Here is a 56,210-nt window from a genome sequence, read left to right on the forward strand (position 1 = left end):
TACGGGCGTCGATAAAGTGCACGGGGTCACTTACGATGGCCGGCTGGTGTGGATCGCGACCGGCGAACGGCTCGACGCGATCGATCCGGCGAGCGGCGAGACGCTGCGCTCGATCATGGTTGCCGCCGACGCGGGCACGGCCTTCGACGGCAAGCACCTGTTCCAGATCGCGAATGGCCGCATCCAGAAGATCGATCCGCAGAGCGGCCGTGTGCTGTCGACGATCGCGGCGCCCGGCGACGGCGGCCACTCCGGCCTGACTTGGGCCGAGGGTTCGCTGTGGGTCGGTCAGTATCCCGAGCGGAAAATCTATCAGGTCGATCCGGATACTGGCGCGGTGTTGCGCACGATCGAATCGAATCGCTTCGTGACCGGCATTACGTGGGTCGACGGCGAGCTATGGCATGGCACGTGGGAAGGTGACGAGAGCGAACTGCGGCATATCGATCCACGCAGCGGCGAGGTGCTCGAGAGCGTCGAGATGCCGGCCGGCGCTGGAATCTCCGGACTCGAATCGAACGGCGCGGATCTGTTCTTCTGCGGCGGCGGTGGCAGCGGGCTCGTTCGTGTCGTGCAGCGTCCGGCGCGAGATAGCGGTTCGCAATTGACGGTCGATTCTACGAGCGAGTGAGTCATTACTTGAATCGCCCGGCGTCGTTATTGGCGCTGGTATTTGGCTTATTTGTACTCGTCGATAACGTAATTCATCGATAGTAAGAAAAGCGAAATATTTCTTTTCGTTACTCTTATCGCGCTGGTCGTCCGTCTTCCTGCGAGGGCGTCTTTGCCTGAAAAGGCATCGTTTTTTTCAAACCTTTGTGCATTGGTTCGGCTCACGCGAGGCGGATGATGCCATCCGCGCCGCGGCCGAACCCTAAGCCCAGCCTGCCACACACACGATGCTGCACCACGCACGCGAAGCATTCGAGTGTTTATCAACAGTAGCGCGGAGTCGGGAACATTTTTACCGCTTGCCCGTGCATTGCGGCTTTTCGCAAGACGTCGCGAACTGAACCAAGTCGGGTTGTCACGCTAATCCTTATCGTGGGCAGACATACTTTTTACACAATCCCTTCATATTATTCGCTCGTTTTACTAAGTGTTGCCCCCCATAAAAGAAGCGGTTGCCGAAACAACTCACACAGGGTCCTCCAAATGTCATCGCATCACAAAATGCGTCCAGCGCTTTGTCTAACGTCCGTTGCCGCTGCCTGCGTGCTCGCAGCTTGCGGCGGAAATTCGGACAGCCCCGCTCCCAACAACAACGCCAGCACGACCTACTCGGGCGTGGTCGCCGCAGCTGCCTTCGTACCGGGCAGCGCGACCGGTAACCCGAACCTGAAGGCCGGCTACTACTCCGGTGCCACCGTGTTCGTCGATGCCAATGGCAACGGTGTGCTCGACAACGGCGAAGCCTCGGCGAAAACCGACGCCAACGGCCATTTCTCGTTGACCACGACCGCCTCGGGTCCGCTCGTCGCTGACATCACGACCTCGGCCACCAACACGGCATCGGGCGCGAAGGTCGCGAGCCACCTGATCCTGCGCGCTTCGGCCGACCAGATCGCCGACCAGGGCGCCGGCAAGGTGGTGATCAGCCCGTTGTCGAGCGAAGTGCAGCGGCTCGTCGAAGCCAACGGCACCAAGTACGCGGCGGAGAAGGCCAATCTGTCGACTCGTCTGTCGGGCCCGGCGTTCAACAACGCGTCGGTGACGGTTCCTGCCGCCGACGTCCTGGCCGACGTCAACACTCTGTCCGGCGCCGAGCAGTATGCCGTGCTGTTCGAACAAAATGCACTGATCAACCGCTACACGTACGCGACCACGAAGCTCGATCGTGGCGACAAGTACCCTGACGCGCTGGCCGTTGCCGGAGGCGATCCCACCTTGGCAAGCGTTTCGGGCATCACCGCTGGCGAGACCATCCCGACGGATGCGCGTAAGGCGATCACCTTCGCACAAGCCCAGCAGGCTGCGTTCAACGTCGAAGCGATTCCGCGTTACGACAACATCTTCGTGATCATGCTGGAGAACAGCAGCACGAACCGCGTCAAGGGTTCGGCGTACATGCCGGCGGTCAACTCGATGATCACCAACGGCAACTACTTCTCGACCTACTTCGCGACCGGCAGCCCGTCCGAGCCGAACTACACCGCCTTGGGCGGCGCCGACGACTTCGGTATCGGCGACGACAACTGGTGGGGTTGCGCCGCCACCGGCACCACCGCCCCGACGGACAAGCCTTTCGCCGGCGGCACCGCTTCCGACGGCCAACCGCTGCCGGCCCACGTTGCGCTGACGCCGAACGACCCGATCATCGGTACTACCGCCGGCGGCGCCACCGTGGCCGTTGGATCGCTGCTGTCCAATTACACGGCAGCCGCCAACCAGGCGTGCTCGACGGATGGCACCGGCTCCGTTGCCAACCACAACATCATGAACGCGCCGAACCTGTTCACGCAGATTTCGAACGCGGGCCTGACGTGGCGTACCTACAGCGAATCCATGAACCCGGGTCAGGATCCGCGCGCCGACAGCCTCGGTGACACGGGTATATCGCAGGCCTATAACCAGACCGACGGCGGCATCACCGTGACGGGCACGCCGTTCGCCATGCCCGGCTCGCTCTACAAGACCAAGCACCATCCGGGCATGGCCTATCAGAACGTGCGTAACCAGCCGGAGTTCTACGCGAACAACCGCACGATCTTCGGTACCCAGTACTACACCAACGCGGCCGACCTGACCAGCACGACGCTCTACAAGGTTCCGACCGGCTACAACGTCGACCAGTTCAGCACCGACCTGGCCAAGGGCGACGTCGGTACGCTGAACTTCATCATGCCCGACCAGTGTGATGACTTGCACGGCACCGGCAGCGACGGCACCTGTAAGGACAGCACGACCGCCTCGGGTACCGTTCCGGCTCACTCGCTGTTGACCCGCGCCGACTTCTACACCAACGCGGTGGTGCAGAAGATCAAGGCTTCGCCGCTGTGGCAGAACAAGCAGCGCAACGTTGCCATCGTGGTCATGTTCGACGAAGGCAATGGCGCGTCCAACGGCGCCGGCAGCTCGTGCTGCGGCTGGGACGTGGGTGGCAAGGCTACGCAGATGCAGAACGCGGACGGCACCTGGACTCCGGTCCAGGCGAAGTACGGCAACGGCAACAAGGGTCACGGCAACTCGATCTTTGTGCTGATGACCAACCAGCAAGACGTCGGCACCGCGCCGAAGGGCGTCGCCGACAGCGATACGTATAGCCACTTCTCGTTCGTGCGCACGCTGCAGGACATGTTCCAGCTGGCCGACCCAGGTGTTCCGACTTCGTATGCCAACCGTTCGAAGTACACGGAATCGTACATTGCGCAGAACATCGCCAACCTGCCTGAATACGCTGGCAGCGCCGATACGCACTACGACGCGGTTCGTCCGATGAACCACGCCTATGTGATTCCGGCCGGTTACACGCAGAGGTTCCAGACGGGTGACGTCAACGATCCGGCGCAAGTCGGTCCCGACGCGACCCAGAAGAACCTGTGGGCAGCGAAGTAATAAAAAGTACTAAAGGGCAAGCACGCGCAAGCGTGCCATTCATCAAGCAGTAGCCTGCGCGGGGGAGTGGTTCGGCCGCTCCCCCGCCGGCCGTTTTATCGAACAAAGCCGGGGAGTAGCGATGCGCAAGGTTTATGCGGGGGCGCTGTATGTCATCTTGTCAACATTGGCCGCTTGCGGGGGCGGGGGCTCGTCGCAGTCGTCCTCGACTGACGCCGGCACGGGCTCGACGGGGTCCCCGGGGTCGGCGCCTACGAGCACACTGAGCGCGGCGGCCCAGATCGGTGAGCAAATGTTCTTCGACAAGAACCTGTCTGGCGGCAAGAACCAGGCATGCGCGTCCTGCCACGATCCGGCGTTCGCCTACGGCCCGCCCAACAGCCTGGCTGTGCAGCTCGGTTCCGATGGCGTATCGGAAGGCCAGCGCGCGGTTCCTTCGCTACGCTACAAGGCTATGACGCCGGCCTACGACGACAATGCTTCGAACCCGGACGGCATCACGGCGAACGCGCCGGGCGGCGGGTTCATGTGGGACGGCCGCGGCAAGACGCTGGCCGATCAGGTAGCGCTGCCCCTCCTCAATCCCATCGAGATGAACAACGCCTCCAAGGACGCGGTGGTGCAGGCGGTGAAGAACTCCGCATATGCCGCAAAGTTCACGGCGGTGTATGGCCCGGCCGTGTTCGGCGATACGGACACGGCGTTCCAGGACATCGGACTCGCGCTGCAGGCCTTCCAAAATGAGGACCCGAGCTTTGCGCCGTATTCCAGCAAATTCGACCTGTATGCGAACAACAAGATCGGCGGAACATTGACGCCAGCCGAAATTCGCGGAATGAACCTGTTCAACGATACCGATCACGGAGCCGGCTGCGTGGCCTGTCATTTCATGGGCGCGAACTTCAACGGCTCGAACGCGCTGGGGACCGACTTCACCTATCAGGCGATCGGCGCGCCGCGCAACGACGCGTCGATCCCGGACAATCCGAACCCCATCGCGGCCAACCTGAACGCGAGCTACTACGACATGGGACTGTGCGGCCCGATCAATAACGGCAGCTATGACAGCCACACACCGCTTTCGGCCACCAGCGGCGCCGGCCCGGACCCCTTTACGGGCGTGAACAACCCGGATCCGTATTGCGGCCGCTTCAAGGTGCCGACGCTGCGCAACGTCGCCGCGCGCAACGCGTTCTTCCACAACGGCGTGTTCCACTCGCTCGAGCAGGTGGTTCGCTTCTACAACACACGCGACACCAACCCTGAGTACTGGTATCCGTCCACGGGTGGCGATTCGACCAAACTGACCAGCAACCCCAGCTATGCGCTGCAACCCACCTATGCAGCGGGCGCGACGGTGAATATGTTCAACGATCTGCCGGCCGCCTACCAGGGCAATATCGACGAGGAACTGCCGCTGGGGCAGGGCCAGACCGACGCGGGCGGCACCACCGCGTTGAACGGTGCGCAGCCGCGTGCTGTCCATTCGGCGCCGCAACTGTCGGATCAGGACGTGCAGGACGTGATCTGTTTCCTGAATACCTTGAGCGATGGCTACCACGCTCCCGCAACGCAGCCCACGAGCGGTAGCTGCGTGAATTGATCCTTCTGAATACTTGAACTATCCACGATGATGCATTTTTCGAATGCGGTGCGCGGCACTGCCATTGCGTGTTCCCTGACGGCGGCGTTCTTGTTGGGTGGTTGCCAGAACAAGACCGAACCTTCCGCGGAGAACTTCACCAACACCATCACGCACTACCTCGCCGACCGCGGCCACCTGTGCGTGGCGAAATACGATTGGCCCATCCACGTGGCCGATCAGGACGCCGTGGTCACGCATTCCCGCGATGCGGTGCAATTGCCGGTGATGGAAAAGCTGGGCCTCGTCAAGAGCACCGCGATGATGGTCGAGCGCACTGGCGAGGACGGAGCCAGGATCGAGGCTCCGGGACGCGAGTATGTGCTGACCGACGAAGGCAGGAAGTTCTACCTGCACAATCCGGTGGTGGTGGCGACACCCGGGAAGACCCTCACGCACGACGCCGATCTATGCGTGGCTACGCTGTCTTTGGACAAGGTGGTGGGCTGGGAGCCGCCCGTGACCCGCGACGGCGAGACCAGGACCTCGGTGCTCTACACCTATAAGATCGACCCGGCGCCTTTTGCCAGGACATCCGAGTTCCAGCGAGTGTTCCCGATGGTGGCGCGTGTGATCGAAGGCGCCGGCACCATGCAGCTGCGCGAGGGCGTGCGCCTGACCAAGGACGGCTGGGTAGCGGAAGAATATTTCGTTCGCTGATCGTTGAGTTGCCAACGGGGTGCGCACGACCGGATCGCGCGGAACCTCATGCGCGGCGGCTCCCATGCCGCCGCGCCGGGACCACCCGCACCGCTATGGCGTCCCCGCTGAACTCAATCCCGTGCTAGCAAAATAGATCACGAGAAAATACAGCAGCACGTAGAGCGCGTAGGTCTGCCCGTTGCCGGTATAGACGCGCCGTATCCGTGCCGCCGCCGCGAGCGCGAAATGCGATAGGCCGCGCCAGAAAATCTGCGCGACCGGCGGCACCGTGCGGCTCAGCATGGGCCGATAGAAGTGGTAAAAGTCCGGAGCGTTGCGCGCGTTGCCGCGGCGGCTGCGGTAGTACAGCGCACCGAGTCCGAACACGATCGCGGTGACGATCAGCACGACGATCACGACCGGCGTCGGATTCCAGAACCCGTAGATGCTTTCGAGCGACATGCCGCCCCATACCAGTGTCGCGGCGAACTGCGGATCGATCGCGGCGGATACCGGTTCGAGCAACACCTTTGGAAAGAACGACAGGATCGCGATTCCGACCACGAACAGGAACTGCGGCACCAGCAGCATCACCGGCGCTTCGCGCACCTGTGGCCGCTGCGGCGGGCGCGGCTTCAGGAAAACGCCGTTCAACAGTCGCAGCATGTACAGAAAGCCGGCGCAGGTCGCGAGCAGCCCGCACACGGCGAGCCCGAACCAGCCCTTGTCGATCATCGCGCTCAACAACAGCCATTTGCCGCCGAAGCCCATCAGCGGCGGCAGGCCCGACATCGACACGAGCGCGATCACGACCATCGCGAACGTCAGCGGCATCTCGCGCGCGAGACCGCCCACATCGGCGAAGTTGCGCGTGCCGGTGCGCAAGATCACACCCGCCAGCGCGAGGAACAGGATGCCCTTCACGAACATGTGATTGGCGACCAGGTACAGCGCGGTGACCCAGCCGAGATGGCTCATCAGGCCGATCGCGGTGACGATATAGCCGGTCTGGCTCATGCTCGACAGCGCGAGCATGCGTTTGAAGTCGTTCTGCCGCAATGCCATCAGCGCGCCGAATAGCGTCGTCAGCATGCCGATCCAAGTCATCACGTGCGCGAGTTCGAGGCCGACCTCCGAGCGTATCGTCAGATAGGTGCCGATCAGCAGGCCGAACATCGCGACCTTGCTGACCACCGCCGAGAGCATCGCGGTCATGTCGTCTTCCGCTTCGGTGTAGGCGCCCGGCAGCCATACGTGCACGCCGATCGCGCCCGCCTTGATCAGGAAGCCGGCCGCGAGCAGCACGAACGCGTGGTTCGCTTCCGGTCCCGAATGGATCAGCGCCGATAGCGCGATGGTGTCGTCGATCACCGCGACGTTGGCGAAGCCCGCCAGCAGGAAGAACGCCGCCAGCAGCGAAAACAGCAGGAAGGTCAGCACGTGCGGGCCCGCGCGCCGGCACTTCGCGATCAGGAAACACGACGACAGCGTGATGATTTCCCAGCTATAGAAGAATTCGAGCGACGTCGACGAGCGCAGCAGCGCTGGAATCGACAGCGACAGCACGACGAGCATCGGATAGAAGCCGGGGCGCGCATCGTCGCGATAGAGACTCGCCGCGGCGATCACGAGGCTGCCCGCGAGCAGCAGCCAGGCGAACAGCCCGGCGATACGGCCCGCGCCCTCGCAAAGCAGACTGCCGATCAATCCAATCGCGATCACCGCGAGCACGCCTTTCACGCGCCCTGGCAGACGATCGGCCGCATAGAACAGCGCGCCCGCCGCGAGCGGCGAGAAGATCCACGCCGACGCGACGCCCGAGAACACGGCCGCCATATAGGCCGCCGCGATCAGCAGCACGGCGACGCCGAACAGCGGCAGCAGCGCGGCGAGGTTCGGGCGCGCTTTGGCCTCGACACCGGACGGCGCCAGCGCGCGCACGAACCAGTGGAACATGTAACCCGCTTCGAGCAGCGAGCCGCTCAGGATCAGCACGATCCAGTACGGCTTGCCGGCGGCGGTCAGGCGCATTACGAGTTCCCACTTCGCCCAGAAGCCGGGGAACGGCGGCAGTCCCGCGATCGCCACCAGGAAGAGGCCGAGCAGGCCGATCAGCAACGGGCTGCGCGACAGGATCGCGCGTGCGTCGTCGCCATGCCGCCGCAGCACGCCGTTCAGCCAGAACAGCCCCGCCTTCGCGAACAGATGGTTGATGAAGAGGCCGCCGACGACGAGCGGGATCGATGCGTCCGCGCCGACCTGGCGCAGCAACGCGAGCGAAAGCATCAATAGCGCCATTTGCCCGATCGACGAATAGCCGAGCACGCGTTGCGGCTTCGTCTGCTTGATCGCGAGCAGGTTCGAGAACAGAAACGTGACGCCGCCCGACACGGCGAGAAGCGTCAGCTGGCCGTCGAAAAGCGGCAGCAGTTTCAGCAGCGCGAAGAACACGCCCGCCGACACGCCGACCGATACCATCGCGGCGACGCCGCTCGGCGCGGTCTCGTAGACGTCGAGCCCCCAGCCGTTGGCGGGAAACGGCTTCAGCTCGATCACGAGACTCGCGAACACGAGCAGAATCGCGGCCGTGCCGATCGGGCCGCCGATCTGCTCGCGCAGCGACAGCAATTCGTCGATGTTCAGCGTGCCGCTTACATGGTAGAGCAGCACCGCGCCGAGCAGGAACAGGGTCGACGCGATCACGGTCGCGAGGATGTACTTGAACGCGGCGGCGAGCGCGGCGGGCGTGCGCTCGAGCCCGAACAGGCCGTATGTCGCGATCGACACGATCTCGAGAAACACGAACAGGTTGAACAGGTCGCGGGTCATCACCATGCCGTCGATGCCCATCACCAGAATCAGGTACAGCAGCAACGCCGCGTAGTTGCCGCGCAGTCGGTCCCACAGATGCAAGGCGCCGAGCAGCGCGACCACGTTGACGCTGAACGTGAAGAAGCCTTCCCACAAGCCGAAGCGCAGATTGATCGACACCGGCGGCAGCGCACCCGCGGTCAGCACTTCGATCGTATCGCCGCCGTCGAGCAGGCCGTAGAACGACACCCCGGAGACCAGCACGATTCCGCACAGCGCGATGAAGAAGCCGAGCGTGAGCCACGGCTTGCCGAGCCGATACAGCAGCGGAATGACGAAGCCGCCGCCGAGCCCGAGAATGAAGATCTGCAACGGATGGAACAGCGCGGCTACCATTTCGACTCGGTGAAGGCGTCGATGGCGAGCGTCTTCTTGGCCGCGTAGAGACGGATTGCGAACGACAGCATGATGGCGGTGACCGATAGCCCGATCACGATTGCTGTGACGACGAGCGCCGATGGAACGGGATCGATCGCGCGGTGCGCGGCCGCGGATTTGCTGAGCGCCGCATCGATGATCGGCGCAGTGCCGCCCGTGATGTAGCCGGTCGCGACCATCACGATGTGCAGGCCCGTGTCGATCACCGCGAAGCCGATGATGATGCGCAGGATATTGCGGTGGGTCAGCATGCCCCACAGGCCGATCAAGGAAAGGCAGAAACCCGTGATCAGCAGGATCTTCGAAACCGGGATGCCGGTGCTCATGCGCTCTCCTTTTCGTTCAGCTTCTGAACCGGTCGATGATGACGCTAAGCTCCGCGCCGACCTTGACACCGAGCAGCGTGGAAATCAGCGGGATCGCGCCGGCGCTGAAGAACGCGCCGAACTGGCCACGCGGCAGAAAGCGCGCGTCGAGAAAACCGCCCGCGAGCACGAGGCCCAGAATGCCGATGCAAACGTAGAGCACGCCCGCGAGCGACTCGACGACGCTCAGCAGCGCCACGTTCAGCGTCGAGCGGGGCCGCGCGAGCAGCATCAGCATCACCGCGGATGCGACGATCGCGCCGCCCTGGAAGCCGCCGCCCGCCGACAGATGGCCGTTGACGATCACGTAGCCGCCGAAGGTGAAGATCATCGGCAGCAGCACCTGTTTGCCGGTATGTACGATCTCGCCGGCGGGCCGGCGCGCAAGCGCAGCTTCGTCCGGCGCAGCGGTGGGTGTTGCGCTTTCCTCTTTCAGCAGCATGCCGACGCTCGCCGCGACCATGAACAGCACCGCGACTTCGCCGAGCGTGTCGAAGCCGCGAAACGTGATCAGGATGCCGGTCACGATGTTCGGCGCGCCGAGTTCGAGCGGCCCTCTGACGACGTAGTACCACGCGAGCGGGCGCAGCCCCTGCAACTCCGCATAGCCGCCGACGATCCGCCAGAACACGACCGCGAACAGCAGCACCGTCAGCAGCGCGAACACGCGACGCATCATGATTCGGCCTTCCCGGCGGTGCGTGCGTCTTCGTCGGCGAGCGCGTCGGTGATCGTGGATGGGGTCATCGGCGTGCGGATCAGCCAGGCGGCGCGCGATAGCGCATGCGAGGACACCGGGTTGGTCACGAGCACGAAGTAGATCAGCAGAATCAGGCGGAAGGTCCAACTCGGGTGGTAGAACGCGAGGCCGATGAGCACGAGCATGTTGCCGAGCGTCGACGCCTTGGTGCCGGCCTGAATGCGCGTATACGCATCCGGCATGCGCAGCAGCCCGAGGCCGGCAGAGAACAGAAAGACGGCGCCCAACAAGATGAACACGCTGCCGGTCAATTCGAACATGCGCTAGCCCTTCTGATAGCCGGTCTTGCGGATCGCGTACAGAAAGACGAAGGTCGTGAGTCCCGAGCCGATCGCGGCTTCGGCCATCGCGACGTCCGGCGCGGCGAGCAGCAGGAAGGCGACCGCCGCGAACAGGCTCGCGAGTCCCGAGCTCACCATCGCGGCGAGCAGATTCTTCAGGCAGACGGCCAGCACTCCGCTCACGAGGATGCTCGCGCACATCAGCAGCAGGAGCAGTTCGAGCATCGTTCACAGCCCCCTTTCGAGAAAGCGCGCAATCGCCAGCACCGCCAGAAAGCTCAGCAGTGCATACACGAGTGCCACGTCGATATAGACGAAACGACCGGAGAACTGCGCATACAGCGCGATCAGCGACAGCGAGATGACCGTCAGCACGTCGATCGCGACGATGCGGTCGACGAGTGTCTTGCCGATCACGAGACGGATCACGCCGAACAGGATCGCGAACAAGATCAGCACGCCGGCGATCCGGAGCATGATCTCAGCCAAAGACTTTCTCCAGATGCTTTTCGAACGGTGCGACGAGTGTCCTGGTCGCTTCGTCGATATCAGTCGTCTTCACGTCGAGCCAGTGAATGAAAAGTATGTCGTCGCGAATGTCCATCACGAGCGAGCCCGGCGTGAGCGCAATCGAATTGGCGAGCGCGAGACGGCCGAGCGGTGTTTGGAGGCGAGTGCGAACCTTGACGATGCCGGGCTTGATGTCGATACGCGGCGAGTACACCAGCGCCATCACATTCAGATTGGCGCGTACGAGCTCGACGATGAAGGTCACGCTATACGCGGCGAAGTGATACGGCGCCGCTGGCGTTAGACGTAGGCGCTGCCATGCTTCGCTCGACGAAACGAAGACACGCGCGATGACGAAGGTAATGACGAGACCGACGAGAGCGGGTTCGATCGCGAGCGATGCATTCGCGACCATCCAGATGACGAACAGGACGACCCAGAGGCCGGCCATTTCCCGAGGAACGAACGACGACACCGGTTTTCCGTTGTTCGAAGCCATGTCATCGGTTCCTAAGGAGGCCGTGCAGAAAATTCTAAGTGACAATTTATGGCAAATCAAACCCGATGCCGATCGACGCTCGTTTATTGAAAAAGGACCACGATAGGGCTGTTTGCCCGCCGAAGCCCGATCCAAAGCTATGCGCCGCCCGCATGAATTGATTTTTTAATGAATTTGTGCGGATCGCCGGAACACGGTCGAATGTCGGGTTTCTCGCGGCCCGCGTATAACGGTGTGCCGCCTGTTTGAATTCATCAAAAAACCGATAAGGAGCAACAATGAAAGCCATGCTGGCCACCCTGACGATTGCACTGCTGGCCGTATCGTCCGGAAGCGCAATCGCCAAGGAATGGTCGACCGTGCGGTTCGGGGTCGACGCGAGCTATCCGCCGTTCGAATCGAAAGCCGCCGACGGCAAGCTCGTCGGCTTCGATATCGATCTTGGCAATGAGATTTGCCGCCGGCTCAACGCGAAATGCGTGTGGGTCGAGAATTCGTTCGACGGCATGATTCCCGCGCTGAAAGGCCGCAAATTCGACGGCGTGTTGTCGACGATGTCGATGACGCCCGCGCGTCAGGCGCAGATCGGGTTCTCGTCGAAGGTGTTCCGCATTCCGACGCGTCTCGTCGCGAAGAAGGGCTCGCCGATCGTGCCGACGCCGGAAGCGCTGAAGGGCAAGCGCATCGGCGTCGAGCAGGGCTCGATTCAGGAAACCTACGCGAAGACGTATTGGGAGCCGGCCGGCGCGGTGATCGTGCCGTATCAGGATCAGGATCTGGTGTATTCGGATTTGCTTGCCGGCCGTATCGACGCGTCATTGCAGAACGCGGTGCAAGCCGATATCGGCTTTCTGCGCACCCCGCGCGGTAAGGACTTCGGATTTGCCGGCAATCCGCTTTACGACGCGAAAACGCTCGGCAGCGGCGCGGCGATTGGTTTGCGTAAAGAAGATACCGATCTGCAGGAAAAGATCGACAAAGCCATTGCCGATATCCGCGCGGATGGCACTTACAACCGCATTGCGAAAAAGTATTTCGACTTCGACGTGTACGGTCAGTGAGCCGGGACCGCGCTGCAAGTGGCCAGCCTGGACCTGGCACTCGCGCGGCCCGACATCTAAACTGGTGTCATGACCTTCCTGAGCCGTGATGTGGCGAGCCGGTATGCCCGAATCAGCTGCAAGCGCCGCTTCATCCGGCCCGACCCGCATTGGGGAGGCACTGACATGCAGGGCTTTCAGATCACGTTCTTCACCCAGCAGGGGCGCAGCCACCATGGCAAGCCGCTTGCCGACTGGCTCGTGCGTCTCGCGAGCGAACTCGGCCTGCGCGGCGCGACCGTGATTCCGGCTTGCGAAGGCATCGGCCATCATCATCGCATTCACTCCGCGCACTTCTTCGAGCTTGCCGATCAACCGTTGTCCGTCGTGATGGCGGTGACGAGCGACGAAGCCGATCGGCTGTTCGATCGTCTGCGCGCTGAGCGTTTGCATCTGTTCTACGTCAAAACGACGGCCGAGTTCGGCGTCGTCGGAGAGGACGACGGGGCTTGAACGGCCGGCCCCGATGGCAGGTCCCGAACCTCGTTTTCTCGACCTGGTCCGCGTACGCGCGCGGGCATGCAGCCGCACAGGGCTGTGATGGGCATGTCGAATGCTTCGCTACTGGAGTCATCCCCAGGGAGAGCGAATCATGCGACAAGTTGCGACAAACATGCTGATCGCGCTGTCGGCCATTGCGTTGATGGCGGGCGCATCCGGCTGCAAGCGCTCGGCCGAGAACGGCCGCATCTCGACGGGCCAGATGAGCAGCGGTGTCATGAGCAATTCGGCGAGCCCGCGTGGCACACCGGGCGATAGCGACGCGGCGAATCGCGCGAACGGCGAGGCGGGCGCGGCAGCGAGCGCGTCGCCCGCCGCGAGCGCCGCCGCGGCGGTCCACAGCACGCCGGCGAGCGGGGCGTCCGCGACGCAGTAAGCGTCGCTCGGACGGGGCGCATGGCCTAACTATTCGTCCAACGGATCGGGGTCGCCCAATGCTGAGTCGATCGCGCGCTGGGCATTGTCGACGGCCTCGCCGATCGCGGGTTTGCCGCGCAGCGCGGAGCGCGCATGACGCGGAGCGGTCCAGGCTTCGAGGTCGCGAGCGTCGGTATCGGTGCGATCGATTCGCGTGGTGATCGACGAACCGCCGGCCAGGTCGTCCTCGACGAGCACGGTGATGGTGAAGCCGCGGTGGAGATGAACTTCCTGCATCGACGGTTCTCCTGGCTGGTTCGCTTTCGGAGCAGCATGCGCCGTTCCATGCGCTCGGGGCTCGTGCGCTCAATAGAACGGGACGCGGAACCGCGCGCAGCAGGCGGCTCAGTGGAGGCCCGCTCCAAAGGCTATGCCGCGGGCTCCTCGTGCCGCACGTTGACCATCCACGGCACGCCGAAGCGGTCGATCAACGTGCCGAAGCCACTGGTCCAGAAGGTCTGCTGGAACGGCATCGTGATCTGTCCGCCGTCCGCCAGCGCGTTGAAATATTTCTCGCCGGATGCCTGGTCGTCGGCGGTGAGCGACAGGCTGAAGCCCGCGTGCACGGTATCGCCGCCGCGGCAATCGCCATCCGACATCAGCACGTGCGTGTTACCGATGACGAGCGTCGCGTGCATGATCTTGTCGGCGTGTTCGGGCGCGACCGGGCGAGCGGGATCGGGCGGCGCGTCTTTCGCGCGCAGCTTCAGCAACTCCTGCGCGCCGAGCGCCGAACGATAGAACGCAATGGCTTCCTCACAACGGCCATTGAAGAACAGATAGGGTTGGATTTCCATGCTGATTCCCTGAGACGGGCGAGGGTAGGCAGACGATTCTATCAGCGTGATTTCGCGGACGGTCGGCTATCGAACCTGTGAGCACGCGACACCTGCTGCTCTTCAGTGTACCCTCCGCTTCATGCCTTCCCGGCATGACTGCCGCCATTGGCCGGATATGCCTCCTGCAACGCGATGGAGCCGGTTTCCAGCAGCGATTTGAGGTTGGACATGATCTTCGGCCAGCCGCCCGACACCGCTTCGATGAACTTCGACTGATCGCGCTCGATCGTATGCGTGAGCGTCAGCTTGACCGCCGTTCCGCTCGGTTCGAGTTCCATAGTGCAGCGTGAATCGCCTTCGGCTTGCAACTCGGGCCGCTTCTGATGCCGCCAGCGAATCACGAGGCGCCGCGGCGGCACAGCCTCGATGATCTCGCCCGCGTCGAAAGTCTCCCCCGCGCTCGACACGAGTTTCCACGACGAGCCCGCCGTCCATTCGCTATCGCAGTGCATGCCGAACCAGTACTGCTTGATGAACTCCGCGTCGGTGAGTGCCGACCACAACTGTTCCGGCGTGGTGCGGATATAGGTCACGTAGACGAATGTGGATCTAGTCATTGCCTTTCTCCAGGCGTCGTTTCAGGGTAGAGAGCGCCTTCAGGCGCGGCTTTTCGAACTTGGCAATCCAGCGCTCGTAGATTTGCTGCAGCGGCACCGGATTGAGGAAGTGCAATTTTTCGCGCCCGCTGCGTACCGTCACGACGAGGTTCGCCGCTTCCAGCAGGCCCAGATGCTGCGTGACGCCTTGCCGCGTCATGTCGAGGTGCTCGCACAGGTCGTTCAGGGTCTGGCCGTCGTGCGCGTGCAGCACGTCCAGCAGCTTGCGCCGGCTCGGATCGGCGAGGGCTTTGAACAGCAGGTCTGTGTCGTCGGGAAGCTCGGCCATGAACGGCTATAGGCAAGTGATCTGTTGCATTTACTATAGGCAAGAGATTGCTTGCATGTCAAGGAGAGTGGGGAAGCCTCGTGGGTCCCACTATCGGTGCGCGCAACAAAGTCTGCGGCATCGGCGAAAACGCTGTTCGGAGACAACAAGGTCTGCTGCATTTGAGAAATTCAGTGTGCGCTGCAGCAATCTTCAGGGTGCTATCGACTCGACAAGCCATAGCACAAGAAGCGGAAAACCCTTACTGCGCGACACAGAGTTTTCTGACTCGAGCCAGAAGCTCCCTAATCACAGTCCTGCCTTGGAGGTCCTCATGCGTGCTCGGATCGGCAGCTATACCGAGAGCGGTCTGTTGCACCAGGTCTGGTTCCGCGAAGACATGTCGCGTAAGACAGCTTCGCCCCGAGGGCATGTATGGTGAGGCCAGAACGTAACGACGAACAGAATTGGAAGGGAACTGAGATGGAAAAAGGGATCTTTGTTCGCTGCTGCACATAATGGCAACAGCCATTACCACAGAAGGGGCACCGTACATCGTTTCGCGTTGCGGCCAAGGGCTCACTGGCGCCAACGCGAAGCCATCAAGGTGCGTATCGCGATGCATAACTCGCGGCGCGCGCGGCCAACTGAGCTTGTCGTTCTGCCGCCGTGACGTACTTCGTTGTCGCGGGGAGAACGGTCCGGAGGTCGCTGATCTTCACGAGCTGGGCTGTCGCCGAAGGCCCCTGTGGCGTGGGTGTCGCCGGCAATCCTTGCCAGCGCAGGTTGAGAAAGCCCTGATGCAGACCTACCGTATCGACCCAGTTGTTAACGCCCGGGTCTGTCGGGGATACCACGAACGTGTAGGTGCCATCCGGGTTCGCCACCGCTTGCGCGTTGTTCAACGTCTGGGTGTGATTGATATAGTCGGTCGTGATCTGCCACCGTCCATAAGCCGGGGTGATGAAGTATTTGGCCCCGCCGAGGTTGACGTTCACGACCAGTGCTTCATCATCGGCAAGCTGAAAAGTGGAGTAGGTCGCCGCCTGGTTTGCGAGGCGTCCGCCCGTGCCGCCAAGTGATGGCGCTGGAAGCGTGTTGACAGGCTGGGCATATCCCAGCGCATTGAAGGAAGCGAAGGACACGGCGGCAGCCGGAGTCCGCAGCGTCGCGGCAAGGGTCTGAGCGATCGCCTGAGCGGATAGCGGTTGCGCCGAGACGGACGGGACCCGTTGTATCGCCAGGCTGTTGAACTGTTGCACGCCCCATTCGGTGATCGTATCTCGAATGAAGATCGACGCGGCTCCCGAAACGAGCGGGATGGCATTCCCATTCCCCGTTGAGGTCGTGCTGGCGTTAATGACGTAGCTGCCGTCCGCGTTGGTGGCGAGCTGGTCGCCCGGCAAATTGGACAGCGTTGCGTTTGCGCCGCTGTAGACGCTGAAATTGAAATCGACTGGCTTTTGCTCGTGGACCTTTCCCGTCAAGACGTAGCTCGACGCAGGGTCAATCGGAATGCGGCGATATATGGTGTCCGGGTTATCAAATGTGGTCCGCGATCCTGGCACGTTCATTCCGTACCAATTGTGCGGGGCCGCCAGAATTGATATCACCTTCGGGGCGCTGGCATCGCCCGCGGCAATCGCTAGCGCCAAAGAGAAAACATCCTCATCCACGGCCTGATCAATATTCGTCAACGCCTCACTCGATACCCCGCCGGTTGCACGAGCTGCTGCCAGCCAATTGGCTTTCAAGGTGGCTTTTGCCGCAATGACGGAAGGGTCCGCAACCGCAGTGATCGCGAGGGTCTCTGCTGCCAGTTGGTCCGGTGTCGCCAACGGGTTTTGGCTGTCCGCACTATTCGTACTGACTCCTCCTCCGCACGCATCCAGGATGAATGGGAGTACGGTAAGCGCTATTAGACGTCTATTGAACATATTGAGCGTGTGTTAGTTTTTTAAAAGCGTATGAGCGCCCAATCTATAGGTAGGTTTAGAGTAGGGAAACCAATAAAAATGCATATGAAAAGTCATCCTCCGCTTTTGCGGCGCCTTTTCGATTCGCTAAATCAGGGCCGCTGCCATTGCCCGGTTTGGCATCTGCAACGGCCGGCTCCCTAGGCGATCGCTGTTGGGCGCTGGATGTCATGGTGATGGGGTACTCGCAGCACGCGCCAACGCCATTTCGGCTTTACGGAAGTCCAGTATGAAAATTGGGCAAATCGACTGGATGGCCGTTATAGAGAAGCCTGCGCCACTTGAATGCCCATCGATCCATGTGGTGAGCGTCGCATGCTGGTCGAATTCTGCCCGATTCGATCGGCTCAGATTGAGCCACTACCGTCGGTCGAAGCTCCGTCGCCTCAACGACAGCTTCCTCTCGAACAGCGATGATCCGACATCCCGCGTTCAGCGACACGAACGGCCATTGCCGGATGTTGCGGCTAATAGGCCAAGCGCTTCATATGCGCTTGCTTCATAAGTTTGCTCGGTCATGGAGCGCGCCCATACATAGCCAAATAGTCCGGATGCGATGACGACGCAGTTGCCGCATTCTTAGCAGCGCCCGGAATATCTCTTCCTCCAACCCGTTTATTCCACACGTATCTCTCGGCATCCGATTTGCCGATTTCACCCAGCCACATCGCATCGCGGCTTGCCTACCGCGAGGCAGCGTCACGCTCCGTGACGGGCGACCCGCTGCCCCGACGATCGCCACACTGCCAGTCACTTTCAATGGAGGTCAAGCCACACATCATTAGCTAACTGCAGATCTGTCCGTCTAAGCGGGTCAACCCGAGGAGGAATCATGAAATCGTTATTCAAGCCCCGCAGCTTCAGGCCACTGGGTTCTCGTGCTGCCAGCCTGTCCGTTGCCGCGTTCATCGCCGCGTTGGCCGCAGGCGAGGCGTGCGCGGAACAGCCGCCGGCACCTTGCCACCCGAATCCGAACGCCGCCGCCGACGGTGCGCTGGTGCGCCAGCGCGGCGACATCGCGAACCTGCCGGATCCGCTGCAGGACATTCTCGAAAGGATGGCCGAGCGGCCCCATTCCTACTTGCCCATTCAGGCCTTCGCCGAGGCCGACAAACCGAGCCAGCTATTCCAGTATTACCTGCTGTCCACGACAGGATTCGAACCAAATCCGTTCACCGCACGATTCCCGGGCATCAACGACAAGGCGATGCTGACGGCAACTGGCGCTGACTGCGGTTTGCCAACCATCGGTGCGGTGCGTCTCGTGGTTGAACCGAAACCTGGGCTGCCCACTGATCCGAACAACGTTCGCGCCTTCATCGATGTCTTTACCGACCTCTCGTATCTGTTTGTGATCAACAACGAAAGCGGTTGGTACGAGGGCTGGATGATCCACGATTTGCGCGTGCCGGATATCGCACCGCCCCGACCCGACGGACACGCCCAGTTCGGCACGATGACAAGCGCGGACGCGGCCGCCTTGCAGGCGATGGGTACCCACAACAACCTCCCAGGCCGGCTGTTCACAATGGATGGCAAGGCACCGCACTTGCCCGACGCTTACGACCACTTCCCTGACCGCCAGACCAATATCGTGCCGATCCAGCTAAGCATGGGGGCGGTCAACTGCATGCAGCAGTCTGATTGTCACGGCTACTGGGAATTCAACTACACCACCAACTGGACCCATCCACCCTACGAGTTGCCTTTTACCGGCGGTATCCCCGGTACCTTTGAGGCGGGCAAACTTGGCGCGCTGTCCTCATTGATTCCGGGCTCGGGACCCGCAGGCGTGAAGAACAGTCCGATCGACTACGGTGACGATCCGAACAATGCGGCTCCGCTCGGTGGTGCGGGTCCGCGCGACCCCGACCGCTTCGATGCGGATGTCGATAACCAGCGGGAATACCGCCAACGCTTCATCCCGAGCGGGCTGGCTCACGAAATCTACCTGGACACCTATGTGCGATTGGCATCGTTCGAGCATGGCACGCCGTTCCCGCAGCGCCTGTATGACGCCTATGTGGCCGAAGTCAGACGGGTCGATACCAATGGCGACGGCGTCATATCCGCAAGCGAGGGAGACGTCGATACTGCCAGCGATGGGTTCTCGGACAATTCCCGCCTGTTCTTACCAGCGACTTCGTTCCGTCGCTTTGCCGTGACGCGCGAAATCAACGACGGTTTGCTGGCACCTCGGTTCGCGCCTAGTCAGCGAGCCTGGGTGTTGACGGGTGCCGCCAACACCGTCAACCCACCTCGGCCGGCGTCTACGGGTCGCGATAGCGACGACCGTTGAACTCGACCTGACGGGATGTTTCCTGAGTTGCGAGAGGCGTTCAAACCGTATCGTGCGCTCTGAAGGTAGCCAATAGGGCGGCCCAAAAGTCGGCCCTATTGCTGCCTTCCGTTGATGCTCATCATCCAACGTTAACGCTCGTTACCCGGGGTATAGCCGACGCTCGAACGTCCCCGTGCAAGCGTGATCGAAGGTCCCTTGTTGGGCCGATCACTGTCGAATGCGGATGTCGCTGTTCGACCCCTTCTCGGTCATCCCCTGGATTCGAGTTGAGAGAGCGAATTGGGTCTATGAGCGGTCATCCGGCCTGATAACCACTCGCACGGCCTGCGCCAACAAGGCATGCCGCTGCCGAAGACTAGTTCTTGCGGAAGCTCATCGCATCAGGAATCTCTGTTTCCAATGCAAACAGGACGCCGTTCGGCCCGTGCCGGTATCCAGAGGACGCCCAGAGGATTCCAGAAGCAAGGGCTGCAAGACTTGCTGCCCACATCGAGTGGGCAGCAATCGTTTGAGGGCGGACTAGGTGAGAAGGACAGCGAGACGACCAGGAACCCCCAAGCGGGGGCAGGGTTGCTCCCTCATTGCGAGCTTCGGGAGGCCGTCGCAGAAGCTGTCTCACCTTTGCCTTTGCTTCCCCGAGTGCATCCAATCGAAGCGATACGATCAGCCTGGCTATTAGAGGCCGAGATCTGACAAGCCGGGATGATCATCCGGACGGCGGCCCAGCGGCCAATGGAACTTCCGCTCTTCTTCCTTGATTGGCAAATCGTTGATGCAAGCGTAGCGATTCACCATCAGACCGTCCTCGCGGAACTCCCAGTTCTCGTTGCCATAGGACCGGAACCAGTTACCAGAGTCGTCACGCCATTCGTAGGCGTAACGCACGGCGATCCTGTTACCAGTGAACGCCCACAGCTCCTTGATGAGACGATACTCGTGCTCCTTCGACCATTTGCGCTCAAGGAACCCTCGGGCTTCATTGCGGCCGTTTGCGAATTCAGCACGGTTGCGCCAGCGAGTGTCCAGGCTATATGCGAGGGACACTTTGGCAGCGTCGCGGGTGTTCCAGCCATCCTCGGCCAGGCGCACTTTCTCGACGGCGGATTCGCGTGTGAAAGGAGGGAGCGGCGGACGGATTTCAGTATTGGTCGACATGGTATTACCTCAGTGGTTGGTGGATGAAGACCCGAGACCGGGCCGAAGGTTGGATAAGAGCAGTGCTGCGAGTCCTTGATCGCTCGGTCTGGCGATTAGCCCGTGTACATGGCGGACTTCGCTCGCTTACGCCGCAAAGGTGATGTAACCGCCAGAGTGCGTCATGATGTGCGCCCAACGCACGGCCGCGTACAGGCCCTCGGCGCACGCAAAGTCGCTGCCGTCAATCGCGACGACCCACTGGTCTTCTTTGAGGCGTAGCGCGAGTCGTTGGTGGTCGACCAGATCGCTGTACCAGCGCCATGTGGCTAAGTTTGACTCGTCCGACTGCAGAGCTTGATGAAGGACAGCGACTTCGTAATGTGAGTGGCTCATGACAGTCTCCGTGAAGTACCGACCTTCATATGATGTAGACCGGTCTGTATCCGATGGGCGACGCGATTGCCCGGATTCGGTTCGTTCGCCAGGCAAACTAGCGAGCGAATCGTGACGACTGAATGTGGCGAGAATGAAGCACGCGGACGTGCCAGGACTTGCGCGATACTTCAGATCGCGTGGCGTCTAGTATTCGCGCTGCCGTTGGACGGCTATTGGCCGAAATAGATTGGCTGCATGCCGTCGTTGTCGACGTGACGAGCAGTCTTGGGAACACCCGCTGACGACGAGCCTGCCTCGGCGACACCGCCATAGCTCGCATCCCCGCGTTGCGCGGCCAGGCGTGCTTCGGCCGCCTGAATCTCGGCGGGGTAGTTGGGGTCTTCTCCACGAGACTGGTCGTAGCCCACAGCACGCAGTTGCGCGAGTTCCGCGCGAACCTGGGCGCGAGTCAATCCGGATGTGTCAGTGCCTGCGAAAACGGGGCTGGTGACAGATGCAGCGATAACGAGTACCGCAAGGAAGCGAGATTTCATGATTCTCTCCAAAGAAACAGTGACGACGGAGCAAGAATGCATCAATCCGGCTATAGGGTCTAAGACCGATATCCTATGTTCTCTATAGGATAAGCTAATAGTTCTGGTGATGGATTGAGAAGCCCGTTTTCTGACCAGACTGCAGACTTCTCGGAATGCGCCGTTGCTAGCTTCCGTCCCGCGATTGCCGAATCTAGGCCCGGTGCTCGAGCTGCTTAGTGCCAACCCCGGCTGTCTTCAACGCCGCGTAAATCACAATCCAGTTCCTGGCCGAAGTCGAGCGCCCACTCCTCACCGTCTCACCGTACGGTCATGCTCTTCAGCTGAAGCTTTGCGATGCCGACACCACCGGCGCGAGTTGTGCGAAGCGGCGTAGGTGTCGGAGCTAACGGAGAGCGCGTTACGTGTCGATCTCTTCGCTTCGCGCGTCGCGCGCCGCGATCTCCATTAGCGACGGAAGTTCTCCGTCAATTCCATCAACACCTGGACGAAGGCCTTGCTCGCTGCCGTCCGATACGCGTCCTTGCGTTGCAGCAGCACGGCCGTGCGCGTCGGCAGCGGCGGGTCGAGCAGCACGGGGTGCAGCTCGGTATGCTCGCGCGCGATGCCGTCGGGCAGTACGGTTGCGAGCTGCCCACGCCGCACGATCTCGACGATCGCACTGATCGAACTGACCTCGATGGCAACCTCCGGGAGAATCCGGTTCTGCGTGCAGTATTCGTCGATGTAACGCCGCGTCGCGAACGCCTTGTTAAGCAGCACCAGCCGTTCGTTGGCGAAGTCCTGCGCGGACAGCGGCTTGCGGCGCGTCGCGCGCGCATGGCCGCCGCCGACGACGAGGCTCAGCGTCTCGCGAAACAACGGCTCGCTTTCGATTTCCGCAGTGTGGACGGGCTCGAACGCGATGCCGGCGTCGAGCCTGTCATCGGCGAGCTGCGCTTCGATCTGATCCTGCGTGATTTCCTGAATGTCGATCGCGATGCCGGGATGCAGGCCATAAAAACGATCGATCACGGGCCCCACGAGATACGCCGTGAAGGTCGGCGTCACGGCAAGGCGCAGATTGCCGCGGCTCAGTTCGCCGACGTCATGTATCGCCCGCACGCCCGCATCCAGATCCTGTAGCGCGAGCTTCGCATAGCGCAACCACGCCGCGCCCGCATCCGTAAGTTGCACGTTCCGCCCCGAACGGTCTAGCAGCTGCGTGCGCAGCGTCTCTTCCAGTTGCCGCATCTGCTGCGACAGCGTGGGCTGCGAAACGTGCAGCGCCTCGGCGGCGCGCGTGAAATTGCGGTGTTCCGCGACAGCCAGGAAATAACGGATATGACGCAACAGCATGGCGAATTCCTCGTCCTCGAATAACTATTGGTGTTGCCTATGGTGAGCATCATAAACCCGTCTTGGACACTATGACGGAACAGGTTCATTCTCTGTTCAACGCATCGCACTGAGCGACACGGCAACGAACGCCAGATTGAATGGAGCAGACCATGCAAGAGATCATCGACGGTTTTCTGAAGTTTCAGCGGGACATCATGCCCGCGCGCAGGGAGTTGTTCCGCAAGCTGGCCACCAGTCAGACGCCGCGCACACTGTTCATTTCCTGTTCCGATAGTCGCATGGTTCCCGAACTGGTCACGCAGCGCGAACCGGGCGATCTGTTCGTGATCCGCAATGCCGGCAACATCGTGCCTTCGTTCGGTCCTGAGCCCGGCGGTGTGTCGGCAACGGTCGAATATGCGGTGGCTGCGCTCGGCGTGACGGATGTGGTGATATGCGGCCACTCGGACTGCGGCGCGATGACGGCCGTCGCGACGTGCAAGTGCCTCGACCATATGCCCGCTGTCGCGAACTGGTTGCGCTACGCCGACTCGGCGAGGCTCGTCAACGAGGCGCGTGAACATGCGGGCGAGCGCGAGCGCGTCGACTCGATGGTGCGCGAGAACGTCATCGCCCAGCTCGACAACCTCAAGACCCACCCCTCAGTTGCACTGGGACTCGCGCAAGGCCGCCTGAATTTGCACGGATGGGTCTACGACATCGAATCCGGCTCGATCGACGCGCTCGACGCCGCGACCCGCCAGTTCGTGCCGCTCGCTGCGCATCCCGATGTCACCGCGACGCCCGCCGAGTGCGTGGCTGCGCTCTGATTCCCGGCTTGTCGCACCGACTGTCGATCTCACCAGGTTGATTTTTACCCAAGGAGCAACATCATGACCCAATCGCAAGTCACACCGAACGCACGCGAAGCATTGACGGAAACGATCATCGACGCGAAGGTGCGCAAGAACCTCACCTTCGAAGCCATCAACGAAGGCACGGGCTTGAGCCTCGCATACACGACAGCCGCGCTACTCGGTCAGCATGCGCTGCCGGAGAATGCGGCGAAGCTCGTCGCCGAACGCCTCGGGCTCGACGACGCCGCCGTTCGCCTGCTGCAAACCATTCCCGTGCGCGGCAGCATTCCGGGTGGCGTGCCGACCGATCCCACCGTCTACCGCTTCTACGAAATGGTGCAGGTGTACGGCTCGACGTTGAAGGCGCTGGTTCACGAGAAATTCGGCGACGGCATCATCAGCGCGATCAACTTCAAACTCGATATCCAGAAGGTGCCGGACCCGGAAGGCGGCGAGCGTGCCGTCATCACGCTCAACGGCAAGTATCTGCCGACCAAGCCGTTCTGAACCCAATGATGCAAAGACGAAAATTCTTACTGAGCACCGGTGCCGCGCTTGCTTCGGGCGGCCTTGCCCTCTCGGGTTGCACGATGACGAGGCCGCGCTCCACGTCGAGCACCAGCAACGCGCTGTACCCCACAAGGAGATCCGAAATGACTTCACCCGCAGCAATTCGCCCGCCGCTTCCCCCGTTCACGCTGGAGACGGCTATCGAGAAAGTCCGTCTCGCGGAAGACGGTTGGAATTCGCGCGACGCCGCCAAGGTCGCGCTCGCCTATTCGCTCGACACGAAATGGCGCAATCGCGCAGAGTTCGCGAACAATCGCGCGGAAGCGCAGGCGTTCCTCGAGCGCAAATGGAAGAAGGAACACGAGTATCGTCTGATCAAGGAACTGTGGACGTTCGGCGGCAATCGCATTGCCGTGCGCTACGCCTACGAGTGGCACGACGACTCGGGCAACTGGTTCCGCTCCTACGGCAACGAGAACTGGGAGTTCGGCGAGGATGGTCTCATGCAACGTCGCTACGCGTGCATCAACGACATGCCGATCAAGGAATCGGAGCGCAAGTATCACTGGCCCTTGGGCCGTCGGCCGGACGATCATCCGGGACTGAGCGAGTTGGGACTTTGAAGCCCGGATCGTTACAGCCGCGATGAGCCATTAGCGCCCAACAATCCAGTGGCGACGAATGACGGATTGTTGGGCGTGCGCCGGCGCGCCGTCGGGATGTAGCAACTTAAATGTCGTTGAATTATTCGCGACTTTTCGTTTTCTCCTTTTGGGTGAAAGTATGATCTGTGTCCGGTGTCAGGTCTGAGCTGCAAAGCAGTCTTTCAACTCGCCAGTCTGCGGAATCGACGATCGGCCGGATTTGGCCGAGACCACCAGTTCGCTGAAGGTCCCGTAAAGCGGTCGTCGAAATCGTCGACGGCCGCTTTCGGCCGGCATCTGTGAATGAGTCCAGTCGGCCAAGAGCCGTCGTTCGTCGTCGCTCTTGCTCCCACATTCGACCGGCCGGTCGCCGCGTGAAAGCGGCCGTTCGATCGGCTAACACCATCGCAATTGCGCTTGCCGTCGAACCGGCTGAACTGAAATTGCTGCGCTCACCAGCGGGCGACGGCTTCGAGCAGAAAAACGCCAAACTGAGGCGCGGTACTCACCCAGGATTGCGTCACTTCCCATCCAGCAGATCTCGCGAGGTCTTCGAACGAATCGGTGGTGTACTTGTGCGAGGTCTCGGTGTGCATGCTTTCGCCAGCCTCGAAATGAATATCATGATTCAACACGCGAACCGTCTGTTTTGCCTGGCTGACTAGATGCATCTCGATCCGCTTCAGATCATCGTTCCAGATGGCTGAATGAGCAAACGCGCCCAGTTCGAAATTTCCTTCCAGCTCGCGATTGATGCGGAGCAGGAGGTTCCGATTGAAACGTGCCGTGACCTCGCCTTCATCGTTGTAGGCAGACAGGAGCGCCGGCGTGTCCTTGACCATGTCGACGCCGACAATGAGCTTTGCCTGACTGCCCAGGAGTTTCTTCACCGAGCGCAGAAAGGCGATTGCGTCGTCGGGCTCGAAATTGCCTATTGTCGATCCAGGGAAGAAGCCGATCATGGTTTCGTCCCCGTGCATGTCGGGCAGTGCCATGTCCCGAGTGAGGTCGCCTGCGACTGGGCGGACGTCCAGCGCCGGGTAGGCGTCGGCGATGCGTTGCCGAGCCTGTTTCAGTGCCGCTGTACTGATATCGATCGGCACGTAGGTGCCGATCTGCCGGGCGGCATCGAGGATGATCCGGGTTTTTGTGCTCGCACCGCTGCCGAATTCGACCAGGGTGGCGTGGTCAGGAATCTCTGAGGCGAGCTGCGCTGCAATGTCCTTGAGCATGCCGTTTCCGTGCGCGTCGGGTAATACTCGGGGGTCGCGCAGATCGCTTCGAACAGCGCCGACCCTTGCGCATCGTAGAAATACTTGAAAGGCAGCGATTTGACCGGACGCGACAGACCTTCGAGAACATCGCGAGCAAACGCGTCCGTGCCGGACAACAGATCGTGTTCACCGTCACCATTGTCGGACGCAGTGTCCCGCGCGAGAGGCGGACGGCAAACTGGGCGTCCAGCCGCCTGCGGCACCGCGCTCTGCCGGCAGGGGCAGGAACCACGTGACAGTGAACAAGGCCGCGATGAGGAGAGCCAACAGCCAGAAAGCCAGGTGCAAGGGCCAGGGCGCGTATTAAGTGAGTGCGCCTCCGACGATGAGCGCGGCTGCGAAGCCGGCGGCCTGGGCAGCTGTGGCAACCACAGAGGCTCGCCGGGGCGCACCACCCTCGTTGAATTCGACCATCGCCGCCGTCGACGGTCCGGCGGTCAGGCCGACGCCGACACCCATGAATGCCCGGGCCAGGAAAAGCCATGAGATATCGTGCGCGAGCGCGAGGATCAGTGCGCCGAGGAAAGAGGCATTCAGACCGAGCAGCATCGTCGCCCGTCGGCCGATCTGGTCCGACAGGCCGCCGAACAGGATGAGCACGCTGACAACCGCGATCGGGTAGACAGGAAGATTTCGGCTGTGGTCGTCGGGGTGAGATGCCATTCGCTTGCGTAGAGCCGGTACGTCATGGCGGGTGCCGCGCTGGTCCAGAGGGTATGAGCGACCACGCCAGCCGAGACCCGGAAACTGGCCCGGTGGCCAAGTGCGGCATGCGTGCATCGACGGGTGCTCCCGCTGTCTATCGCGGGGGCAGTCGGGCAGGCTGTATGGGTCATGGCCGTCTCCCCCGGTATCAGAGCTTGGAGCCGCCATCGACACGCAGCGTGTCACCCGTCACCCAGCGTGCCGCATCGGATGCGAGGAACAGGGCTGCGCCTGCGATGTCGTCGGGTTGCGCCACGCGCTTGAGGGCCTGCATGCCGAGGGTGAAGTCCCGCCCGGCATCGGTTTTGGCGAAGTTCGACATGTCAGTTTCAACAACGCCCGGCGCGATGGCGTTCACGCGAATGCCGCGCTCGCCGAGCGCTGCGGCGAAATGCTTGACCAGGGTGTCGATTGCTCCCTTACTCGCGGCGTAGGCTGACAGATTGCCAACCGAAGCGCGGGCTGCAAGTGAGGACAGCAGGACTACGCTACTGCCCTCGCCCAGCACGGGCAGCAGTTGCTGGACGAGGAAGTATGGGGCGCGCACATTGACGGCGAACAACCGGTCGAAGTCCTCTACAGTCGTTTCCGCGATTGACGAGGCTTTCGAGATGCCGGCATTCGCAACGAGAATGTTGAGACGCTCGCCAATCAGCCCGCGTACCTGACGGGCCAGTTCGTGAGGGCCGTTCGCCGCGCTCAGGTCTGCCGCGACCTTGTCGGCAGAACCACCCGACGCACGGATCGCCTCGACGACGGAATTCGCCGCCTTCTCGTCGCTGCCGAAGTGCACGATCACGCGCGCGCCTGCTGCTGCCAGAGCCTGAGCGGTTGCGCGGCCGATGCCGCGCGAAGCGCCCGTGACGAGTGCAGTTTTGCCGCGAAGATTAGTAGCCACGATTAACTCCTGTTGAATTCGGGATGAAATGTCGGTGTAACTGGCGACTCAGGAAAGGAACCTGGAAACGTCTTCCACGAAACGCTCGGGGTATTGATAGAGCGAGCCGTGATTGGCGTCCGGGTAGATGATCAGTTGGGCATTCGGGATGTGCTGGCGCAGAATCAGCGAATTGACCGTGTAGATGATCACGTCGTTGTCACCATTGACGACCAGAGTTGGCTGGCTGAGTGCAGACAGGTAGGCATATGGTTTGTCTTGCGGCGCGCCCCATTTCGCGAGTGCCGCGAGCTGAGCCGGTGCCACGGCTTCGTTGGCCGCTGGATCACGGTTCGCCGTGCGAAGGCGGAAGCGTTCGAGGAACGCACGTCCGGCCGTCTGGCTGGTTCCGGTCGGCGAGAAATGGACACGCAGCCAGAGATGGTCCGGTTCGGCATAGCTCGCGCCGAAGATTTCCTGCGCTTCGGGCGTCAGCGAGGCCATACCTTCTCCGCTGCGCGGGCCCGTGCCGACGAGGATCAGGCGGCGAACCAGCGTGGGCTCCGCAATGGCGAGCGTCTGCGCAATCAGGCCACCCATCGAGAATCCCAGTACATCGACCTGTTCGAGACCGAGCGCACGGATGAATGCGGCAGCGTCGGCCGCCATTTCCTCGATCGATTCGGGAACGCTGCCCGAACTACTCGAAATGCCGGCGTTGTTGAACAGGATGACCTCACGTCCGACGGCCAGGCCGTCAGTTACGGCGGGGTCCCAGTGATCCATGGTGCCGGTGAAGTGGATGTTCATGACGAGCGGAACCCCCGCGCGATTGCCGAAGCGGCGATAGGCGAAGCGGATACCGTTTGCGTCGACGTACTGCGTCGGTGCGGTCTGGTGCGTCTGGCGGCTCATGATTGCGATCCTTTCAGAGGTAAGTTCAGCAGTTGTTTTCCGGTATGTTTGAAATGCATGGGGTGCCGCTTTTGAAATCCGGTCACGCGCCTGGAAATCTCGTCGGGCGGTGCCTGCTGATGGGTAATTTATGCAGTGGCTGGCAAGAGGAAAAAGACTTTGTAGGCACGCGGCCATGCCTGACGGGTATGGGGCGCGCATGGCTGCCGGTTGCCTGCGCAAATCAGGACGGAAAACGTTCCCCGAACATGGGCAGGCCGCTGACCGATTGCGTCGCACTAGCCTCGTCCTGGAGCACGTCCCAGTGTTCGGCCAGCCTGCCATTCTCGAAACGCACGATATCGGCGGCAATCCACGCGGTTGGCCTGCCATTCCCGGAAAACCGGCCATGCGCAATCACGTAATCCCCTTCCGCCACCACGAGCTGGTTCTCGTAACGCAAGGTGGCAGGCAGGGTACGGATCAGGTCGAACAGTCCTTCACGTCCAGGCGCGATGTGCGCGCTGTGCTGGATATAGGAATCCGACCAGAAACGCTCGGCGACAGCGTAGTCGCGCTGGTTGAAGAGCGTATCGAAGGCTTCGAGGAGCAGTGCCTTGTTCTGTGCGGGGGTGGTTGTGGTCATGTTGTTCTCCAGTGAGAATCAGAGCACTTCAAATACGCTGTACACGGGGCCGTAGGCGAAACGGTGGCCGAGGCCGATGGCCTGAATGCCGTTAAGCCATTCGTAGCGCCCGGCTGGCGCCTCGAACATGGGGTTGATGCGGAAGTAGTAACTTGCGGGGTCGACGACTTCTCCATGTTCCAGGCGTTGGATCACGTCGGCCGGACCATGCCGGACGCCGTGGTATGACATCAGCAGGTTGACGCCGTCGTCGGTGCGCAGCGTGAGGCGCACATCGTGCATCGAGCCGGTATCGCCGCGCACGGTCTGCCAGTCGTTACTGCCGTCGAGCACGGTACCGGTGAGCCGGTCGCCCCCGAATGTGCCGGACTCAACGATGCCGACGCGGCGCAAGGCGCCCGGTGTCTGACCGACCGTCACGATTGGCTTGACGCCAAGACGGACCACGAACAGCGGCCGCGTCCGGACTTCCTTCATGACCGGGGGTAGATCGTCAAATTGGGGCGTATGGTTTGCGGACATGGTGTTGTCATCTCATCTGACGGGTTCATGCGGTCCTGCCGCCGTTGACGCGCAGGACTTCGCCGGTCATATAGCTGGCCTTGCCCGAACCGACGAAAGCGATGGCCTCGGCGATTTCCTCGGGCGTTCCGGCGCGTTTGAGCGGAACGCTCGACAGCATGGCGGCCTTGCGTTCGCTGGAGCCGGTCAGCCGGGTGAGCATCTCCGTATCGATGGGGCCGGGCGCGACGGCATTCACGCGCACGCCGGAGGCAGCGGCTTCCAATGCAGCGGACTTCGTGAGGCCTTCGACGGCATGCTTGCTGGCGGTGTAGATAGACATGCCAGCAGCGCCGCGCAAGCCCATCGTCGACGACACGTTGACGATGCTGCCGCGCTGTTGGGCCGTCATCACGCGCAGCTCGTGCTTCATCGCGAGCAGGGTGCCGAGCACATTTGCGTCGAAGACGGCGGCGTAGCGCTCGGGCGTCTGCTCGGCGATCGGGCCCGACTCCCCTTCGACGCCGGCCGCGTTGACGGCGATGTCGAGTTGACCAAAGCGTGCGACGGTGCCTTTGACAAGCGCTTCGACCTGCTCTTCATGGCGAACGTCTGCCTGGATGAATTCGGCTTCGACGCCGGTTGCGCGCAGTTCTTCAGCGAGCTTCTCGCCGACTTCAGCCCTGCGCCCGGCGAGCACAACGCGGGCTTTTTCGCGGGCAAAGACGAAGGCCGTGGCGCGGCCAATACCGGACAGTGCGCCGGTGATCAGTACAACGGGTGCGTTATTCATGCTGCTTCTCCGGCCGGGTAGAGTTCTGTGCAGGAAACGGAATCAATCGGAAATCGCGTCGACGGGCAGTTCCTCGATGGCGTCGACACGGTCGGGGTAGAAAGCCAGACGCTCGCGGATTGGTGCAACGGCTGCGTAAGGCTCCTCATAGGTCCAGACGGCATTGATGCCTGGTTCGCCGGCCGACGGGATCGAGAAGTAGGCGCACTCGCCCTTGTATGGGCAGTAGGTGGCATGGTCGGTGCGCTCGAGCAGCTTCATCTCGACGTCCTCGCGCGGGACGTAGATCACAGCCGGGTAGCGCGCCTCGCGCAGCGTCAGCGCATCACGGGTATCGGCGATCACCTTGCCACCGGCCTTGATGACGATCCTCGACGGATGGCGCTCGATGGTGATGGGATGGTCGGGGCCCGGAATCTTGACGGGTTTGCCCTGCGGATGCGTTGTGTGCATGATCAACTCCTGGTCGGAAAGCGGAGGGCAGCGGGCCGCGCGGTCGCAGCCCGCTGGAATAGTTCAGGTGGTCGCGGGCTCGACAGTCCTGCGAGGATGCCCGCCGGTCAGCGCGAGCGTCAGGATCGAAACCAAGGCGAGTCCGGCACCGAAGTACATTGCATTGAAGAGACCCAACCCGTCGACGATCCGGCCGCCGACGAACGAACCCAGTGCAATTGAGATCTGGAAATTGGCTACGAACAGCGCCATGCCACCTTCGCGGACTTCGCGGGTTGCCTGCGCCATCCACATCTGCAGTGCGACGGGCATGGCGCCGTACGCGGTTCCCCACACGGCCAGCGCGACCAGCACCGACGGCCGACTGGTGCCGAGTGCGGGAAGCATGGCGAGCGGCAATGCGATAAACAGGATGCTCGCGATGAGCGTGGTCCTGACGTTCCGTTGCGCGGATGAACCACCGATGAAATTACCGAGCAGCCCGATGAACGTGTAGCCGAGCAGCAGCAACGAGATGACCTTGCCGCCAAATCCCGACACCGTTGCGAGGAACGGAGTGATATACGTATAGGTCGCAAACTGTCCGCATAGGGCCAGCGTCATCGCGATCAGCCCGATGCGTGCCGGTCGCGTACCGAAGATGCCGAGCAGATCGCGTGTGCTTACCCGATGCTCTACGTGTAGCGACGGCAACGAAACCCACTGGGCCAGCAGCGCGGCAACGGACAGCGCGAGCGCTGCGCCAAATGCGGTACGCCAACCAGCCAGGTCCCCGATCAGTGCCCCGGCCGGGCCGCCGATCAGCATGCCGAGCGAGACGCCCGCGAAAATCAGCGATGTCGCCCGACCGACATGGTTCTCCGGCACGAGCCGGGCGCCGAGCCCCACACTGATAGCCCAGAATCCGCCGATTCCGAATCCGAACAGCGCACGGGCCGCGATGAGAATCGTGAAGTTCGGCGCCAGCATGGCCGTCAGATTCGAGATGACGAGCAGCAGGCCCAGGGCGAGTAGCACGCGCCGACGGTCGAAACGTCCGACCGCTACCGTAAGAAACGGCGCGGCGATGGCGGCCAGCAGCCCCGGCGCCGTGACCATGATGCCGGCGGTTCCTTCGCTGACGCCCAGTCCCTGGCTGATGTAACGCAGTAGCCCGACGGGAAGGAATTCCGTGGTGCAGAACACGGTCGCGCTGAGTGCGACCGAAAGAACCGCGAGCCAGTTTCGCGTGCGCGGGGGCTGTATTGAGGTAGTTTGCGACATTGATATATCCCGGTGCGTGAATCGAATTGGATTGCCGAAATGGCGGCGTCGCGGTCGACTCGCTCAGAGCTTCGAGCCGCCGTCCACATTGAGCGTCGCGCCGGTTGTCCATCTGGCCTGGTCGGAGGCGAGGAAGGTGATCGCAGCGGCGATATCATCGGGTTCGGCGAGCCGTTTGATGGCCTGAAGGCTGAGCGTCATGTCGCGGCCTTCGTCGGTGCGGGTGAAGCTCGACATGTCGGTTTGCACCACGCCGGGTGCGACTGCGTTCACACGGATGCCGCGCGGTCCGAGGTCATCCGCGAATTGGCGCACAAGGGTGTCCACGGCGCCTTTCGTGGCCGAGTAGGCCGATAGTTCGCCGACGGCCGCATGGGCCGCGAGCGACGAAAGCAGCGTGACGCTGCTGCCCTTGCACATGATCGGCAGCAATTGCTGAACGAGAAAATACGGAGCGCGGACGTTGACTGCGAACAGTTCGTCGAAATCTTCGACGCCTGTTTCCTCGAGCGTGGCTGCCTTCGCGATGCCAGCGTTGGAAACGAGGATGTCGAGCCGTTCACCAACGATTGCCCGGACATGGCGCGCGAGCCTGTGCGGCCCGTCGAATTCGGCCAGATCTGCCTGGATGGCATGGGCACGGCTGCCCGCCGAAGTGATTTCGGCGACGACGGCCTTGGCCTCACGCGCACCGCGGCCATAGTGAACGATGATCTGAGCGCCTGCCTGCGCGAGCGCAAGCGCAGTGGCGCGCCCGATGCCACGGGAAGCGCCGGTGACGAGAGCGGTCTTTCCTGTCAGGGTGTTCATGATCGTCCTTCCAGCAGATAACTGACGTTGAGGCGAGGGAGGGTTTCGTCCGGCTGATGTGATCGAACGATAGTCGCCACTTGTCCGCGCGAAAAAGACTTTGTAAGCTGACCCCCATACCTGTCAGGCATGACTAAAAGGAACGCGTGTATGGAACTGCGTCATCTTCGTTATTTCGTCGCCGTGGCCGAAGAGGGCAGCCTGACCGTCGCGGCGGAACGTCGGCTGTACACGTCCCAGCCGTCTCTGAGCCGGCAGATCAGAGACCTTGAATACGAAGTAGGTGCACAACTGTTCGTGCGCAGCGCGCGTGGCATCGAACTGACCGACGCTGGCAAGGCATTTCTGGACCATACCCGCCTCGCCCTTGCACAAGTCGATGCGGCGTGCGAGGCAGCGCGGCGGGCGGCGCGACCGTCCAAGCCGACGTTTGCTGTTGGCTTCCTGAGCGGACAGGAAGTGACCTGGCTTGGGGAAGCGACTCGCGTGCTCGCGAGCGATCTGCAGAGCATCGAAATGACGGTTTCGAGCGAGCACTCCCCTGAACTCGCAGAGGGATTGTCGACGGGACGGCTGGACGTCGCCTTCATGCGTGCCGAAGCCAACCGACCCGACCTCGAGTACGTGACGGTCGCACGCGAGCCGTTCGTCGTGCTGATGCCAAGCGACCATCGCCTTGCGGCCTTCGATGAGATCGACGTGCACGAACTGGCGGGTGAATTATTCATAGGCGGCTCAGACGTAGCCGGTCCCATGCGCGGCGCGATCGAGAACTATCTGTCGACAAACGACGTCGCCATCGACCCCGCGCATCGCGTGCACAACCTGACGATGGCGATGTCGCTAATCGCCTCGACGAGAGGCGTTGCCTTGCTGCCCTCCTATGCCGAGAAACTGCTGCCCTGGTCGGTGACAAGCCGACCGCTCAAGGGCGAACCGCCAAGTATCGAGCTTGTGGTCGGCTATAACCGGAACAACCGCTCAGCGATCCTGTCGACGTTTCTGTCGCGCATCGACCAGATCAAGCAGTGACGTGCACAACGGCAGGTTGCACGCCAGAAGCTGCGGCCTGCGCGGGATAGCTGGCCAGAAGTAGACCAAGCTTAATGTCAGACTAAACTGAGTCCAGTATGTCGCTCGGAAGCGTGAGGTCCGCGCAGGAAATGGCGAGTTGCGCAGCGCTTGCGCCGGACGCAGTTGTCACGGCTTTGATGCAGCTCGTCGACAAATCGCTTGTTTCGGTGGCCTCGGGTAGTGGCAACGTCCGGTATCGGCTGCTCGAATCAACTCGCGCATACGCGCGGGAGAAGCTACGTGCGAGTAATGCGATGGACGAATGGTCGAGGCGGCACGCACGCTACTTCCTTGATATTTTCCGGGCCGCCGAGCGGCAGACGGAGCTACGGGCCGACGTTGATTGGAAAGACGGCTACGTGCCGCATCTAGATGACCTTCGCGCCGCGATGCTGTGGTGCTTCAGTGCTGAAGGGGACATGACGCTTGCGGTCGAACTCACGGTCGCCAGCATTCCGTTTCTGATGCATCTTGCCCTGCTTCAGGAGTGCCTCGAGAAAGTGGACAGGGCGCTCGAGTGGCTGTCGGTAGAGGGCGCTCAGATAGACGAGCGGCAGATGAAGCTTCATGCGGCACGAGGGATGTGTTTGCTTTGCCATACCGTTGCGTCCAGCACAAGTGACGCCTTCGATTCGACTGTGAAAATCGCGGCGCGGGTCGGTAATTCAGATTATCAACTGTTGGGCATGTGGGGGCGATGGAGGTGCCACTACCTCAACGGTGAATATGTGCTGGCTGTGCCGCTCGCTCAACACTTTAATGAGCTCGCAGCGGCCTCCTCATGCACATGCGATCGCCTTGCCGCCTATCGTCTGACCGGCCTGTCGCATCTGTTCAGAGGCGATCTGCCGGGTGCGCTTGCGAACCTGCAACGCGCATCGTGCGATCGTACGTCGCTGGCGCGCGCAGAACGGATGCGCTTCCTTTACGATGAGAAAATGCTGTCGCACGCATCGCTCGCACTCACGCTGTGGTTCGTGGGCGAAGTGGATCAGGCACGACAGGCTGCACGACAGTCGCTCGAAGATGCGCGAGAGTTCGATCATCCTGTTTCGATCTGCTATGCGCTGAGCGAAGCCGTTTGCACGCTTGCCGTGTTATGCGGCGACGCGACCGCGCTTGAGGAGGCCGTCGCATCTCTCGAAGGAGAAACGCGGCGCCACAGTATTTCGACGTGGCGCGCCCGTACGCAGATGTGGCGAGGCCTGCTCGATCTGCATGCGGGCGACACTACCGCCTTCGCCCGGACGATCTCCCCGGCGATGACGAACATTGGATCGAAGCGCTTCTATGTGTCGCTGTCGCCCTACATCACAGCGCTGGCCGAGGCGCTGTGCCGGCGAGGCATGATTTCCGAGGCGGCCGAAGTCATCGACGCGTCGGTAGCCCGCGCGATTCGGACCGACGACAGGTGCGCTCTGCCTGAGTTATGGAGAGCGAAGGCGGAGGTACTGGTCGCAATCCGGGGCGACGAAGGGATACCGGCGGCCGAATCGATTTTGACCGATGCTCTTCAGATGGCCCAGAAACACGGATTCCTTGCGTGGCAGTCGCGTTGCTCGTTGAGCTTTGCCCGGCTCCGACACATGAAAGGTGACGCGAAAGCCGCGCTCAATGCCATCGTTCCCGCGACGCAGCAGGCTGCGGATGCGGGTGACATCCGCGCGGCGGGCCCCACGCTTACCGGCCGTGAGGCGAATCACAGAAGCCGGCCACGGAGATACTAAGCGCACGGCATCGGTCACGGCAGGCTACCTTGCGGGCCGTCATGCCTTCGACGACGGACGTGCGTTGACTTTGTCGTACCACGCTTGCAGTGCGTCGAAGCCCGCGGGAATGCTCAGCTTCATGCCGCCCGCCGCGAAGTCGATTGCAACCAGCGTAGTAATGTCAGCCACCGAGAATGCGTCGCCCGCGACGAATGGCAATGTCTTGAGACGGTCATTGAAATCGGCAAAGAAGTGCGCGACGCGCAGCTTGCTGCGCTCGACGATTTCGGGGATCTGCTCGTACGCATGCGGGCCCGACAGCGCCCGACCTTTCAGCCCGGCAACGGCGTTTCTGACGCCCTCCATCACCGCCGAGAATCCGTCCAGCTCGGCACGTCGTTCCCACATCGTGACGAGCGCCTTCGTAGTTGGCGTCGTGCCCAGCAATGCGGGCCTGTCGGGGTAGGCCTCCTCGATGTAACGCCAAATTGCCGGGACTTCGCCAATCGCTGTGCCGTCTCGCAGCACGAGCGTGGGCACCTGGCGGCGAGGGTTGATCGCAACGTAGGCATCGGAGAATTGCTCTTTGGCACCGAGGTCCAGCGCTTTAGTAGGAAATTCGATGCCCTTCTCGGCGAGAAAGATGCGAACCCGGCGAGAGTTCGGGGAGGCCTTCGATTCGAAAAAGGTGAGATCGGTGTTCATTGATGATTCCATCCAGAAGTGTCGCTTATATGGAGGGCTTCGCCGGTTCAGCAGGAAGCCCAAATCCGCGCTGAAAGCTCAACCCGCTGTCTTGCGGCCATCGACGGTGAGGATCTGCCCTGTGACAAACGCAGCACCGTCATTCGCCAGGTAGAGCACCGCCGCGGCGATGTCGTCAGGCCTACCGATTCGTGCGAGTGGAACCGTTGCCGCGAGCGAGGCCTTGTTTTCCGGCGTGCCGGTGAATCGGTCCAACATGCCTGTGTCAGTGGGGCCGGGAGCAACGGCGTTGACGCGAACTCGCGCCGAAGCGGCCTCGAGCGCAGCCGATTTCGTGATCCCTTCCACAGCATGCTTGCTGCCCGCATACACCGAAGCGAAGGCCGCACCCTCATGACCATAAGTCGAGGATATGTTGATGATGCTGCCAGCTTGCTGTGCGGTCATCACGCGCAGTTCGTGCTTGAGACTCAGCAACGTGCCGAGCACGTTGGTGTCGAAGGTATCAGCGTAGCTCTCGGCAGTCTGATCGACCACAGGTCCCGGTTTGCCTTCCGTGCCCGCATTGTTGACTGCAACGTCGAGCCGGCCGAAGCGAGCAACGGTTTCGTCGACGAGGTGACGGACGTCTTCGTCGCGGCGTACGTCAGCCTGCACGAAGAAAGCTTGTGCGCCTGCTTCGCGCAATTCGGCTTCAAGCGCCGAACCTTCCGTGGCGCGGCGGCCCGACACGACGAGGCGTGCGCCCACGCGGGCGAATGCAAAAGCGGTTGCGCGGCCGATGCCCGTGAGGGCGCCGGTGATCAGAACGACGGGTTGGTTCATTTTGCGGCTCCAGTTAGGTAAGTTGATGTCAAACGCAACGCAGAGAGAGCTTCGATTCCAGGGGAGCGCGCAATACCTATTGCTTAATATGCAGCTCCCGTCACTGGACGTGAGTTACGCGACGGTGACGTCGTGCGGCGTGTGTGAAATGCTCTAACTCGTGCATGCAGAGTAACGTTTCAGCTCGCAACGGAAAAAGACTTTCCAGGCTTACCCGCATGCCTGCGAAGCATGGCTCCGGAGCCGGGGATAGTGGGAAAGCATGACTACCGATCTACGCTAGCGCGTTACGGTCCCGAAGCAGCGAACCGCATCGCTGGTGGAGCAGCAAATGTCCGCAGCGCATCCGTCACCGGAGCGGCACACCGTTTGCCCTTATTGATGAAATACGCACAGAGCCTTCAGTTCCAGTTTCAGCGGCGCAGAATGGACCGGATGTGGCAACGCATTTAGACCCGTTGCGCCTGATGGCTTCCTAAGACTCGTTACGCCTGGCGTTTTAGAGCTCGGTGCAACATCATCCATGGCGGCCATGGGTGAACACAGGCCACACCGCGCGCGCTCGATGGCGGCTGGGCGCTCCCAAGCGGTCATGTGACTTTGAGTACGCCCAACGGCGGCTCCGGGGTCGTGAAGACCCATTTGCATTTCGCCGAGGCCGACATGCACCTGCACCTGATCGTCAACGACAGCAAAGGGACATGCAGCAGCCACACAGCGTGTGACTGGCGAGCGTCGGCTTTGGCCGAACTGCTGTCTCCGCGAAAACGTGGATTAGAGGATACGACCGCGCGACCGGCGACCGTGGAGTCGAATTGAGCCTCCGATCTCACAGTGCACGATTGCGGGGCCTTTGCAATGCAGCGTTCCGTGGACGTATCAATCCGTACACCAGAACCACAACGTTGTTGCGCGAAGCGACAGCGGCCACTCCGAAACCAAAATGAAAAAAGGACTGCAGAGATTTCTCTGCAGCCCTTTGACTTTCAGGCGTCTACGCTTCGCGCGTTCGGAAATTTTGCTGCGGTGTGGCTTCCGTCAACGCATCATCGCTACCTTCCTCCAGCGAAATATTCCGCGTTTCGCGTCCCTTGACCCACCAGAGCGCGGCGGCAACCGGACCGGGCAGTGCGAGCGCCAGCAGCACGAGCAACGGTGCGGAAGGTGTGCCCGTCGTGCTGGGCCAGTCCTGCGCGATCAAAACGCCTTCTGGCATGACGTTCTCTGATTGCTCCAATAACCACGCGTCGAGCGTATGGGATGCATGAGTCATCCATGCACGCACTGGCCGAAGCTGCTTGACCAGCGCACAAGCGGTATTCCAGTCGTTGTGGGCCGGCTGGGCCTTTGGCGGGAACGAACAGTCGAGAGCCAGCGAAAACGCCCCCCATCCCTGCAGCCACTCCGGCGTGGAAGGCGGCAAGCCGATCGTGTCGGTCAGATAGGCGAAGCGTTCTCCGCCAGGCCCTTCGATCGCATAGCCGAACGTTGGTTTGGAATAGATCAGCGGCAGCGCCGTGAAACGCAGGTCACCGACATAGAACGTGCCGGATTTCTCGGCCTGATTAAATGCGAGCAGGCCCGGGTTGCGATACAGATCGGCGCAACCGTTGCTGTCTGGCGGGGCCCAGGTCGGGATGGATTTCCCGACGCCCCAGCGCAGATGGAACAATCCCTGCACATGATCAGGATGGAAGTGCGTGAGTACGATCGCATCGAGACTTCCAGCCGGAAAACGCTCGGATAGGTTCACCAGCCCTGCATCGAGCAGAACCCAGGTCGTGTCCGTTTCGATCAGCGTGCTGCAGGGACGACGAACGCAAGCGGGCAAAGCTCGCGCTCGTGTACATGCGGGGCAGTTGCAGCCGTAAAGCGGTACGCCGCCTGCCGCGCCGGCCGGTCAATCGTCAGGAACGGTATTGACGATCGCCTCATGGCCGACCCGCTCGCTGCAACTGGCTTGAAAACCAGGCGTGAAGCGGTGGAACTGGTGAAGATCATTCTCCAACTCAAGTGCCAGAGAGAGATCGTTCAGTTTCTCGGCAAGCTCCGCTGGCAGGGCGAGCTCGAGTCAATGAGAACAGACTAACAACGCTTGTCCATTCCAGCGAATGAGCGACTTCTTCAGGGGCGCAGTCGCCCCGGAATTTGCGTGTCTCATCGCGCTTTGATCGACGCGCTCGTCCCAACATTCTCACGGCCTTGGCCGTAAAGGCGATGTTGTTTCATAGCTTGGTCGGAACCTGAAGAGTAGTTGCATCAACTGAGAGCACGAGCCGCCCGCAGAAGGCAGTAAGAGGATCATTGCTCAGTCTGCGATGCCCCGGCACGCGCGACGCCGTGTCGTCTTCCGTGGATGCGCACGGATGTCGCGCATTGGAAGTCCAGGGAGGGCGAAACTGAGCTCCGGCATGAAAGGGTTAGCCAGGATCGCGAGCGGGAATGTTCCAGGCTAGCGAGTAGCAATTCGAAGTCGCGAGTATTGCAGGAGAGGAAGGTCAAATGATTGCGGCGATGTCGATCATCGCCGGATTGCTCGCCGTCTTTCAGTGACGCGTCAGGGGGCGCGCGTCGAAGGCGTGGAAACGGCGGAAAGCGTCGAAGAGACTCCGCCCTCCGCGGATGTTGCAAGGTCCCCGAGCGCGATCAGGCTGAGGCCTACGACATGCTTTTGCTGGTCTGACACGGGTAGCCGGCGAATCTGGGCATCGTGAAACTGCTACGGGACGCGACTGGGTTGTCCCCGTCCCCCTCGACACATATCGTGGACAGCTGATTGAGATAGACGATAGCGGCGTCCGTGTCGAAAAGCCAAGGAACGGTTGCAATACGGAGCCGGCGTCTGAACCTTTGTCCAACGGGTTGGCGCACCCGACGACAGCCCTCTGTAATGCCAGCGACTCTCCAGCTTCATGGAACGGCTCTAAGGTCTTACCGTTGTAGTCAACGGTAAGGAGACGGCAAATGGTGAGGTCCCAACTGTCACAACGATGCAACAACGCATGCGTACGACTTTCGATCGCAGCTTTCGCGGGAGTGGCCGCTTTAGCGTTCGCTACGTTGCCCGCCGGCGTGTCTGCGGCAGGCAACGATCGAACGACCCGAACACTGACGCCGATCAAGCATGTGATCATTGTTGTCGGCGAAAACCGAACGTTTGACCACGTTTTCGGCACCTATCAACCCGCGCAAGGCCAATCAGTGTGGAACCTGCTGTCGCGCGGCATCGTCAATGCGGATGGCTCCCCTGGGCCAAACTTCGTCAAGGCGCAGCAATATCAGGCGCAACTGATTGGACCGGCCAAATTCGCGCTGGCCCCGTCGAATAAAACGCCGTACGGGTCGCTGCCGGCGCCCAACACAGGCGGGGCACCGACTGCCGCGAGCGATGCGAGCCCGCCACCATTCGCGACTCACGATGCGGCCGCGCAGGCCGAAGGGGCGGCGCTCGAAGCGTCCGACATCGATCAACTATTGACCGGCGCGACAGGGCTGCCGGCGGATGCAGAGGATTCTCGGGTGGCCAACTACAATGCGTTGCTGAGCGGTCCGTATCTGTTGCAGCCTCCGCTCTATGATGCGTACATGGGCGGTCCGGTGCACCGCTTCTATCAGGCCTGGCAGCAGGCGGACTGTGCCGTCGAGCATGCGAGCCGCGAGAATCCAAGTGGCTGTCTGGGCGACCTGTTTGCGTGGGTCGAGACCACCATCGGCGCGGGCAGCAACGGTAAGCCGCAACCGACGCCTTTTAGCGATCAGACCACCGGTGAAGGCTCGAATGCGCTCGGCTTTTACAACGTGAACAATGGCGACATGCCGTACTTCACGCAACTGGCGCGGCAATACGCGATGAGCGACAACTATCACCAACCGGTGATGGGCGGTACGGGCGCCAACAGCATCATGATCGGCGCCGCTGATGCGTACTACTACACCGACGGCAACGGCAACGCGGCAACGCCACCTTCGGATCAGATTGAAAATCCCGATCCGTTGGCCGGCACCAACAACTGGTACACCCAGGATGGCTACTCGGGCGGCAGCTATAGCAACTGTTCGGACCCGAGCCAGCCGGGTGTCGGGCCGATCCTTCAATACCTCGAATCGTTGCCCTATGACCCCAAGGCGAACTGCGCGCCAAAGCACTATTACCTGCTGAACAACTACAACCCTGGTTATAACGGCGACGGCACGGTACTCGACAGGGCAAAGTCGCCTTTCACGATCCCGCCGTCACCGGTGCGCACCATCGGGGACACGTTGCTCGATCGCAACATCCCCTGGAAGTATTACGGGGAAGGCTGGCAGAGCTTCATCAAGGATCCGACCAAAAGCGTTTACTGCAATATCTGCAATCCGTTCCTGTACGAGACGTCGATCATGACGAACCAGCAGGTGCGGGACACGCATCTTGCAGATTTGCCGGACCTGTATGCGGACATCGGCGCGGGCAATCTGCCAGCTGTATCGTTTGTAAAGCCGGGCGGCTTGCTTGATGGACATCCGACATCGTCGAAGTTTGGACTTTACGAGGCGTTCGTGAGGAAACTGGTCGATGCGGTGAAGAGTGACCCGAAGCTATGGGCCACGACGGCGATCCTGATCACCACGGACGAGGGCGGCGGCTACTACGATTCAGGCTATGTTCAACCCATTGACTATTTTGGCGATGGTTCGCGCATCCCGATGATCGCAGTATCGAAGTACTCGACCGGAGGACGCATTTCCCACAGCTACTCCGATCACGCATCAGTGGTCAAATTCATTGAGCGCAACTGGGGGTTGCCGCCGATCACCGGTCGTAGTCGTGACAACCTGCCAAATCCGATCCAACGCAGCAATAACCCATACGTGCCGGTGAACGCGCCTGCGATCGGTGACCTGTTCGATCTGTTCGACTTCAAGCGGGAATCCCGCGATCACGCTCATGAGCATGGCAGGCCGGACAGCGATGACGATCGCAGCGGCGGTATCGGATGGTGGCCTTTCTGACGGTGTTCTGCTTGCGGTACGCTGGGTACCACAATCTGGAATCGCCGCGCACTGCCGGCGCGACGGTTTCATCCGCAGGGCCAGCCGGCTATTGGCAGCGATGCTGCTGGCGACCGCTGTGCCTCCGGCGCATGCGTCAGAGCGTTTCGCACTTTACGCGCGCAAAGGCCTTAACCCGGCGCGCACTTCATGCGCGAAGATCATCGGTTCTTCCCACGCCGCGAAGTGCCCGCCCGTTTCGGGCTTGTTGAAGTAAATCAGGTTGTGATACGCCTTTTCTGTCCAGCTCTTCGGCGCCTGGTAATTTTCTCCGGGAAACGCGCTCACAGCGGCAGGCACACTGACGTCGGCCGCGAGAAAGAAGTTCGCGTGCGATTCCCAATAGAAGCGCGCCGCCGAAACCCCGGTATTGGTGAGCCAATAGAGTGTGATGTCGTCGAGCACGTCATCGCGAGTGAGCGCGCCTGCGGAATGACCGTTGACGGGATGACCGAGCACGGCAGCGCTCAACGCCGCGGCAGGCTGGCCGTAACCATCGCCGTGATCGAGCAGCCAGGACGCCAGCGCGACCGGCGAGTCGGCGAGGCCGTACAGCGTCTGCGGGCGTGTGCCCATTTCGAACGCGTAGCCGCGCTTCTTCTTGAAGTTCGCGCTCAACTGTTCATACGCGTGCTGCTCTTCGTCCGATAAGCCGGCAGGCATGGCGTCGCCCGCGGCAAGCGACTTCAGAACCTCTGCGGGAACCGAAGCAGGGAAGTTCACGTGAATGCCCATCAATTCAGGCGGCGCCTGTTTGGCCATGATGTTCGTCACGATGCCGCCGAGATCGCCTCCCTGCGATGCAAAACGCTGATAGCCCAGCCGCTTCATCAACGTGACCCACGCACGGGCGGTGCGCTCCGGACCCCAGCCCGTTGTGGTAGGTCTCGCTGAAAAACCATAACCGGGCAATGATGGAATCACGAGATGAAACGCATCCGAAGCCGGCGCGCCATACGCAGTCGGATTGACGAGCGGATCGATGATCTTGAACTGTTCGATCACCGAGCCGGGCCAGCCGTGCGTCACGATCAACGGCATCGCGTTGTCGTGCTTCGAGCGCACATGGATGAAATGGATATCGAGTCCGTCGATCTCGGTGACAAACTGCGGATACGAATTCAGGCGCGCTTCGCATTTGCGCCAGTCATACCCGGTCGCCCAGTATTGCGCGAGCCCCTGAATGGTGGCGAGCTGAATACCCTGCGATTCGTCGGATACCGTCTCACGATCCGGCCAGCGCGTGGCCTTGATGCGACGCCGCATGTCGGCGAGCTGCGAGTCGGGGACATGAACATGGAACGGGCGAATCGCGGTCTTGTCGCCGTTCGCGGGTTCCACGATTTTGCCGACTTCCGGGTTCCTATCTGCGAAGGCGAGGCGGCTCAGCGAGCCCGCGGCGAGCGCCGCGGCGGCCATGCCCACGAACTGTCGACGCGATGAGGATTGGGGGGTGTCTTGTGACATGGAATCGATCTCCTGCCTTGAATTGAGTGTCGCGCTGCGCGTGAAGTGTTCGACGTGCAGCTTCACGAAGTGATGCGTGCTCGTAGGCTTGCGACCCGGCGTCCGGTTCGCGATCGCGTATTTGACCGGATGAAGGTATCCCGTTTGTGTCTGAAAGTTAGATGCGTGTAAGGGCGCGTATCCAGTCTGTTTGCAGATACATTCGGATACCAAACGGGATGGGGGCGAGAGGGGGAGTGACCACCTGGGTGGCGTGACGTGATGACGGGTCAGCCGCCTTTGCTATCCGGATCGGCTTCCCTATTCTTCGCGCCACGCGAAGACCGCATTCGATATTCGCCTGGAGACAATCCGGTCTTGCGCTTGAACAGTTGTCGAAATGTGCTGATATCGCCATAGCCGACACGTTGGCTTACCGCCTCGAGTCCAATTGGGCGCGTTTCCAGTAGGCGTTTCGCGACCTCGATACGCAGGTTTTGCAAATACGTCAACGGAGCCAGCCCGACGGCTTCCTTGAAACGGCGATTGAGCGTGCGTTCGCTGACAGCAAGCGATGCCGCCAGATCGCTCAACCGGAATCCTTGCTGCAGTGTAGCTTCCATCTGCTGCTGGGCGCGCGCGACGAGCGTGTCGGTATGTCCATGTTCGTCGAGAAGCGTTGCGAAGGAAGCCTGCGACGTCCGGTTCATGTCGATCAATAGCGCCTTCGCGGTCATCGAAGCGAGTTCTTCGCCGGCGAATGTTTCGACGAGGCGCACAGCGAGATTCAGATACGAGGTCACGGAGCCCCCCGAGATGATGCCGTCTTGCGCGATCAGCAGTTCGTTTGCGCGAACTTCGACGCGCGGATAGTGGCGCGCGAAGTCCGACGCTCTCGCCCAGTGCGTCGTTGCGGCGCGGCCATCCAGCAGGCCGGCCTCGGCGAGCAGGTAATTCGCCGTGCAATAAGCCGCCAGAACAGCGCCTGCCTTGCGTTGGCGCCGCAGCGCGGCAGACAGTTCGTTCAACTGCTCGCGGCGCCCGATGAACTCGTCGATGTTCGAGAAAAACGGTGCCGTCAGCAAGACGGCGTCTGCCCGTTTGCGCGGGTCGATCTTTCCGTCGACCTGAATGGTTTGACCCGATGCAGCCGTAACGGGACGCCCGTCGAGCGATTCCACGCGCCACACGAACATGGGTGTGGACGTTGTGCCCGCTGCAGCCCCGCGTGCATGGAACTGATTAGCGGCGCTGAAGACGTCAACAGGCCCCGCGACGCCGGACGCGAGGATTCCGTCATAGACCCAGATGCGGATGATAGCCATAAACGTGTCCGAAACTCCACGAATAATGGCGATCCTGCCACTTCTGGCCACGCGAGTAAACCCTGATCATGGCCACATCCAATTAACTGAACGCAGGAGCAGCACCATGCCGATGATCGACGCACTGTGGCCCGAGGACGCCTTGACGCCCGAGGCCGAAGCCCGCCTCGTCAAGGAACTGACCGATATCCTCATCAGGGCCGAAGGGTACGATCCCGCCAGTGAGATCGCACAGCGTGTCACTGTATTCCATCTTCATCGGCCTGCTGCGATCTACGTCGGAGGTGAACGCACGAACACGATCCGCTACCGGATCATCCCGTCCGCACCCGAGGGGCAATACACCGACGAATCGCGGCGCTTCCTCGTCAGGCAGGTCACGGAAGCGGTGGCGCGCGCGGAGAACCGGCCGTTCGACGACGTCGCGCCGCGCGTCTGGGTCTTCCCAACCGAGATACCCGATGGCGCCTGGGGCACGCGCGGTGCGATCTGGATGCTGCCCGATATTCATGCGCTGCTGGCGGGCGAGTCGGAGCGCGGCGCAGGCGTTGCACGGCTTGCGCGACGCCGCCTCGAAAAAGCGCGCATCACGCTCGAAGCCGCGCTCGATGCCGCCAGCGCAGGCATCGCGAGCAAATCATCCCTGGAGCGCCCAGCATGAAATTCAACGACACAGCCCCCGTTATGGCACCCGCAGGCGGTCCGCCGCTCTGGCTGACGAACCTCGCTGAAAACGCGACGCTTGAGGCCTCCGTGCTGAAGCGTCCGATCGAAGGACGGGCCGATATTCTCTCCGTGATCAAACACGCGGTCTCGCTCTACGAATTCCAGCAACACAGCTACAAGGGCGCGATTGGCGATGGTTTGTATATGGAGTCCTATCGCTCGCAGATCCAGGGCGTGCCGATCGAGACGGTGGTCGTCGCCCACATGAACGAGCAAGGCGAGACGGAGTCCGTGGTCATTAGTCATCGCCCGCTCAATGCGGTGCTGCTGTTTTCGAAACTGATGTGGGAGCGGGTCGACGAGCGCTTCCGGGATCGCTATCTGAGCGGACCTGAAGCGGCGGCACTGAATACGGTATCGAGCCCGGCCTCACACGAGGACGGTTGCACTGGAGCCACTTCTCGATGACAGATGCTCATGATGACGTACGCGAACGCTATCGCACGACCGGTCTGATCGAGCGGCTGAAAACCGCATTCATAGACGGTGTTCGATGCCGTGCGATGAAACGGCTTCTTCTTAATTCGACGACAGCCACTGTGCTGATCGCTTCCGCTGGAGTTTCCATGGCGCACACCACTCCGATGCCATCCACGCCGACCACGAAGATACTGGCGATTGGCACCTTTCCGCCGGGCACGGACATGCAGCTTGTCCAACACATTCTTCCGTCCGAAGCTCGCGAGACGGCGCAACTCTACCTGGAGGGCAGGATTGATCAGTGGTATTCACTGCAAGACCGGGCTGGGGTGGCGTTCATTTTGAACGTTACCGACGTGAGTCAAGCGGATGAAATGCTCGAGGCACTTCCATTGGGGAAAGCGCACTTGATGACATTCTCGCTGTTCCCAATAGGCCCATTAAAGCCATTGGGCAAGCTTTTGAATCCGCCTTCGCCCCAGTAGAAAGCGCTGGAGCGTACAGGGCTGCTGCGCCGCCGCCTTGGGGCGCCCCGAGGAATTCCGAAGCAACGAAGCGCCTTTGGCTGGCGCAATTTCGCACTAAACGAGAGTGACGATCATGTTCAAACTAGTAACGAAGGCGACGGTCTTCCCCGCAGTAGCTGTCGGCGTTTCCGCATGCCAGGTTGTGCCGGCATCACCCTCGTCGGCGCCGAAAGTTGAAGTCGGCGAGTTGCAGATCAATCCCGACATCAGGCTGCGTCATATGGTCTATCGGCCTGCGCATCCAAAAGGTACGGTGCTGTTCCTGCACGGCTTCCCGGAGACGATGTATGCGTGGAAACCGATTGCCGAATCCCTGTCCAGCGACTACGAGGTGCATGCGTTCGACTGGCCTGGCTACGGGCAGTCTTCGCGTCCCGGCGCTGATCGCTTCGGCTACGCGCCGAAGGATTATGCGCGTGTGCTGGCTGACTATATCCGGGCGTCCGGCATCGACAGTTCGAAGCTGGTGATCTATGCAACCGATATCGGGGCCCTGCCTGCGCTGCTGGCGGCATTGGAGCAACCCGATATCGCCAGGGAGATCATTGTGGGCGACTTTGCCCCGTTCAACCGCCCCCAGTACATGTACGAAAGCCTGCAGGGCCTGAAGTCAAAGCCTTCGTCCGACGCCGTGCGTGCCGCGATGAACAGGAACCGTGACGAAATCCTGGCAAACACATTCTTCCGCGGCATGTCAGCGGAGGAGCGCTACGCGTTGCCCGAGGAGTTCAGGGACGATATGGCGAAAGGGTGGGACGGTGATGTCACGTCGGCAGACGCCTTCTTCCATTACTACTCCTGCTTCACCCGCGACCAGGACTACTTCGAAGCCAATATGGCCAAGCTGAAGGTCCGCGTTAAGGTGGTGTGGGGCGAGCAGGATATCTACATCAAGAAGGAAATGGGCGTTGAGTACGCCGACCGTAGCGGTCTGAAGCTTTCGGTCCTCCCTGAACTCGGCCACTTTCCGCATCTGCAAGCGCCTGAACAGACGGTGAACGAAGTTCGGGCTGCGTTCAGCGCGGGCAGCAATCCTGTGTGACCAGGGCGAGTTTTCCGACACCGTCATACCTCGTTTGCCGTGATTCAAACTCAGCCACGTGCAAGGCTCGTTCGATCATGGCTGCGACTTGTTCGAGAGAGAACAGAGGCGTCCGCTTATGGTTCGCCATCCAGTTCTCCCATTTCCACGCCGCTCAGTGCAGGCGCACGTCGGGATCGAGCCCGGTCAGCAACGCCACCACGGCGTGCGCCGACGGACCAAACTTCGTGAGCCCCGGTATCAGGTTGTCGCGCAGGAGGCCGACGAGCTTCGGCCGGTCGCGCGCGAGTTCCATCAGGAGCCTGATGTGGCTCACGACCTTTTCATGTACGGCGTGGCGAAGCCGCCCGTGGTCCTCGAGGCGCCCCGGCTGGTTCGCCAGAAAGTCGGCTGCGCAGTGCGCGAAGCCCCTGGTGTCCTCGATGCCGAGGTTCATCCCCCGCGCGGACGGGCGAATGGATATGGGCGGCATCGCCCGCGATTGCGACCCGGCCGCCCCCCTCCTTTACCGCGAACTGGTGACTGACGTGGAAATTTCGACGTCCATGTCGTCGGGCCGACGCGTGTGGTGCCGGGCGGCAGGTGGTCCCTCATCGGCGAAACATTTTCTGAGGACATTGAAGGTGACTCGCACGTTCGCGCATTGCAGGTTCGACGCGACGATCGCTCCGCAAGTATGGTCAGCGTGTCGCCACGGCCCGACCGGGCCGGTTCATTCGTCGACCATGATGCGAGGGATCAGCAGCGCCGCGGTCGGCGATATTCCTTGAGCTTCGTCGTTCCGGCGCGCCAGCCAAAAACAATTGCTGCCAGGATGACAGTTGCGGATTGGGAGCGCAGACTTAATAGGGTCACCGGCCAGCAAGCGATTCGAAGTTGACTTAGTTACCATAAATGATCATAATATCAACTATGCGGGTTGTTTTGCGTTGGAAGTGCCCAGCCGGCACTCCATGTGCCCGATACAACGGCAAACGGTAAGTTATCGATGGCGCAATCGAAGCGACGATCGCGTTCGCAACAGCGGGGATCGCCGCTGTTGCTGCGCAACTACGGGTGTCCAACGCCCGCACCATCGGTTAAGTGGTCGTTCGAAGCGAATCACGCGACGTCCCGAGCGTGAATCAATTAGGTTCGATCAGGCATCCTGTCGTCTTGCCGTCTCACTGTTCCCGACAATTGAGCGCATCGTTCACACCGCCGTGTACCGTGCACCATGATGCGCGGACATCATCCCCGAGGCCGCTGCTTGCGATCGGAACAACCATGTGATGAACAGCCGAAGGTGCACCCATGACCAACTACCATCGCCAATCGCTCATTTGGGGAGCCGTCGCCTTATCGGCCGGCATTCTTCTCTGGAGCCTGCGCGCCGTGCTGACGCCGTTTCTTCTCGGAGCAATGATCGCGTACATCCTGCAGCCAGGCGTCGAATGGCTTGCACGTCATCGCACGCCAAGAGGACTTGCTGCGCTTCTGATGATTTCTCTATTCGCGTTGGTGATCACGTCGGTCGCTTTGCTTGCATTCCTGGTCATCCAGGAGGAAGTGCCTGAATTCGCAAGACAGGTTCCATCGCTTGCGGCGAAGCTGGAGGTCATTCTCAAACCGCGGCTCGCATGGTTGGGAATCACCTACTCGCTCGATCTGGCGAGTGTCCGTGATTGGGTTGCGGCACATCTGATCGCAAGCGAGCAGGGCGCTGCTCTCACCCTTTGGCGGTACCTTGGTACAAGCGGCAATGTAATGATCACTGTCGTGGGGAATGCAGTGCTGGTGCCACTCGTGCTCTTTTATTTGCTCTACGACAGGCATGAGGCTTTCGCCCGCCTGGAAAGCTTCGTGCCGCGGCGCTGGCTAGGAAGGACGCGCGTCTTCGTCGCAGAGATCGATCACATGATGTCGCAATATCTGCGGGGGCAACTGCTTGTCGTCGCGATACTCGCAGCGTTTTACCCCGTTGCACTGGCGCTCGCCGGACTGGCCATCGCGCTGCCGATCGGTCTTTTGACGGCGTTTGCCGTTTTTATCCCCTACGTCGGATTCGCGACGGCGCTGACGATGGCGCTGCTGGCTGCATTGCTGCAATTTCACGACTTGTATGGCCTCGGTGCGGTGATTATCGTGTATGGAGTCGGGCAGATTCTCGAAAGCGCTATTCTTACGCCGCGGCTCGTCGGCGAGCGTATCGGTTTGCATCCGCTGGCGGTCATTTTCTCGTTATTGGCTTTTGGGAAGCTTTTCGGTTTCTTCGGTGTTCTGCTTGCGCTACCTGCGAGCGCCGTCTTTGCTTCGGCTTTGCGGGAACTGCGTCGCCGTTATCTGACAAGTGCGTTTTACCAGGCGTGACCACGTAGCGGCCACGCGCCCTTGGACGGCACGTTTCGGCAAGGCAACCGGAGTGTGGGTGCGCGAGCGGCCTCCCTATGGACGCCTCCCGACAGAATCGAGATATCTAATACGCACTGCAGGCAGACGGAACGCCTAGCGGTCGACGCCCGTACTCAATCTGTCCGCTCGCGGCCGGGCGCAGCACTATTCCACTTCAGCCGGCTACATCCTCTGGCGCCGCGGGCAGCGGACGCCGGGCGATCTTTTCTGCCTCCAGCCGTTTGAGGCCAAACCCCTGCAGGACGATGGCCGCTGTACGTTCGGCAAACCTGTCAACTCTGGACCGTAACACCTTCCGCGGGCGAACCGTCCGCATCGATGATGCTGACATATCAAGCTCAGCAGCGACTCCTGCGATCACAGTGCCAATTGCGGAAACGACGCAAATCAACTCATCCGCGATCATGAAGCGCTTTCGTGAAATTCCTATCGCCGCATCTCGCAGCAACCGCTGACCGAGACCCGTGCTTAACGCACGCGTAGATAGCCCCTCGCGTATCAAGAATTGTCCCCAGACCGGCTCGCGGCAGGCACGCAGGAGCGTATGGCGCACTGACACGGCGATCACTTCCGCCGGGTCGGCCAATCCGGTGGTGACTCCGTCAAGCCTGTTCGCGAAGTCTTCGAAGAGCCAGTCCACGAGCGCTGCGAGGATGACTTCCTTTGATTCGAAGTAGTTGTAGAAAGACCCGAAACCCACGTCGGCGGCATTCGTGATCTCGCCGATCGTGACGCTGTCCATTCCTTTTTCCGTCACTAGTCGGAAGGTGGCGTTCAGCAACCGGACTCGAGTCTCGTGCTTGCGTCGGGCTAAACGGGGCGATTGCCCAAGCACCGGCTCACGGCTTGCGATCTGCGCATCGACCGCCGCCGACCGACCGCTTGCACGCTTGTTATGGACATCTGGCACGTTGCCTCCCGATTCTCTGTTGCATCAGATTTTAGATTTATGTGTCATGATTGACAATAGTATCAAACATGGGTTTAATGTCACCTCATGCGGTTAGCGTCGCAGCAGCGGGACGCAGCGCAATCGTCTTTGATGCGCTTCAGGCACTGGGATCGCGATTCGTAGGGTCCCGTGCACATAGGGCGCGGGGGCATGAGCCGACGCGACTATCCGGTGCTGCTGTCCCGCTGCCAGGTGCAGCCTGGCGGTCGCGATGACGCGCCGCAACGCTTCGGAACAACGTTCAGTAGCGTTGTAAGCGGATCAGTAACGCATCGGATGGCATTCCGACTTTTGCGCTGGTGACAAGGCGTGCTTCTCACGCACACCACGGCTCCCGTCGGCGCGAGTCACTTTTCTTCCTGGATTCATCACCTGCCTTGTAAACATCGTGAAACATTCCGGTCCTGTCGCGCTGAAACGGGCGCGCTCCTCGTTTCCTTCCCTGTTCCGGCCAACGCACCGGATACCCGTTGTCATCATGGTGTGCAGCGCATTTTTCCTTAGCGCATGCCATCAGCGCGAAGCGCTCGTGCCGCAGCCAAAGCCCGTGGTGGCGCGCGTGGTTCATCCCGATGGACGAACGGCGGACGCATCGTTGCCGGCGCAGGTGCAGGCGCGCTATTCCACGCCTCTGTCGTTTCGGGTCGGCGGCAAAGTGATTGAACGGCGCGTGCGTATCGGCGACACCGTGAAGGCGGGACAAATCGTTGCGCTCCTCGATCCGACCGATCTGCAAAACAATCTCGTCAACGCGCGCGCGCAACTCGACGCTGCCGAGCATCGTCTCGTGTTCGCGAAGCAGCAGCTCGATCGTGACGAGGCGCAGGCCCGTGCGAACCTGATCGCAACCGCGCAGCTGGAGCAGACCCAGGACGCCTACGCTTCCGCGCTCGCACAGCGCAATTCCGCTCTCGCACAGATGGCACTTGCGACGGATCATCTCCGCTATGCAACGCTCACTGCCGAGCACGACGGGGTCGTCACGTCGGAAGATGCCGATACTGGCCAGAACGTGCAGGCCACCCAAGCCGTGTACCACCTCGCCTGGACGGGCGACGTCGACATCGTCTGCGACGCGTCGGAAAACACGGTGAACGCGCTGAGAGTCGGCAGTAAGGCGAGCGTCTCGTTGTCGGCGCTGCCCGGCAAGTCATTCGATGCGTCCGTGCGCGAGGTGTCCGCCGCCGCAGATCCGGAAAGCCGCACATGGCGGGTCAAGCTGACATTGACCGCACCCACTGCCGAAGTGCGTCTGGGCATGACGGCCAACGTTGCGTTCCAGGACGCACGCGAGAGCGGCACTGGTAGGGCCTTTACGCTGCCGGTGACAGCGCTTTTTCACCAAGGTGAAAAGCCTGCCGTGTGGGTAGTCCGTAACGGTAGCGACGCGCTCGAACTGCGCCCGGTAACGATCGCGCAATACGGCGAACGCACGGTGTCGATCGCTGCCGGTCTGCACGATGGCGACCGCGTCGTACTGCAAGGCGTGCATGCGGTGAGTTCGGGCCAACACGTGCAGATGGTGCCTCCGCTACATCCGGAGGACTTTCCGTCATGAACGCGCGTGACCAGCAAAATGCGCGCGACAGCGCGCCCGTAAGTGCCTCGAACGAGACAGGCGCGAGCGGAACCGGTTTCAATCTTTCAGCCTGGGCGTTGCGGCACCAGCAGCTCGTGATCTTTCTGATCGGCCTCGCCACGCTATTTGGTGTGATCGGCTATACGCATCTCGCGCAGTCGGAAGATCCGCCATTCACGTTCCGCACCATGGTCATCAAGTCTTACTGGCCGGGCGCGACTGCGCGCGAAGTGCAGGAGCAGATCACTGACCGCATCGGCCGTCAATTGCAGGCTGCGCCCTATGTCGACAACATCAAGAGCTACTCGCGGCCCGGCGAGTCGATGATCTTCTTCGCAATGAAAGATTCTGCGCCCGTCAAGGATGTGCCCGAGACGTGGTATCAGGTCCGTAAAAAAATCGGCGACATCGCGGCGACGCTTCCGAAAGGAACAATTGGCCCGTTCTTCAACGACGAGTTCGGCGACGTCTACACGAACATCTACGCGCTCGAAGGCGATGGCTTTTCTCCCGCGCAACTGCACGACTACGCGGACAAACTTCGCACGGTGCTGCTGCGCGTACCCGGCGTCGCGAAGGTCGACTACTTTGGCGACCCCGATCAGCACATCTTTGTCGAGATCTCGAACGCGCAACTGACGCGGCTGTCGATTTCGCCGCAGCAATTGGCTCAGGCCATCGACGCGCAGAATGCCGTTGCCCCCGTCGGTACCATCACGACGGCGGATGACCGCGTGTTCGTGCGCCCGAGCGGCGCGTTCAAGGACGAGCAGGCGCTCGCGGACATGCTGCTAACGGTCAACAAGCGCACATTCCGCCTCGGCGACATCGCGGCCATCAAACGTGGCTACGATGATCCGCCTGTCACGCAAATGCGTGCCGGCGGCCAGGCGGTGCTCGGCATCGGCGTGACGATGCAAAAGGGCGGTGACGTCATCGACCTCGGCAAGGCGCTCGACGCAAAGACCGCCGAACTGCAGGCGACGCTTCCCGCGGGTCTCAGGCTCGCGCCGGTCTCGAGCATGCCCCATGCGGTCAAGCACTCGGTCAACGAGTTCGTGCGCTCGGTCGGTGAAGCGGTGGCGATCGTGCTTGTCGTCAGCCTCGTTTCGCTGGGGCTGAGAACCGGCATGGTCGTCGTGATCACGATTCCGATCGTGCTGGCGATGACCGCGCTGTGCATGCATCTGTTCGGCATTGGCCTGGACAAGGTGTCGCTCGGCACGCTCGTGCTGGCGCTCGGTCTGCTCGTCGACGACGCGATCATCGCCGTCGAAATGATGGCGGTGAAGCTCGAACAGGGCTGGAGCCGCATGCGTGCTGCTGCCTTCGCCTATACGAGCACGGCCTTTCCGATGTTGACGGGAACGCTAGTGACGGTCGCTGGCTTTCTGCCAATCGCGCTCGCCAAATCGAGCACGGGCGAGTACACGCGCTCGATCTTCGAGGTGTCGGCGATCGCACTGATCGTCTCGTGGTTCGCGGCGGTCGTGCTGGTGCCGCTGCTCGGCTTTCATATGCTGCCAGAACGCAAAGGTCACGAGGGAGCGGCTCACGCGCACGAGCACGATGTCTACAACACGGGTTTCTACCGGCGCCTGTCGGGCTGGGTCACGTGGTGTATCGACCGGCGCTGGGTGGTGCTAGGCGTCACCGCCGTGCTGTTCGCGATCGCAATGGCGGTGTTCACCCGCGTGCCGCAGCAGTTCTTTCCGAACTCGGAGCGCCCCGAACTGCTGGTCGACCTGAGGCTGCCGGAAGGCGCTTCGTTCGAGGCGACGCTGCGTGAAGCGAAGCGGCTCGAAAAGGTGCTGGACGGCAAGTCAGAGATCGAACATTACGTCGACTTCGTGGGGACGGGGGCGCCGCGCTTCTATCTGCCGCTCGATCAACAGCTGCAACAGCCCAACTTCGCGCAGTTCGTCATCACCGCGAAGGACGTCGAGACGCGCGAGGAGTTGATGCACTGGCTCGACGCGAAACTCGAGAAAGACTTCTCTGGCGTACGTACGCGTGTCGCGCGACTCGAAAACGGTCCGCCCGTGGGCTTCCCGATCAAGTTCCGCGTCAGCGGCGACGACATTGCGACGGTGCGCTCGATCGCGGATACGGTGGCGGAGCAGGTCCGTGCCGACCCGCGCACGCGTAACGTCCAGTTCGACTGGGACGAGCCAGCAGAGCGTTCAATGTCATTCGAGATCGATCAGAATCGGGCACGCCAGCTTGGCGTCACCTCGCAGGACGTCTCCAGCTTCCTCGCGATGACGCTTTCCGGCTACACGGTCACGCAGTACCGCGAACGCGACAAGCTGATCAACGTCGACCTGCGCGCGCCGAAGAACGAGCGGGTCGATCCCGCAAAGCTCACGAGCCTGGCGATCCCCACGCCCAACGGCCCAGTGCCGCTCGGCTCGCTGGGACACGTCCGCGACACGCTGGAATACGGGGTCATCTGGGAGCGCGACCGTCAGCCGACCATTACCGTGCAGGCCGACGTGCGCGGCGACGCGCAGGGCATCGACGTGACGCGCGACATCGAGCATGCACTCACCGTTGCGCGCGCCAGATTACCCGTCGGTTACCGGATCGAGGTAGGCGGCGCGGTGGAAGAGAGCGTCAAGGGCCAGACATCGATCAACGCGGAAATGCCGTTGATGATCATCGCGGTGCTGACGTTGCTGATGATCCAGCTGAAAAACTTCGCAAGAACCTTCATCGTCGTGCTGACCGCGCCGCTTGGCTTGATCGGCGTGGTGGCCGCGCTGCTGCTGTTCGGCAAGCCGTTCGGCTTCGTCGCGTTGCTGGGCGTGATCGCGATGTTCGGCATCATCATGCGCAACTCCGTGATTCTGGTGGACCAGATCGACCAGGACATCGCAGCGGGGCAGCCGCGCTTCGACGCGATCATCGGCGCGACCGTGCGGCGGTTCCGGCCCATCATGCTGACGGCCGCCGCTGCCGTGCTCGCGCTGATTCCACTGCTTCGCTCGGGCTTCTTTGGCCCGATGGCAACCGCGCTGATGGGCGGCATCACCATCGCCACAGTTCTGACGGTGTTCTTCCTGCCGGCGCTCTACGCGACCTGCTTCAGGGTCCGGCGTGACGAGCGCGACGCGCAACCAGTCGTCGTCGAGCATACGGAGGTTTGATCATGAGCTTTACCTGCAAGACATCCGTGGCGGCCGCGGCAGCGGCACTCGCCCTGTCCGCGTGCTCGTTCGGGCCGAGCGGCGAGCCGCCAGCCATGCCGTCGCCCGCGCACTATGGCGCTGAGGCGCAGTCATCGAAAACGGTGGCTGCGGGTGGCGTTGCGCAGACATTCGATGTCGGCGCGGCTCCCATG

Annotated in this window: 55 protein-coding genes and 4 pseudogenes (2 of these 59 cut by a window edge); 23 read left to right on the forward strand and 36 right to left on the reverse strand. The window is 61.5% G+C overall.

The window, feature by feature from the left end; genetic code table 11:
• The 4 genes from VSR82_RS20870 to VSR82_RS20885 all read left to right on the forward strand — a co-directional run.
• A protein-coding gene (locus VSR82_RS20870; protein WP_429462969.1) for a Vgb family protein crosses the window boundary here: on the forward strand, positions 1-631 show its 3' portion. 44 nt of this gene lie to the left of the window's left edge; 631 of the gene's 675 nt are visible here — the last part of the coding sequence; its start codon lies off the left edge, out of view; it ends in the stop codon at positions 629-631.
• Between the two features lie 524 nt (positions 632-1,155).
• Positions 1,156-3,555 carry an alkaline phosphatase family protein gene (locus VSR82_RS20875; protein ID WP_429462968.1) on the forward strand — a complete coding sequence of 800 codons (2,400 nt, stop codon included), beginning with the start codon at positions 1,156-1,158 and terminating at the stop codon, positions 3,553-3,555.
• Positions 3,556-3,676: 121 nt separating this feature from the next.
• A complete protein-coding gene (locus VSR82_RS20880) occupies positions 3,677-5,158 on the forward strand; it encodes a cytochrome-c peroxidase (RefSeq protein WP_429462967.1) in 1,482 nt (493 codons plus the stop codon).
• A gap of 27 nt (positions 5,159-5,185) precedes the next feature.
• Entirely contained in the window at positions 5,186-5,857 is a 672-nt protein-coding gene (locus tag VSR82_RS20885) for an SEN1982 family lipoprotein (RefSeq protein WP_368582657.1), read from the forward strand.
• A gap of 93 nt (positions 5,858-5,950) precedes the next feature.
• On the opposite strand, the gene VSR82_RS20890 is transcribed toward VSR82_RS20885, so the two are convergent.
• From VSR82_RS20890 to VSR82_RS20925, 8 genes are read right to left on the reverse strand one after another with little or no spacing between them, the layout of a single operon-like run.
• Positions 5,951-9,046: a proton-conducting transporter transmembrane domain-containing protein gene (locus VSR82_RS20890; protein WP_429462966.1), complete on the reverse strand. Its 3,096-nt coding sequence runs from the start codon at positions 9,044-9,046 to the stop codon at positions 5,951-5,953.
• Positions 9,040-9,414, reverse strand: a complete 375-nt coding sequence (locus VSR82_RS20895) for a sodium:proton antiporter (protein ID WP_410852755.1) — start codon at positions 9,412-9,414, stop codon at positions 9,040-9,042. Before VSR82_RS20895 ends, VSR82_RS20890 begins: the two co-directional genes overlap by 7 nt.
• Positions 9,415-9,430: 16 nt before the next feature.
• Positions 9,431-10,132 carry a Na(+)/H(+) antiporter subunit B gene (locus VSR82_RS20900; protein WP_410852756.1) on the reverse strand — a complete coding sequence of 234 codons (702 nt, stop codon included), beginning with the start codon at positions 10,130-10,132 and terminating at the stop codon, positions 9,431-9,433.
• Complete coding sequence (mnhG, locus tag VSR82_RS20905) at positions 10,129-10,473, reverse strand: monovalent cation/H(+) antiporter subunit G (protein ID WP_410852757.1); 345 nt, start codon at positions 10,471-10,473, stop codon at positions 10,129-10,131. The genes VSR82_RS20900 and mnhG overlap by 4 nt, the downstream gene beginning before the upstream one ends.
• Before the next feature lie 3 nt (positions 10,474-10,476).
• Entirely contained in the window at positions 10,477-10,719 is a 243-nt protein-coding gene (locus VSR82_RS20910; RefSeq protein ID WP_018433708.1) for a hydrogenase subunit MbhD domain-containing protein, read from the reverse strand.
• A 3-nt stretch (positions 10,720-10,722) separates the two neighbouring features.
• Positions 10,723-10,983, reverse strand: a complete 261-nt coding sequence (locus tag VSR82_RS20915; RefSeq protein WP_176378568.1) for an MrpF/PhaF family protein — start codon at positions 10,981-10,983, stop codon at positions 10,723-10,725.
• Complete coding sequence (locus VSR82_RS20920; protein WP_429462964.1) at positions 10,976-11,503, reverse strand: Na+/H+ antiporter subunit E; 528 nt, start codon at positions 11,501-11,503, stop codon at positions 10,976-10,978. Before VSR82_RS20920 ends, VSR82_RS20915 begins: the two co-directional genes overlap by 8 nt.
• Positions 11,504-11,549: 46 nt before the next feature.
• Positions 11,550-11,792: a hypothetical protein gene (locus VSR82_RS20925; protein ID WP_429462963.1), complete on the reverse strand. Its 243-nt coding sequence runs from the start codon at positions 11,790-11,792 to the stop codon at positions 11,550-11,552.
• Here VSR82_RS20925 and VSR82_RS20930 point away from each other — a divergent pair.
• The 3 genes from VSR82_RS20930 (at position 11,782) to VSR82_RS20940 (ending at position 13,480) form a co-directional block, all read left to right on the forward strand.
• Positions 11,782-12,564, forward strand: coding sequence for an ABC transporter substrate-binding protein (locus VSR82_RS20930; protein ID WP_429462962.1), 783 nt, complete (start codon positions 11,782-11,784; stop codon positions 12,562-12,564). The genes VSR82_RS20925 and VSR82_RS20930 overlap by 11 nt on opposite strands.
• A gap of 165 nt (positions 12,565-12,729) precedes the next feature.
• Positions 12,730-13,056, forward strand: a complete 327-nt coding sequence (locus tag VSR82_RS20935) for a DUF190 domain-containing protein (RefSeq protein WP_429463654.1) — start codon at positions 12,730-12,732, stop codon at positions 13,054-13,056.
• Positions 13,057-13,195: 139 nt separating this feature from the next.
• Positions 13,196-13,480: a hypothetical protein gene (locus VSR82_RS20940; RefSeq protein ID WP_429462961.1), complete on the forward strand. Its 285-nt coding sequence runs from the start codon at positions 13,196-13,198 to the stop codon at positions 13,478-13,480.
• A 29-nt stretch (positions 13,481-13,509) separates the two neighbouring features.
• Here the strand turns inward: VSR82_RS20940 and VSR82_RS20945 are convergent, their stop codons facing one another.
• The 5 genes from VSR82_RS20945 to VSR82_RS20965 all read right to left on the reverse strand — a co-directional run bounded on the left by VSR82_RS20945 (position 13,510) and on the right by VSR82_RS20965 (position 17,062).
• Positions 13,510-13,758 (reverse strand): hypothetical protein, encoded by a 249-nt coding sequence (locus VSR82_RS20945; RefSeq protein WP_429462960.1) that lies wholly within the window; start codon positions 13,756-13,758, stop codon positions 13,510-13,512.
• A 131-nt stretch (positions 13,759-13,889) separates the two neighbouring features.
• Positions 13,890-14,318, reverse strand: coding sequence for a VOC family protein (locus VSR82_RS20950; protein ID WP_429462959.1), 429 nt, complete (start codon positions 14,316-14,318; stop codon positions 13,890-13,892).
• 119 nt (positions 14,319-14,437) lie between these two features.
• A complete protein-coding gene (locus VSR82_RS20955) occupies positions 14,438-14,917 on the reverse strand; it encodes an SRPBCC family protein (RefSeq protein ID WP_152852848.1) in 480 nt (159 codons plus the stop codon).
• A complete protein-coding gene (locus VSR82_RS20960) occupies positions 14,910-15,245 on the reverse strand; it encodes an ArsR/SmtB family transcription factor (RefSeq protein WP_410852761.1) in 336 nt (111 codons plus the stop codon). The genes VSR82_RS20955 and VSR82_RS20960 overlap by 8 nt, the downstream gene beginning before the upstream one ends.
• 581 nt (positions 15,246-15,826) lie before the next feature.
• Complete coding sequence (locus VSR82_RS20965; protein ID WP_429462958.1) at positions 15,827-17,062, reverse strand: hypothetical protein; 1,236 nt, start codon at positions 17,060-17,062, stop codon at positions 15,827-15,829.
• A 970-nt stretch (positions 17,063-18,032) separates the two neighbouring features.
• Between VSR82_RS20965 and VSR82_RS20970 the strand changes: the two genes are divergently transcribed.
• A complete protein-coding gene (locus VSR82_RS20970) occupies positions 18,033-19,499 on the forward strand; it encodes a hypothetical protein (protein ID WP_410852763.1) in 1,467 nt (488 codons plus the stop codon).
• A 314-nt stretch (positions 19,500-19,813) separates the two neighbouring features.
• Here the strand turns inward: VSR82_RS20970 and VSR82_RS20975 are convergent.
• From VSR82_RS20975 to cynR, 5 genes and pseudogenes are all read right to left on the reverse strand, one after another.
• Positions 19,814-19,920 (reverse strand): annotated as a pseudogene (locus VSR82_RS20975) (IS5/IS1182 family transposase); the annotation flags it as partial.
• A 257-nt stretch (positions 19,921-20,177) separates the two neighbouring features.
• Positions 20,178-20,657 carry a nuclear transport factor 2 family protein gene (locus VSR82_RS20980; RefSeq protein WP_018437280.1) on the reverse strand — a complete coding sequence of 160 codons (480 nt, stop codon included), beginning with the start codon at positions 20,655-20,657 and terminating at the stop codon, positions 20,178-20,180.
• A gap of 126 nt (positions 20,658-20,783) precedes the next feature.
• Positions 20,784-21,032: a hypothetical protein gene (locus VSR82_RS20985; RefSeq protein ID WP_342964143.1), complete on the reverse strand. Its 249-nt coding sequence runs from the start codon at positions 21,030-21,032 to the stop codon at positions 20,784-20,786.
• A 212-nt stretch (positions 21,033-21,244) separates the two neighbouring features.
• Positions 21,245-21,568 (reverse strand): DUF4148 domain-containing protein, encoded by a 324-nt coding sequence (locus VSR82_RS20990; RefSeq protein WP_368585082.1) that lies wholly within the window; start codon positions 21,566-21,568, stop codon positions 21,245-21,247.
• A 447-nt stretch (positions 21,569-22,015) separates the two neighbouring features.
• Positions 22,016-22,906 carry a transcriptional regulator CynR gene (cynR, locus tag VSR82_RS20995; protein WP_498858028.1) on the reverse strand — a complete coding sequence of 297 codons (891 nt, stop codon included), beginning with the start codon at positions 22,904-22,906 and terminating at the stop codon, positions 22,016-22,018.
• Positions 22,907-23,058: 152 nt separating this feature from the next.
• Between cynR and VSR82_RS21000 the strand changes: the two genes are divergently transcribed.
• The 3 genes from VSR82_RS21000 to VSR82_RS21010 all read left to right on the forward strand — a co-directional run bounded on the left by VSR82_RS21000 (position 23,059) and on the right by VSR82_RS21010 (position 24,878).
• Positions 23,059-23,718, forward strand: coding sequence for a carbonic anhydrase (locus tag VSR82_RS21000; protein ID WP_036661880.1), 660 nt, complete (start codon positions 23,059-23,061; stop codon positions 23,716-23,718).
• Between the two features lie 63 nt (positions 23,719-23,781).
• Positions 23,782-24,252, forward strand: coding sequence for a cyanase (gene cynS, locus VSR82_RS21005; RefSeq protein ID WP_429462957.1), 471 nt, complete (start codon positions 23,782-23,784; stop codon positions 24,250-24,252).
• Between the two features lie 146 nt (positions 24,253-24,398).
• Entirely contained in the window at positions 24,399-24,878 is a 480-nt protein-coding gene (locus VSR82_RS21010) for a nuclear transport factor 2 family protein (protein WP_429462956.1), read from the forward strand.
• Positions 24,879-25,351: 473 nt separating this feature from the next.
• Here VSR82_RS21010 and egtD read toward each other — a convergent pair.
• The 10 genes and pseudogenes from egtD to VSR82_RS21060 form a co-directional block, all read right to left on the reverse strand.
• Positions 25,352-26,568, reverse strand: a pseudogene (gene egtD / locus VSR82_RS21015) (L-histidine N(alpha)-methyltransferase).
• A complete protein-coding gene (locus VSR82_RS21020; RefSeq protein ID WP_429462955.1) occupies positions 26,477-26,836 on the reverse strand; it encodes an MFS transporter in 360 nt (119 codons plus the stop codon). Before VSR82_RS21020 ends, egtD begins: the two are co-directional and overlap by 92 nt.
• Before the next feature lie 190 nt (positions 26,837-27,026).
• The gene (locus VSR82_RS21025) at positions 27,027-27,776 is read right to left on the reverse strand and encodes an SDR family NAD(P)-dependent oxidoreductase (RefSeq protein WP_368585077.1); all 750 of its coding nucleotides are present in this window, start codon (positions 27,774-27,776) and stop codon (positions 27,027-27,029) included.
• Between the two features lie 48 nt (positions 27,777-27,824).
• Complete coding sequence (locus tag VSR82_RS21030) at positions 27,825-28,670, reverse strand: alpha/beta fold hydrolase (protein WP_429463652.1); 846 nt, start codon at positions 28,668-28,670, stop codon at positions 27,825-27,827.
• Between the two features lie 223 nt (positions 28,671-28,893).
• The gene (locus tag VSR82_RS21035; RefSeq protein ID WP_368585076.1) at positions 28,894-29,295 is read right to left on the reverse strand and encodes a nuclear transport factor 2 family protein; all 402 of its coding nucleotides are present in this window, start codon (positions 29,293-29,295) and stop codon (positions 28,894-28,896) included.
• 18 nt (positions 29,296-29,313) lie between these two features.
• Positions 29,314-29,817 carry a DUF3237 domain-containing protein gene (locus tag VSR82_RS21040; RefSeq protein WP_429462954.1) on the reverse strand — a complete coding sequence of 168 codons (504 nt, stop codon included), beginning with the start codon at positions 29,815-29,817 and terminating at the stop codon, positions 29,314-29,316.
• A 25-nt stretch (positions 29,818-29,842) separates the two neighbouring features.
• On the reverse strand, positions 29,843-30,589 hold the full coding sequence (locus VSR82_RS21045; RefSeq protein ID WP_498858029.1) for an SDR family NAD(P)-dependent oxidoreductase: 747 nt from the start codon (positions 30,587-30,589) through the stop codon (positions 29,843-29,845).
• A 42-nt stretch (positions 30,590-30,631) separates the two neighbouring features.
• Positions 30,632-31,042, reverse strand: a complete 411-nt coding sequence (locus VSR82_RS21050) for a DUF427 domain-containing protein (RefSeq protein WP_498858030.1) — start codon at positions 31,040-31,042, stop codon at positions 30,632-30,634.
• A 63-nt stretch (positions 31,043-31,105) separates the two neighbouring features.
• On the reverse strand, positions 31,106-32,305 hold the full coding sequence (locus tag VSR82_RS21055; protein WP_498858031.1) for an MFS transporter: 1,200 nt from the start codon (positions 32,303-32,305) through the stop codon (positions 31,106-31,108).
• 63 nt (positions 32,306-32,368) lie between these two features.
• Complete coding sequence (locus tag VSR82_RS21060) at positions 32,369-33,115, reverse strand: SDR family NAD(P)-dependent oxidoreductase (protein ID WP_498858032.1); 747 nt, start codon at positions 33,113-33,115, stop codon at positions 32,369-32,371.
• A 150-nt stretch (positions 33,116-33,265) separates the two neighbouring features.
• Here VSR82_RS21060 and VSR82_RS21065 point away from each other — a divergent pair, with 150 nt between their 5' ends.
• Together VSR82_RS21065 and VSR82_RS21070 are read left to right on the forward strand one after the other, a co-directional pair.
• Complete coding sequence (locus VSR82_RS21065) at positions 33,266-34,147, forward strand: LysR family transcriptional regulator (RefSeq protein ID WP_429501355.1); 882 nt, start codon at positions 33,266-33,268, stop codon at positions 34,145-34,147.
• Positions 34,148-34,245: 98 nt separating this feature from the next.
• On the forward strand, positions 34,246-35,916 hold the full coding sequence (locus tag VSR82_RS21070) for a winged helix-turn-helix domain-containing protein (protein WP_498858033.1): 1,671 nt from the start codon (positions 34,246-34,248) through the stop codon (positions 35,914-35,916).
• Positions 35,917-35,955: 39 nt separating this feature from the next.
• Here the strand turns inward: VSR82_RS21070 and VSR82_RS21075 are convergent, their stop codons facing one another.
• The 3 genes and pseudogenes from VSR82_RS21075 to phnP form a co-directional block, all read right to left on the reverse strand.
• A complete protein-coding gene (locus tag VSR82_RS21075) occupies positions 35,956-36,603 on the reverse strand; it encodes a glutathione S-transferase family protein (protein ID WP_498858034.1) in 648 nt (215 codons plus the stop codon).
• A 78-nt stretch (positions 36,604-36,681) separates the two neighbouring features.
• Positions 36,682-37,428 carry an SDR family NAD(P)-dependent oxidoreductase gene (locus tag VSR82_RS21080; protein ID WP_498858035.1) on the reverse strand — a complete coding sequence of 249 codons (747 nt, stop codon included), beginning with the start codon at positions 37,426-37,428 and terminating at the stop codon, positions 36,682-36,684.
• A 994-nt stretch (positions 37,429-38,422) separates the two neighbouring features.
• A pseudogene (gene phnP, locus VSR82_RS21085) lies at positions 38,423-39,313 on the reverse strand (phosphonate metabolism protein PhnP); the annotation flags it as partial.
• 48 nt (positions 39,314-39,361) lie between these two features.
• Here phnP and VSR82_RS21090 point away from each other — a divergent pair.
• Both VSR82_RS21090 and VSR82_RS21095 read left to right on the forward strand, forming a co-directional pair.
• Positions 39,362-39,517: a type II toxin-antitoxin system VapB family antitoxin gene (locus VSR82_RS21090; RefSeq protein ID WP_429462886.1), complete on the forward strand. Its 156-nt coding sequence runs from the start codon at positions 39,362-39,364 to the stop codon at positions 39,515-39,517.
• A 1,037-nt stretch (positions 39,518-40,554) separates the two neighbouring features.
• Positions 40,555-42,420 (forward strand): alkaline phosphatase family protein, encoded by a 1,866-nt coding sequence (locus tag VSR82_RS21095; RefSeq protein ID WP_498858036.1) that lies wholly within the window; start codon positions 40,555-40,557, stop codon positions 42,418-42,420.
• A gap of 153 nt (positions 42,421-42,573) precedes the next feature.
• Here VSR82_RS21095 and VSR82_RS21100 read toward each other — a convergent pair whose 3' ends face one another.
• Both VSR82_RS21100 and VSR82_RS21105 read right to left on the reverse strand, forming a co-directional pair.
• Positions 42,574-43,926 (reverse strand): epoxide hydrolase family protein, encoded by a 1,353-nt coding sequence (locus tag VSR82_RS21100; RefSeq protein ID WP_429462884.1) that lies wholly within the window; start codon positions 43,924-43,926, stop codon positions 42,574-42,576.
• A gap of 269 nt (positions 43,927-44,195) precedes the next feature.
• Entirely contained in the window at positions 44,196-45,230 is a 1,035-nt protein-coding gene (locus VSR82_RS21105; protein WP_429463648.1) for a GlxA family transcriptional regulator, read from the reverse strand.
• 106 nt (positions 45,231-45,336) lie between these two features.
• Between VSR82_RS21105 and VSR82_RS21110 the strand changes: the two genes are divergently transcribed.
• The 4 genes from VSR82_RS21110 (at position 45,337) to VSR82_RS21125 (ending at position 47,945) form a co-directional block, all read left to right on the forward strand.
• Positions 45,337-45,891, forward strand: coding sequence for a tautomerase family protein (locus VSR82_RS21110; RefSeq protein ID WP_368585062.1), 555 nt, complete (start codon positions 45,337-45,339; stop codon positions 45,889-45,891).
• Positions 45,888-46,364, forward strand: coding sequence for a hypothetical protein (locus tag VSR82_RS21115; RefSeq protein WP_429462883.1), 477 nt, complete (start codon positions 45,888-45,890; stop codon positions 46,362-46,364). Before VSR82_RS21110 ends, VSR82_RS21115 begins: the two co-directional genes overlap by 4 nt.
• Positions 46,361-46,861, forward strand: coding sequence for a hypothetical protein (locus tag VSR82_RS21120; RefSeq protein WP_368585060.1), 501 nt, complete (start codon positions 46,361-46,363; stop codon positions 46,859-46,861). Before VSR82_RS21115 ends, VSR82_RS21120 begins: the two co-directional genes overlap by 4 nt.
• 115 nt (positions 46,862-46,976) lie before the next feature.
• A complete protein-coding gene (locus tag VSR82_RS21125) occupies positions 46,977-47,945 on the forward strand; it encodes an alpha/beta fold hydrolase (protein ID WP_429462882.1) in 969 nt (322 codons plus the stop codon).
• 154 nt (positions 47,946-48,099) lie between these two features.
• On the opposite strand, the gene VSR82_RS21130 is transcribed toward VSR82_RS21125, so the two are convergent.
• Both VSR82_RS21130 and VSR82_RS21135 read right to left on the reverse strand, forming a co-directional pair.
• The gene (locus tag VSR82_RS21130; protein ID WP_410852019.1) at positions 48,100-48,381 is read right to left on the reverse strand and encodes a hypothetical protein; all 282 of its coding nucleotides are present in this window, start codon (positions 48,379-48,381) and stop codon (positions 48,100-48,102) included.
• Between the two features lie 16 nt (positions 48,382-48,397).
• Positions 48,398-48,484, reverse strand: a pseudogene (locus tag VSR82_RS21135) (hypothetical protein); the annotation flags it as partial.
• Between the two features lie 754 nt (positions 48,485-49,238).
• On the opposite strand from VSR82_RS21135, the gene VSR82_RS21140 reads away from it, so the two are divergent.
• Positions 49,239-50,294 (forward strand): AI-2E family transporter, encoded by a 1,056-nt coding sequence (locus VSR82_RS21140; protein ID WP_429462881.1) that lies wholly within the window; start codon positions 49,239-49,241, stop codon positions 50,292-50,294.
• A 196-nt stretch (positions 50,295-50,490) separates the two neighbouring features.
• Here the strand turns inward: VSR82_RS21140 and VSR82_RS21145 are convergent, their stop codons facing one another.
• Complete coding sequence (locus tag VSR82_RS21145; protein WP_429462880.1) at positions 50,491-51,246, reverse strand: TetR/AcrR family transcriptional regulator; 756 nt, start codon at positions 51,244-51,246, stop codon at positions 50,491-50,493.
• A 520-nt stretch (positions 51,247-51,766) separates the two neighbouring features.
• Between VSR82_RS21145 and VSR82_RS21150 the strand changes: the two genes are divergently transcribed.
• The 3 genes in view from VSR82_RS21150 to VSR82_RS21160 are tightly spaced (at most 2 nt apart) and all read left to right on the forward strand, a layout consistent with a single transcriptional unit that may run on beyond the window.
• Entirely contained in the window at positions 51,767-52,846 is a 1,080-nt protein-coding gene (locus VSR82_RS21150) for an efflux RND transporter periplasmic adaptor subunit (RefSeq protein WP_368585055.1), read from the forward strand.
• On the forward strand, positions 52,843-56,016 hold the full coding sequence (locus tag VSR82_RS21155) for an efflux RND transporter permease subunit (RefSeq protein WP_498858037.1): 3,174 nt from the start codon (positions 52,843-52,845) through the stop codon (positions 56,014-56,016). Before VSR82_RS21150 ends, VSR82_RS21155 begins: the two co-directional genes overlap by 4 nt.
• 2 nt (positions 56,017-56,018) lie before the next feature.
• Positions 56,019-56,210, forward strand: the 5' end (the start) of a protein-coding gene (locus VSR82_RS21160) for an efflux transporter outer membrane subunit (protein ID WP_429462878.1). Its footprint extends 1,272 nt past the window's final position; only the first 192 of its 1,464 coding nucleotides appear in the window; the start codon lies at positions 56,019-56,021; its stop codon lies beyond the right edge, outside the window.

The organism is Burkholderia sp. JPY481, from assembly GCF_038900515.1.
In the GTDB taxonomy this organism is placed as follows: domain Bacteria; phylum Pseudomonadota; class Gammaproteobacteria; order Burkholderiales; family Burkholderiaceae; genus Paraburkholderia; species Paraburkholderia youngii.

Bases quoted from the DNA above. Each gene is read 5' to 3' on its own strand.
- VSR82_RS21105 (WP_429463648.1), bottom strand. From the start codon at position 45,230: ATGGCTATCATCCGCATCTGGGTCTATGACGGAATCCTCGCGTCCGGC.
- VSR82_RS21050 (WP_498858030.1), bottom strand. From the start codon at position 31,042: ATGCACACAACGCATCCGCAGGGCAAACCCGTCAAGATTCCGGGCCCC.
- VSR82_RS21035 (WP_368585076.1), bottom strand. From the start codon at position 29,295: ATGACCACAACCACCCCCGCACAGAACAAGGCACTGCTCCTCGAAGCC.
- VSR82_RS20935 (WP_429463654.1), top strand. From the start codon at position 12,730: ATGCAGGGCTTTCAGATCACGTTCTTCACCCAGCAGGGGCGCAGCCAC.
- VSR82_RS21120 (WP_368585060.1), top strand. From the start codon at position 46,361: ATGACAGATGCTCATGATGACGTACGCGAACGCTATCGCACGACCGGT.
- VSR82_RS20955 (WP_152852848.1), bottom strand. From the start codon at position 14,917: ATGACTAGATCCACATTCGTCTACGTGACCTATATCCGCACCACGCCG.
- VSR82_RS21130 (WP_410852019.1), bottom strand. From the start codon at position 48,381: ATGAACCTCGGCATCGAGGACACCAGGGGCTTCGCGCACTGCGCAGCC.
- VSR82_RS21125 (WP_429462882.1), top strand. From the start codon at position 46,977: ATGTTCAAACTAGTAACGAAGGCGACGGTCTTCCCCGCAGTAGCTGTC.
- VSR82_RS20910 (WP_018433708.1), bottom strand. From the start codon at position 10,719: ATGCTCGAACTGCTCCTGCTGCTGATGTGCGCGAGCATCCTCGTGAGC.
- VSR82_RS21030 (WP_429463652.1), bottom strand. From the start codon at position 28,670: ATGAGCCGCCAGACGCACCAGACCGCACCGACGCAGTACGTCGACGCA.
- VSR82_RS21060 (WP_498858032.1), bottom strand. From the start codon at position 33,115: ATGAACACCCTGACAGGAAAGACCGCTCTCGTCACCGGCGCTTCCCGT.
- VSR82_RS21000 (WP_036661880.1), top strand. From the start codon at position 23,059: ATGCAAGAGATCATCGACGGTTTTCTGAAGTTTCAGCGGGACATCATG.
- VSR82_RS21150 (WP_368585055.1), top strand. From the start codon at position 51,767: ATGGTGTGCAGCGCATTTTTCCTTAGCGCATGCCATCAGCGCGAAGCG.
- VSR82_RS20875 (WP_429462968.1), top strand. From the start codon at position 1,156: ATGTCATCGCATCACAAAATGCGTCCAGCGCTTTGTCTAACGTCCGTT.
- VSR82_RS20985 (WP_342964143.1), bottom strand. From the start codon at position 21,032: ATGAGCCACTCACATTACGAAGTCGCTGTCCTTCATCAAGCTCTGCAG.
- VSR82_RS20895 (WP_410852755.1), bottom strand. From the start codon at position 9,414: ATGAGCACCGGCATCCCGGTTTCGAAGATCCTGCTGATCACGGGTTTC.
- VSR82_RS21040 (WP_429462954.1), bottom strand. From the start codon at position 29,817: ATGTCCGCAAACCATACGCCCCAATTTGACGATCTACCCCCGGTCATG.
- VSR82_RS20980 (WP_018437280.1), bottom strand. From the start codon at position 20,657: ATGTCGACCAATACTGAAATCCGTCCGCCGCTCCCTCCTTTCACACGC.
- VSR82_RS21055 (WP_498858031.1), bottom strand. From the start codon at position 32,305: ATGTCGCAAACTACCTCAATACAGCCCCCGCGCACGCGAAACTGGCTC.
- VSR82_RS20930 (WP_429462962.1), top strand. From the start codon at position 11,782: ATGAAAGCCATGCTGGCCACCCTGACGATTGCACTGCTGGCCGTATCG.
- VSR82_RS21155 (WP_498858037.1), top strand. From the start codon at position 52,843: ATGAACGCGCGTGACCAGCAAAATGCGCGCGACAGCGCGCCCGTAAGT.
- VSR82_RS20940 (WP_429462961.1), top strand. From the start codon at position 13,196: ATGCGACAAGTTGCGACAAACATGCTGATCGCGCTGTCGGCCATTGCG.
- VSR82_RS21140 (WP_429462881.1), top strand. From the start codon at position 49,239: ATGACCAACTACCATCGCCAATCGCTCATTTGGGGAGCCGTCGCCTTA.
- VSR82_RS21020 (WP_429462955.1), bottom strand. From the start codon at position 26,836: ATGGCATCTCACCCCGACGACCACAGCCGAAATCTTCCTGTCTACCCG.
- VSR82_RS20925 (WP_429462963.1), bottom strand. From the start codon at position 11,792: ATGGCTTTCATTGTTGCTCCTTATCGGTTTTTTGATGAATTCAAACAG.
- VSR82_RS20885 (WP_368582657.1), top strand. From the start codon at position 5,186: ATGATGCATTTTTCGAATGCGGTGCGCGGCACTGCCATTGCGTGTTCC.
- VSR82_RS20890 (WP_429462966.1), bottom strand. From the start codon at position 9,046: ATGGTAGCCGCGCTGTTCCATCCGTTGCAGATCTTCATTCTCGGGCTC.
- VSR82_RS20960 (WP_410852761.1), bottom strand. From the start codon at position 15,245: ATGGCCGAGCTTCCCGACGACACAGACCTGCTGTTCAAAGCCCTCGCC.
- VSR82_RS20990 (WP_368585082.1), bottom strand. From the start codon at position 21,568: ATGAAATCTCGCTTCCTTGCGGTACTCGTTATCGCTGCATCTGTCACC.
- VSR82_RS20970 (WP_410852763.1), top strand. From the start codon at position 18,033: ATGAAATCGTTATTCAAGCCCCGCAGCTTCAGGCCACTGGGTTCTCGT.
- cynS (WP_429462957.1), top strand. From the start codon at position 23,782: ATGACCCAATCGCAAGTCACACCGAACGCACGCGAAGCATTGACGGAA.
- VSR82_RS21080 (WP_498858035.1), bottom strand. From the start codon at position 37,428: ATGAACCAACCCGTCGTTCTGATCACCGGCGCCCTCACGGGCATCGGC.
- VSR82_RS20880 (WP_429462967.1), top strand. From the start codon at position 3,677: ATGCGCAAGGTTTATGCGGGGGCGCTGTATGTCATCTTGTCAACATTG.
- VSR82_RS21045 (WP_498858029.1), bottom strand. From the start codon at position 30,589: ATGAATAACGCACCCGTTGTACTGATCACCGGCGCACTGTCCGGTATT.
- cynR (WP_498858028.1), bottom strand. From the start codon at position 22,906: ATGCTGTTGCGTCATATCCGTTATTTCCTGGCTGTCGCGGAACACCGC.
- VSR82_RS21115 (WP_429462883.1), top strand. From the start codon at position 45,888: ATGAAATTCAACGACACAGCCCCCGTTATGGCACCCGCAGGCGGTCCG.
- VSR82_RS20920 (WP_429462964.1), bottom strand. From the start codon at position 11,503: ATGGCTTCGAACAACGGAAAACCGGTGTCGTCGTTCGTTCCTCGGGAA.
- VSR82_RS21065 (WP_429501355.1), top strand. From the start codon at position 33,266: ATGGAACTGCGTCATCTTCGTTATTTCGTCGCCGTGGCCGAAGAGGGC.
- VSR82_RS21100 (WP_429462884.1), bottom strand. From the start codon at position 43,926: ATGTCACAAGACACCCCCCAATCCTCATCGCGTCGACAGTTCGTGGGC.
- VSR82_RS21110 (WP_368585062.1), top strand. From the start codon at position 45,337: ATGCCGATGATCGACGCACTGTGGCCCGAGGACGCCTTGACGCCCGAG.
- VSR82_RS20950 (WP_429462959.1), bottom strand. From the start codon at position 14,318: ATGGAAATCCAACCCTATCTGTTCTTCAATGGCCGTTGTGAGGAAGCC.
- VSR82_RS21070 (WP_498858033.1), top strand. From the start codon at position 34,246: ATGTCGCTCGGAAGCGTGAGGTCCGCGCAGGAAATGGCGAGTTGCGCA.
- VSR82_RS21075 (WP_498858034.1), bottom strand. From the start codon at position 36,603: ATGAACACCGATCTCACCTTTTTCGAATCGAAGGCCTCCCCGAACTCT.
- VSR82_RS20945 (WP_429462960.1), bottom strand. From the start codon at position 13,758: ATGCAGGAAGTTCATCTCCACCGCGGCTTCACCATCACCGTGCTCGTC.
- VSR82_RS21010 (WP_429462956.1), top strand. From the start codon at position 24,399: ATGACTTCACCCGCAGCAATTCGCCCGCCGCTTCCCCCGTTCACGCTG.
- mnhG (WP_410852757.1), bottom strand. From the start codon at position 10,473: ATGTTCGAATTGACCGGCAGCGTGTTCATCTTGTTGGGCGCCGTCTTT.
- VSR82_RS20900 (WP_410852756.1), bottom strand. From the start codon at position 10,132: ATGATGCGTCGCGTGTTCGCGCTGCTGACGGTGCTGCTGTTCGCGGTC.
- VSR82_RS21090 (WP_429462886.1), top strand. From the start codon at position 39,362: ATGGCCGACCCGCTCGCTGCAACTGGCTTGAAAACCAGGCGTGAAGCG.